The sequence below is a fragment of the Paenibacillus koleovorans NBRC 103111 genome (genome assembly GCF_004000845.1).
In the GTDB taxonomy this organism is placed as follows: domain Bacteria; phylum Bacillota; class Bacilli; order Paenibacillales; family NBRC-103111; genus Paenibacillus_AA; species Paenibacillus_AA koleovorans.
In genome coordinates, this window is sequence record NZ_BIMA01000035.1 from 1 (window position 1) to 56,478 (window position 56,478).

General features: G+C 56.5%; 55 protein-coding genes and 2 pseudogenes. 35 read left to right on the top strand and 22 right to left on the bottom strand.

Translation table 11 applies throughout. The features are described 5' to 3' along the window. Nucleotides 1-1,074, top strand: a 1,074-nt coding sequence (locus PKO02S_RS13580) for an ROK family protein (RefSeq protein WP_307720022.1), incomplete at its 5' end; no start/stop codon positions are given. Nucleotides 1,075-1,355: 281 nt separating this feature from the next. On the opposite strand, the gene PKO02S_RS13585 is transcribed toward PKO02S_RS13580, so the two are convergent. Next, nucleotides 1,356-2,042, bottom strand: a complete 687-nt coding sequence (locus PKO02S_RS13585; protein ID WP_127583634.1) for an N-acetylmannosamine-6-phosphate 2-epimerase — start codon at nt 2,040-2,042, stop codon at nt 1,356-1,358. 463 nt (nt 2,043-2,505) lie between these two features. Between PKO02S_RS13585 and PKO02S_RS13590 the strand changes: the two genes are divergently transcribed. Then, nucleotides 2,506-3,228 carry a TerC family protein gene (locus PKO02S_RS13590; protein WP_127583636.1) on the top strand — a complete coding sequence of 241 codons (723 nt, stop codon included), beginning with the start codon at nt 2,506-2,508 and terminating at the stop codon, nt 3,226-3,228. A gap of 56 nt (nt 3,229-3,284) precedes the next feature. Here the strand turns inward: PKO02S_RS13590 and PKO02S_RS13595 are convergent, their stop codons facing one another. Next, nucleotides 3,285-6,032, bottom strand: coding sequence for a beta-propeller domain-containing protein (locus tag PKO02S_RS13595; RefSeq protein ID WP_246066992.1), 2,748 nt, complete (start codon nt 6,030-6,032; stop codon nt 3,285-3,287). A gap of 231 nt (nt 6,033-6,263) precedes the next feature. Here PKO02S_RS13595 and PKO02S_RS13600 point away from each other — a divergent pair, with 231 nt between their 5' ends. Together PKO02S_RS13600 and PKO02S_RS13605 are read left to right on the top strand one after the other, a co-directional pair. Beyond that, the gene (locus tag PKO02S_RS13600; protein ID WP_127583638.1) at nt 6,264-6,851 is read left to right on the top strand and encodes a hypothetical protein; all 588 of its coding nucleotides are present in this window, start codon (nt 6,264-6,266) and stop codon (nt 6,849-6,851) included. A 65-nt stretch (nt 6,852-6,916) separates the two neighbouring features. Beyond that, nucleotides 6,917-7,525, top strand: a complete 609-nt coding sequence (locus PKO02S_RS13605; RefSeq protein ID WP_127583640.1) for a Uma2 family endonuclease — start codon at nt 6,917-6,919, stop codon at nt 7,523-7,525. 65 nt (nt 7,526-7,590) lie between these two features. On the opposite strand, the gene PKO02S_RS32375 is transcribed toward PKO02S_RS13605, so the two are convergent. After that, nucleotides 7,591-10,785 (bottom strand): DEAD/DEAH box helicase, encoded by a 3,195-nt coding sequence (locus tag PKO02S_RS32375; RefSeq protein WP_164821446.1) that lies wholly within the window; start codon nt 10,783-10,785, stop codon nt 7,591-7,593. Next, nucleotides 10,782-12,446: an SWIM zinc finger family protein gene (locus tag PKO02S_RS13615; RefSeq protein WP_127583642.1), complete on the bottom strand. Its 1,665-nt coding sequence runs from the start codon at nt 12,444-12,446 to the stop codon at nt 10,782-10,784. Before PKO02S_RS13615 ends, PKO02S_RS32375 begins: the two co-directional genes overlap by 4 nt. 94 nt (nt 12,447-12,540) lie before the next feature. On the opposite strand from PKO02S_RS13615, the gene PKO02S_RS13620 reads away from it, so the two are divergent. Together PKO02S_RS13620 and PKO02S_RS13625 are read left to right on the top strand one after the other, a co-directional pair. Further along, nucleotides 12,541-12,834, top strand: coding sequence for a hypothetical protein (locus PKO02S_RS13620; RefSeq protein WP_127583644.1), 294 nt, complete (start codon nt 12,541-12,543; stop codon nt 12,832-12,834). A 109-nt stretch (nt 12,835-12,943) separates the two neighbouring features. Then, complete coding sequence (locus PKO02S_RS13625) at nt 12,944-13,771, top strand: YitT family protein (RefSeq protein ID WP_373865211.1); 828 nt, start codon at nt 12,944-12,946, stop codon at nt 13,769-13,771. Between the two features lie 16 nt (nt 13,772-13,787). Here PKO02S_RS13625 and PKO02S_RS13630 read toward each other — a convergent pair whose 3' ends face one another. Next, nucleotides 13,788-14,297: a GNAT family N-acetyltransferase gene (locus tag PKO02S_RS13630; protein ID WP_127583646.1), complete on the bottom strand. Its 510-nt coding sequence runs from the start codon at nt 14,295-14,297 to the stop codon at nt 13,788-13,790. A gap of 184 nt (nt 14,298-14,481) precedes the next feature. Here PKO02S_RS13630 and PKO02S_RS13635 point away from each other — a divergent pair, with 184 nt between their 5' ends. The 5 genes from PKO02S_RS13635 to PKO02S_RS13655 all read left to right on the top strand — a co-directional run bounded on the left by PKO02S_RS13635 (nt 14,482) and on the right by PKO02S_RS13655 (nt 18,382). Continuing rightward, the gene (locus PKO02S_RS13635; protein ID WP_127583648.1) at nt 14,482-14,931 is read left to right on the top strand and encodes a hypothetical protein; all 450 of its coding nucleotides are present in this window, start codon (nt 14,482-14,484) and stop codon (nt 14,929-14,931) included. A gap of 27 nt (nt 14,932-14,958) precedes the next feature. Beyond that, a complete protein-coding gene (locus tag PKO02S_RS13640; RefSeq protein ID WP_127583650.1) occupies nt 14,959-15,327 on the top strand; it encodes a hypothetical protein in 369 nt (122 codons plus the stop codon). A 6-nt stretch (nt 15,328-15,333) separates the two neighbouring features. Next, complete coding sequence (locus PKO02S_RS13645; protein ID WP_246066994.1) at nt 15,334-16,710, top strand: glutathionylspermidine synthase family protein; 1,377 nt, start codon at nt 15,334-15,336, stop codon at nt 16,708-16,710. Nucleotides 16,711-16,739: 29 nt separating this feature from the next. Then, entirely contained in the window at nt 16,740-17,189 is a 450-nt protein-coding gene (locus tag PKO02S_RS13650; RefSeq protein ID WP_127583652.1) for a DUF350 domain-containing protein, read from the top strand. A gap of 347 nt (nt 17,190-17,536) precedes the next feature. Further along, nucleotides 17,537-18,382: a sulfurtransferase gene (locus PKO02S_RS13655; RefSeq protein WP_127583654.1), complete on the top strand. Its 846-nt coding sequence runs from the start codon at nt 17,537-17,539 to the stop codon at nt 18,380-18,382. A 169-nt stretch (nt 18,383-18,551) separates the two neighbouring features. Here PKO02S_RS13655 and PKO02S_RS13660 read toward each other — a convergent pair whose 3' ends face one another. Together PKO02S_RS13660 and PKO02S_RS13665 are read right to left on the bottom strand one after the other, a co-directional pair. Then, nucleotides 18,552-18,953 (bottom strand): hypothetical protein, encoded by a 402-nt coding sequence (locus PKO02S_RS13660; RefSeq protein WP_127583656.1) that lies wholly within the window; start codon nt 18,951-18,953, stop codon nt 18,552-18,554. Between the two features lie 65 nt (nt 18,954-19,018). Continuing rightward, entirely contained in the window at nt 19,019-19,210 is a 192-nt protein-coding gene (locus tag PKO02S_RS13665; RefSeq protein WP_127583658.1) for a helix-turn-helix transcriptional regulator, read from the bottom strand. Between the two features lie 789 nt (nt 19,211-19,999). Between PKO02S_RS13665 and PKO02S_RS13670 the strand changes: the two genes are divergently transcribed. From PKO02S_RS13670 to PKO02S_RS13680, 3 genes are all read left to right on the top strand, one after another. Next, nucleotides 20,000-20,425, top strand: coding sequence for a MarR family winged helix-turn-helix transcriptional regulator (locus PKO02S_RS13670; protein WP_164821447.1), 426 nt, complete (start codon nt 20,000-20,002; stop codon nt 20,423-20,425). Nucleotides 20,426-20,561: 136 nt separating this feature from the next. Beyond that, nucleotides 20,562-21,326, top strand: coding sequence for an SDR family NAD(P)-dependent oxidoreductase (locus PKO02S_RS13675; protein ID WP_127583662.1), 765 nt, complete (start codon nt 20,562-20,564; stop codon nt 21,324-21,326). A gap of 16 nt (nt 21,327-21,342) precedes the next feature. Next, nucleotides 21,343-21,822 (top strand): hypothetical protein, encoded by a 480-nt coding sequence (locus PKO02S_RS13680; RefSeq protein ID WP_127583664.1) that lies wholly within the window; start codon nt 21,343-21,345, stop codon nt 21,820-21,822. Between the two features lie 141 nt (nt 21,823-21,963). Here PKO02S_RS13680 and PKO02S_RS13685 read toward each other — a convergent pair whose 3' ends face one another. The 4 genes from PKO02S_RS13685 to PKO02S_RS13700 all read right to left on the bottom strand — a co-directional run bounded on the left by PKO02S_RS13685 (nt 21,964) and on the right by PKO02S_RS13700 (nt 25,986). Beyond that, complete coding sequence (locus PKO02S_RS13685) at nt 21,964-22,245, bottom strand: toxin-antitoxin system YwqK family antitoxin (protein ID WP_127583666.1); 282 nt, start codon at nt 22,243-22,245, stop codon at nt 21,964-21,966. Between the two features lie 88 nt (nt 22,246-22,333). Then, entirely contained in the window at nt 22,334-24,019 is a 1,686-nt protein-coding gene (locus PKO02S_RS13690; protein ID WP_127583668.1) for a hypothetical protein, read from the bottom strand. A 163-nt stretch (nt 24,020-24,182) separates the two neighbouring features. Beyond that, nucleotides 24,183-25,484, bottom strand: a complete 1,302-nt coding sequence (locus tag PKO02S_RS13695) for an ABC transporter substrate-binding protein (RefSeq protein WP_127583670.1) — start codon at nt 25,482-25,484, stop codon at nt 24,183-24,185. Nucleotides 25,485-25,578: 94 nt separating this feature from the next. Then, nucleotides 25,579-25,986 (bottom strand): hypothetical protein, encoded by a 408-nt coding sequence (locus PKO02S_RS13700; RefSeq protein WP_127583672.1) that lies wholly within the window; start codon nt 25,984-25,986, stop codon nt 25,579-25,581. Between the two features lie 270 nt (nt 25,987-26,256). Between PKO02S_RS13700 and PKO02S_RS13705 the strand changes: the two genes are divergently transcribed. From PKO02S_RS13705 to PKO02S_RS13750, 9 genes are all read left to right on the top strand, one after another. Beyond that, a complete protein-coding gene (locus tag PKO02S_RS13705) occupies nt 26,257-27,228 on the top strand; it encodes a hypothetical protein (protein WP_246066995.1) in 972 nt (323 codons plus the stop codon). A 74-nt stretch (nt 27,229-27,302) separates the two neighbouring features. Next, nucleotides 27,303-27,869: a beta-class carbonic anhydrase gene (locus tag PKO02S_RS13710; RefSeq protein ID WP_174819909.1), complete on the top strand. Its 567-nt coding sequence runs from the start codon at nt 27,303-27,305 to the stop codon at nt 27,867-27,869. Between the two features lie 20 nt (nt 27,870-27,889). After that, a complete protein-coding gene (locus PKO02S_RS13715; protein ID WP_127583678.1) occupies nt 27,890-29,650 on the top strand; it encodes a DUF2207 domain-containing protein in 1,761 nt (586 codons plus the stop codon). A gap of 43 nt (nt 29,651-29,693) precedes the next feature. Next, the gene (locus PKO02S_RS13720) at nt 29,694-30,086 is read left to right on the top strand and encodes a VOC family protein (RefSeq protein WP_246066999.1); all 393 of its coding nucleotides are present in this window, start codon (nt 29,694-29,696) and stop codon (nt 30,084-30,086) included. Between the two features lie 500 nt (nt 30,087-30,586). After that, on the top strand, nt 30,587-31,624 hold the full coding sequence (locus PKO02S_RS13725) for an ABC transporter substrate-binding protein (protein WP_246067001.1): 1,038 nt from the start codon (nt 30,587-30,589) through the stop codon (nt 31,622-31,624). Further along, nucleotides 31,621-33,696 carry an iron ABC transporter permease gene (locus PKO02S_RS13730; RefSeq protein ID WP_246067002.1) on the top strand — a complete coding sequence of 692 codons (2,076 nt, stop codon included), beginning with the start codon at nt 31,621-31,623 and terminating at the stop codon, nt 33,694-33,696. Before PKO02S_RS13725 ends, PKO02S_RS13730 begins: the two co-directional genes overlap by 4 nt. Nucleotides 33,697-33,806: 110 nt before the next feature. Beyond that, the gene (locus PKO02S_RS13735; protein WP_127583680.1) at nt 33,807-34,676 is read left to right on the top strand and encodes an AraC family transcriptional regulator; all 870 of its coding nucleotides are present in this window, start codon (nt 33,807-33,809) and stop codon (nt 34,674-34,676) included. Between the two features lie 96 nt (nt 34,677-34,772). Next, complete coding sequence (locus PKO02S_RS13740) at nt 34,773-36,152, top strand: ADP-ribosylglycohydrolase family protein (protein ID WP_127583682.1); 1,380 nt, start codon at nt 34,773-34,775, stop codon at nt 36,150-36,152. Between the two features lie 630 nt (nt 36,153-36,782). Then, nucleotides 36,783-37,436, top strand: a complete 654-nt coding sequence (locus PKO02S_RS13750; RefSeq protein ID WP_127583684.1) for a type II TA system antitoxin MqsA family protein — start codon at nt 36,783-36,785, stop codon at nt 37,434-37,436. A gap of 39 nt (nt 37,437-37,475) precedes the next feature. Here the strand turns inward: PKO02S_RS13750 and PKO02S_RS13755 are convergent, their stop codons facing one another. Genes PKO02S_RS13755 through PKO02S_RS13765 form a run of 3 tightly spaced genes read right to left on the bottom strand, consistent with a single transcriptional unit; the run spans nt 37,476 to nt 38,648 of the window. Next, on the bottom strand, nt 37,476-37,949 hold the full coding sequence (locus PKO02S_RS13755) for a small multi-drug export protein (RefSeq protein ID WP_127583686.1): 474 nt from the start codon (nt 37,947-37,949) through the stop codon (nt 37,476-37,478). Between the two features lie 37 nt (nt 37,950-37,986). Further along, nucleotides 37,987-38,427 (bottom strand): hypothetical protein, encoded by a 441-nt coding sequence (locus PKO02S_RS13760; RefSeq protein ID WP_127583688.1) that lies wholly within the window; start codon nt 38,425-38,427, stop codon nt 37,987-37,989. Continuing rightward, nucleotides 38,424-38,648 (bottom strand): helix-turn-helix transcriptional regulator, encoded by a 225-nt coding sequence (locus PKO02S_RS13765; RefSeq protein ID WP_246067005.1) that lies wholly within the window; start codon nt 38,646-38,648, stop codon nt 38,424-38,426. The genes PKO02S_RS13760 and PKO02S_RS13765 overlap by 4 nt, the downstream gene beginning before the upstream one ends. 325 nt (nt 38,649-38,973) lie before the next feature. Here PKO02S_RS13765 and PKO02S_RS13770 point away from each other — a divergent pair, with 325 nt between their 5' ends. Beyond that, nucleotides 38,974-41,553 (top strand): LamG domain-containing protein, encoded by a 2,580-nt coding sequence (locus PKO02S_RS13770; protein ID WP_164821449.1) that lies wholly within the window; start codon nt 38,974-38,976, stop codon nt 41,551-41,553. A gap of 121 nt (nt 41,554-41,674) precedes the next feature. On the opposite strand, the gene PKO02S_RS13775 is transcribed toward PKO02S_RS13770, so the two are convergent. From PKO02S_RS13775 to PKO02S_RS33640, 5 genes and pseudogenes are all read right to left on the bottom strand, one after another. Next, entirely contained in the window at nt 41,675-42,106 is a 432-nt protein-coding gene (locus PKO02S_RS13775; protein ID WP_127583694.1) for a polysaccharide deacetylase family protein, read from the bottom strand. Between the two features lie 3 nt (nt 42,107-42,109). Further along, complete coding sequence (locus tag PKO02S_RS13780) at nt 42,110-42,373, bottom strand: polysaccharide deacetylase family protein (protein WP_127583696.1); 264 nt, start codon at nt 42,371-42,373, stop codon at nt 42,110-42,112. A 51-nt stretch (nt 42,374-42,424) separates the two neighbouring features. Next, nucleotides 42,425-42,727 (bottom strand): putative quinol monooxygenase, encoded by a 303-nt coding sequence (locus PKO02S_RS13785; RefSeq protein ID WP_127583698.1) that lies wholly within the window; start codon nt 42,725-42,727, stop codon nt 42,425-42,427. Nucleotides 42,728-42,863: 136 nt separating this feature from the next. Then, nucleotides 42,864-43,001, bottom strand: a complete 138-nt coding sequence (locus PKO02S_RS32380; RefSeq protein ID WP_164821450.1) for a hypothetical protein — start codon at nt 42,999-43,001, stop codon at nt 42,864-42,866. Between the two features lie 165 nt (nt 43,002-43,166). Then, nucleotides 43,167-43,487: pseudogene (locus tag PKO02S_RS33640) on the bottom strand (DrrA family ABC transporter ATP-binding protein); the annotation flags it as partial. Between the two features lie 89 nt (nt 43,488-43,576). On the opposite strand from PKO02S_RS33640, the gene PKO02S_RS13795 reads away from it, so the two are divergent. From PKO02S_RS13795 to PKO02S_RS13800, 3 genes are all read left to right on the top strand, one after another. After that, entirely contained in the window at nt 43,577-45,148 is a 1,572-nt protein-coding gene (locus tag PKO02S_RS13795; RefSeq protein WP_127583700.1) for an ABC-F family ATP-binding cassette domain-containing protein, read from the top strand. Nucleotides 45,149-45,260: 112 nt separating this feature from the next. Next, on the top strand, nt 45,261-45,389 hold the full coding sequence (locus tag PKO02S_RS33645) for a hypothetical protein (protein ID WP_281280428.1): 129 nt from the start codon (nt 45,261-45,263) through the stop codon (nt 45,387-45,389). Nucleotides 45,390-45,497: 108 nt separating this feature from the next. Further along, a complete protein-coding gene (locus PKO02S_RS13800) occupies nt 45,498-46,703 on the top strand; it encodes an MFS transporter (RefSeq protein WP_127583702.1) in 1,206 nt (401 codons plus the stop codon). A 49-nt stretch (nt 46,704-46,752) separates the two neighbouring features. Here PKO02S_RS13800 and PKO02S_RS13805 read toward each other — a convergent pair whose 3' ends face one another. Then, nucleotides 46,753-49,803, bottom strand: a complete 3,051-nt coding sequence (locus PKO02S_RS13805; protein WP_127583704.1) for an S-layer homology domain-containing protein — start codon at nt 49,801-49,803, stop codon at nt 46,753-46,755. A 313-nt stretch (nt 49,804-50,116) separates the two neighbouring features. Here PKO02S_RS13805 and PKO02S_RS13810 point away from each other — a divergent pair, with 313 nt between their 5' ends. The 4 genes and pseudogenes from PKO02S_RS13810 to PKO02S_RS13825 form a co-directional block, all read left to right on the top strand. Further along, entirely contained in the window at nt 50,117-50,656 is a 540-nt protein-coding gene (locus PKO02S_RS13810) for a MarR family winged helix-turn-helix transcriptional regulator (RefSeq protein ID WP_127583706.1), read from the top strand. Nucleotides 50,657-50,675: 19 nt separating this feature from the next. After that, the gene (locus PKO02S_RS13815; protein WP_127583708.1) at nt 50,676-51,047 is read left to right on the top strand and encodes a VOC family protein; all 372 of its coding nucleotides are present in this window, start codon (nt 50,676-50,678) and stop codon (nt 51,045-51,047) included. 77 nt (nt 51,048-51,124) lie between these two features. Then, complete coding sequence (locus PKO02S_RS13820; RefSeq protein WP_127583710.1) at nt 51,125-51,466, top strand: ArsR/SmtB family transcription factor; 342 nt, start codon at nt 51,125-51,127, stop codon at nt 51,464-51,466. 55 nt (nt 51,467-51,521) lie between these two features. Continuing rightward, nucleotides 51,522-51,959: pseudogene (locus PKO02S_RS13825) on the top strand (SRPBCC family protein); the annotation flags it as partial. A 227-nt stretch (nt 51,960-52,186) separates the two neighbouring features. On the opposite strand, the gene PKO02S_RS13830 reads toward PKO02S_RS13825, so the two are convergent. Both PKO02S_RS13830 and PKO02S_RS13835 read right to left on the bottom strand, forming a co-directional pair. Beyond that, nucleotides 52,187-52,852 (bottom strand): hypothetical protein, encoded by a 666-nt coding sequence (locus tag PKO02S_RS13830; RefSeq protein WP_127583714.1) that lies wholly within the window; start codon nt 52,850-52,852, stop codon nt 52,187-52,189. Then, a complete protein-coding gene (locus PKO02S_RS13835; RefSeq protein ID WP_127583716.1) occupies nt 52,849-53,442 on the bottom strand; it encodes a hypothetical protein in 594 nt (197 codons plus the stop codon). The genes PKO02S_RS13830 and PKO02S_RS13835 overlap by 4 nt, the downstream gene beginning before the upstream one ends. 189 nt (nt 53,443-53,631) lie before the next feature. Here PKO02S_RS13835 and PKO02S_RS13840 point away from each other — a divergent pair, with 189 nt between their 5' ends. The 4 genes from PKO02S_RS13840 (at nt 53,632) to PKO02S_RS13855 (ending at nt 55,162) form a co-directional block, all read left to right on the top strand. Continuing rightward, nucleotides 53,632-54,018 (top strand): iron chaperone, encoded by a 387-nt coding sequence (locus tag PKO02S_RS13840; RefSeq protein WP_127583718.1) that lies wholly within the window; start codon nt 53,632-53,634, stop codon nt 54,016-54,018. A gap of 161 nt (nt 54,019-54,179) precedes the next feature. Further along, a complete protein-coding gene (locus PKO02S_RS13845; RefSeq protein ID WP_127583721.1) occupies nt 54,180-54,623 on the top strand; it encodes a sulfurtransferase in 444 nt (147 codons plus the stop codon). A gap of 87 nt (nt 54,624-54,710) precedes the next feature. Then, entirely contained in the window at nt 54,711-54,959 is a 249-nt protein-coding gene (locus PKO02S_RS34135; protein WP_127583723.1) for a hypothetical protein, read from the top strand. Further along, a complete protein-coding gene (locus PKO02S_RS13855; protein WP_127583725.1) occupies nt 54,956-55,162 on the top strand; it encodes a hypothetical protein in 207 nt (68 codons plus the stop codon). The genes PKO02S_RS34135 and PKO02S_RS13855 overlap by 4 nt, the downstream gene beginning before the upstream one ends. Nucleotides 55,163-56,478 lie beyond the last annotated feature (1,316 nt).

A 56,478-nucleotide genomic window follows, 5' to 3' on the forward strand; every position in this document is an offset into this window, starting at 1 on the left:
GAGCAAGAGCAAGAGCAAGAGCAAGAGCAAGAGCAAGGGCAAGAGCAAGAGCAAGAGCAAGAGCAAGAGCAAGAGCAAGAGCAAAGGCAAGAGCAAGGGCAAGAGCAAGGTAGGCGCGTGGTCATCGGCATCGATATTGGCGGTACGAACATTAAATCGGGGATTATCGACGAGTCGGGCTCGATTCTGCATACAGCGAGCACGCCGACGGAAGCGCGGGGAGGTAGCCGTGAGTCGCTGCTCGCCAAACTGTTCGCGATCGCGGACGAGCAGCGCGCCGTGGCCGCGGAGCGCGGCTGGACGCCGGTCGCGATCGGCGTCGGCACGGCGGGCTACGTGAACGCCCGCGAGGGCCGCATCGGCTACGCCACATCCAACCTGCCGGGTTGGACGGGCGTCGCGCTGCGAAGCGAGATCGAGCGCTACACCGGCATGGCCGTGGCGCTGGCTAACGATGCCCATGCGTTCGCTATGGGCGAAGCTTGGATCGGGGCCGGCCGCGAATGGGACGAGTTCGTCTGCATCACGCTCGGCACCGGCGTGGGCGGCTGCCTGGCCGTCGGCGGACGCCCTTACTACGGGCGCGACGGCTACGGCGGCGGCTTCGGCCATATGGTGCTCCAGCATGGCGGAGCACCTTGCAATTGCGGCTTGAGCGGCTGCTGGGAGCAGTACGCCTCGGTGACGGCCCTCATGCGGCTGGCGGCGGAGGGCGGCATCGAGGCGGCGGCGATCGGCCATTCGGCCAAGACGCTGTTCGATTGGGCCCGGGAGGGCCACGCCGAGGCGTTGGCCGTCATTGATCGGTACGCCGAGTATGTCGCGCTCGGGCTGACGAACCTGGTGCATGCGCTGAATCCGCCCGCCATCGTCATTGGCGGTGCGGTGACGGCGCAAGGCGACTTCTTGTTCGACCGCATCCGGTCGAACGTGCAGCGCCAGGTCATGCCCGCTTACGAGGGCATGGCGATCGTGCCGGCCCGGCTCGGCGAGCAAGCCGGCTTTGTGGGCGCAGCCCGGCTGGCAATGCAGCGGGCCGCCGACATAGAGAAAGCCGTCCAGGGCCAAACCTAGCCTGGGACGGCTTTCTTCACAAGCCAATAAGGTGATGGCGTATCGTTATTTGGCGGGAAAACGGATGTCGGATGAAAATAAGGTGATGGCAAAACGTTATTTGTCCCGAAATGACCAAACTAACCGTCTGAATGCAAAATAAGGTGATGCGGGATCGTTATTTTGGAGCGGCAAACAACTTTCGGGGAAATAAGGGGATGGCGTAACGCTATTATTTCTGAGCAGAAAAAAGAGTCCTGGCCGGAGCTCCTCGCTCCTCCGGTCAGGACTTCCTATCTCCTTTACAGCCCCCGACTCAGCCAACCGTCCACCTGCGCGGTGTACTTCGCCGTAATTTGCTGCGGCCGGGTGATGGCGCCGCCGACAACCACATACGCGGCTCCGGCCTCCAGCGCGAGCACGGCCTCAGCCGGCGACCAGATGCGCCCCTCGGCGACGACGGGTTTGGCGCAGCGGGCGCTCAAACGGCGGACGAGCTCGAGGTCCGGCCCTTCCTGCTGCGGGCTGTAAGGCGTATAGCCGGACATCGTCGTCGAGATGAGGTCGGCTCCCAGCGCCTCGGCCTGCAGCCCTTCCTCGAACGTCGAGATGTCGGCCATCACTTGCACCCCGGCATCGTGGCAGTACCGGATCAGCGGCTTCACGCGCTCCAGCCGATCTTCCCGATCCGTCATATCGAGGGCGACCGCATCCGCGCCGGCCTCGATGATGACGCGCACGTCCGCCAGCTCCGGCGTGATGTAGATGTCGGAGCCGGGAATGTTCCGCTTCAGCAGCCCGATGACCGGCAGCTTCACGGTCCGTTTGATATCGCGGATATCGTCGGGGCCGCCCGCCCGGATGCCCACGGCGCCGCCTTGCTCGGCGGCCAGCGCCATAAGCGCCATCGTGCCTGGCGCATAGAGCGGTTCGCCGGGCAGCGCTTGGCAAGATACGATAAGTCCCCTTTTAACAAAAAGCCGTTCCATTGCTGCACTCTCCCTAGGATGATCTTCTCTGAAGTATAGCATACGAATTGGAGTTTTGCTCCGAAATTATTATAAAAAATGGAGTCTCTTTCTTGCCGCGAATTCGTCTGCAAAATATGCCTGTCCGGCCCAAGTCTATCGCCGATCGGACTTGTCCTAATGCTGGAACCGGGTGCTCGGTCCTTGACAACCTGTTTTGCCATCCTATACAATTACGGTAATTGAATCAAAGGGGAGTAGCTGCTACAGCAAAGTCGTCATTACGGGATATACGTCCCCGGCTTTGTTGGCAACGAATTTCGTTGTTAGCAAGACCTTTGCCATCACGGTGGGGGTCTTTTTCTGTTCACTTTTCCTTTTGTTGTCGGAGAAGAGGCGGCCCGCCGTGAGGGGTCGCCTTTTGTGCGTTCTAGTCCGCATGGTGAGGACGGCTCCAAAATCGAACAAAGGGAGAGTGGTAACAATGGAATGGTTCAGCATGGACATGTGGTACGCGCTCGCCGCCATCGTCGTCATTGACTTGGTGCTGGCGGGCGACAACGCGGTCGTGATCGGCATGGCGGCGCGGAACTTGCCGAAGGAGCAGCAGCGCAAGGCGATTATTTGGGGGACCGCAGGGGCGGTCATTATTCGCGCGGCGGCTACCTTGGCGGTCGTGTGGCTGCTTAAAATTCCAGGTTTGCTTGCGATCGGAGGGGTGTTCCTCATCTGGATCGCCTACAAGCTGCTCGTGTCCGAGAAGGATCATAATGTCCAGGCTGGCGCCTCGCTAGCCGCGGCGATCCGCACGATCGTCATCGCCGACGCCGTCATGGGCATCGACAACGTGCTGGCGGTTGCCGGCGCCGCTCACGGCAGCTTCTGGCTCGTCGTCATCGGACTCCTCATCAGCGTCCCGATCATGGTCTGGGGGAGCACTCTCGTCGTGCGCGTGATGGAGAAGTATCCTTCGGCGATTTACGTCGGGGCCGGGGTTCTTGCTTTAACCGCCGGGAAGATGATGGTCGACGAGCCGTTTATCAAAGATTGGCTGGGGGACAGCGGTCTCTTGAAATGGGCGATTGTCGCCGTCATAGTCGTGCTGGTGCTGGCCGCCGGCCGCTGGACGAGCAAACGAAAAGCTGCAGCCGCCGCCAAGTCGGCCGAAGTGAAGGCTTACGACAACAAGCAGCGCATGTCCGTCTAACAGGGCAAAAAAACCGAGCGGCTCAGGATCCCGATGGATCCGAACCGCTCGGTTTTTTATTGCTGTGGCAGTTGCAGGCTGTCCTTTTCCTTCATCGTCAGCAGGTCATTCGTCTTGATCAGCCCCGGCGAGAGGGTGTAGAGCGTATCCTTGATGAACAGAATGCGTTGCAGGGTATGCGGGCCGTAGTAGCCGCTGTAGCCGGCTTTCAACCGCTCTTCCTCGGTCAAGTGCGTGATGCGGGCTTTCAACTGGAAGCCTTTCTCGAGATCGAGGTTATACACATAGGCACCCTGGAAGCTGAACTGGCCGTAAGCCGGCATACCGTTCGGGTCGGTCGTTTTGTTCGGCACCTCCATGACGTTCACCGGGAAAGCGAGCAAGTTGTGCTCCTTGGAGAATAGCAGCGCCTTGTGGTTGTACAGCAGATCTGAGTACGTGCCGCGGTCGCCGATCACTTCCTTGAACTGTTCGATCGGGTTCGTGACGTCGGTGACGTCGAACAGCGAGATTTTCATACCTAGCGCGTAGGCTGTGGTGCGATCCGGTACAGCTTTGCCGCCTCCGTCCACGGGGCCGCCCTTGACCGTCATCTCGACCGTTTCTTTGCCGAAGCCGATCAGGTGGTTCTCATCGTACGGATGCAAGTAGTCGCTGAAGCCCGGGATCTTGAGAGCGCCCAGCACCTTAGGTGCGGCCGGATTGCTGAGATCGATCGCGAACAGCGGGTCGACGTTCTTGAACGTTACCATGTAAGCGCGGTTGCCCATGAAACGAGCCGAGTAAATCCGTTCGCCCGGGGCGAGGTTCTCCAGCTTGCCGGTCATTGCCATTGCTTCGTTCAGGACGTACACGTTGTTCTTCGAGGTATTCTCGCCGGCTTCCCACATGTTGCCCTTCGTCGTGGCGATGCGGAAATGCTGGTTGAACTCATCCATCGAAAATTGGTTCAGCACCGTTCCCGGCACGTCGCCCTGCGCTACGAACTTCGATTGGCCCTGGTCCAAACGGAATTTGTAGACGGTCGTGTTCGGCTCGTAACGAGGAGCGATCAGTCTTTTCTCCAGCGGGTTCGGAGGGTTGGTCGAGTTGGCTGCCGGATCCGTGGAGGCCGCAGGCGCCGTGTATTTGGTCACCGCCACGAACAAGTTTTGATCGGAGGCGTACACATTTTGCCCGGATCCGAGATAGGCGTTCACGTTCATGTTCTGCTCCGGCTTGCTCAGGTCGAGTCCGGCGATCAGCATGTAGTTGCTCTCGACGGAATCCGGGAAGTAGCGAACGTCCGGGAGATCGATCGTAGTAAAATCGTTGGATGCAGCCGAATCTTTGTAAGCTGGTGTAATCTGTTGCGGCTGTTGGTCGGGAGGAATGGCTCCTCCTTCAGCTGCTCCGGCAGCGCCGCCCTTCATCAGTGCGTACGGATAGCCGGCGTATTGATTCGCCACCATATAGAGCGCCGAGCCGATCTTGCGCGACGAGACGTAGGAGCCTTCCAGCTCGAGGTCGCGGACTTGCTTCGGGTTCGCCTTGTCGGTGATGTCGTAGATGAAGGCGCGCATCGTGTTGCGGTACGGGATGTAGCCCGGGTAAATCATTCTGGAATCCGGCGCGATCTTGGCTGCAGGTGCAACCGAAACCGCAGAGGAAGCATTGGTAGCCGGCGATGACGATGCAACCGGAGCAGTCGCCGGGCTTGCTGACGGAGTTGCTGCTCCGGACGAACCGGTGGAGCTGGCAGAGCCGACGGAGCCGGTTGAACCGCCGCCTGCACCTGAAGTGCTTGCGCCGCCGCCGAGATCTACAGGCATCGGCATTGGAATCGGCTTGCCCGGAGGCGGATCTACGATCGGCCCGTAAGGCTGATAGGAGTTGCCGATCACCACCAGATATTTCTCATCGACATACAGCTCTTGCGGATTGAACGACTGGTTGCTGTAGTTCAGCGTGCTGACCAGCTTCATCTCGGTGGAAGGGTAGGCCTGCGTAATGAGCACCGAGTTCGTTTCGTTATGGATCTGGTACAAATAGGTGCCGTCGGTTTTGACGACATCGGCTTCATCGACGCCTTCAACCTGGGTGTTCGTCTTGGAGTAGTCGCCGGCTTGATCGGTAGTGGCTGTCGGCGCCATTGGAGCGGATGCCCCGTTGCCTGCTCCGCCGGCCGTTGGCGCCGGTGCTGCGCTTTTGGCGATGCTGTCAAACGTTGCGCGTGACGATTCGGCGGATGCGGCCATGTCCACGGCGATCCCGCCATAGGCGGCGGTTTGCGCTTTCTCCAGCAGCTGGCGCAGGTTGTCGAGCGTGCCGACCGTAGGCAGCGCCTGCAGGTCGTTGATCTTCACGGTGCGCGTAGCATCGTCCCACGTGACGAGCATGTCGAACGTCTCGCTGATGAAGCGGACCGGCACCATCGTGACGTCGCCCGACAGGCGAGGGGCGGTCTGCAGCGTAATGAGCTGGCCGTTCTTCACGGCGGACAGGGAGCCCAGCGTCAGGTGGATGTGTGAGCCGCCCTTGCGGATGTCGATTGAGTGGTCGCTCTCGTTGTAAGCCAGCTCGGCGCCCAGCGCCTCCCCGATGCTGCGCAGCGGCACGAGCGTCACATTGTTCTCGAGGAACGGCGCGCGTTCTACTGCAAGCGGCTCGCCGCGGAGCGTAATCTGGACTTCCGTCTCCGCCTGCGCGCTGCCGCCGCTGAGCGAATCGCCGGACGGACCGGCCGATACGGGGATGAGGGCCGCGACAAGCACGATTACGAGCATAACGGGCATCAGCCATCTGTACGTTTTGGATTTGATCATTGTATTTTCCTCCTGCTTCTCCGGTCTTGGAATGAGGGGAACTCTTCCAGTTCTCTACCGAATTAGACGCGAGGCGGAAAATGAATGTTGCAGGACAACCCAGGGCGCAGCAATGAAATTTTGTTTCTTTTTTCTACAGCAGCCTGACTGAATTCTACCTCGCGAGGTTCCTCCTTATGGTAAAATGGGGCGGTACTGTAAAGTTGCCTGGCAGGGAGTGTGAGGAGTAAGATGGACCCGATTCGACTGAGAGCTTTGCGGAGAAAACAGATTCTATTTCTTAATGGGATCGTGAGCCTTATTCTGCCTGGTGTAGGCGGGTTCTTTTTATTGCTGCAACCTTCGCCGCACGATGTATATGGTCTAGGCATTCTGGTGTATGCTGCGCTGGTGGTGGCTGAAATTTGGGGTATTTTCTTTCCGAAACATTTATGGCTCCTCTACGGACCACGATTTATGCGGGAAATAGCGGAATACGAACGGGAGCGGATCGGCAAGAAACAGGATCTGAAAGCAAAAATAATTAGAATCGTCGCTTTTACAGTTTTGTTGGGAAATCAATATGTCGCCTTTTCACGAATACGGAATGACGAGCCGATGAGGATTGAGAATTTGGTTGAGTTTTGGTCGATCCTTGCGATTGTGGTTCTTATTTTTCTTCTTGCAGTCAATGTGGCCGTTTTCGTCAGAATCCATAAGATCGATCAGCCGGAAGGGGATTTCCGTTGGTTTACGACGAAGATGCTAGCTTGGGGGATCGGGATGGGGGTTGTAGCCGTTTTTCTTATGAGTGTGGGATTCGGCCTTGTATTGAACTAGAATAATCCGCGATATGTTATAGTGGGAAGTAGCGGGAAGTTCAAGTGGATGGAGGAGGTGCTAAGATGTCGGAAGAGGAGGAAAAGAAGAAGCCCGATCTTGTGCGCGAGCAGCCGGTGAGCTATGAGACGTATGCGGCTATGCCGGATGACGGGAATCGGTACGAGGTTGTGGATGGGAAGCTGGAGTTGATGTCGCCGGGGCCGGTTTTTGCCCATCAGTCTGTAAGTGGGGAGCTCGAGTTTCTGCTTAAAAACAGCTGCCGGTCGGACTATGTCATCTGTGACGCCCCTTTGGATCTCATCCTAAGCGATACGGACATCCGGCAGCCGGATCTTATGATGATCCATCGGAGCCGATTGTCGATTTTGACCCGGAGGGGTGTAGAGGGAGCGCCTGATCTGGTCGTGGAAATTTTGTCGCCGGGCTCGCGGAAGCGGGACAAGGTGGGCAAAGCCAGGACGTATGCCAAGTACGGAGTGCCGGAGTACTGGATCGTGGACCCGGATGCGGTTACGCTCGAGCGATACTTGTTGCAGGAAGGAAAGGCTATGTTCGAGCTGGAGGATCTGTTTGAGGAAAACGATACGGTCGCTTCGGACAAGCTGCCCTGTGTATCGTTTTGTGTGAAAGAGCTTTTCGCCGATATCCCGCCACACCTGCAGGAGAAATAGAAAAGCCCGCCGAACGTCGTCAGCGTTCAGAGGGCTTAGTTGTAACTATGCCGTTAACGTTATTCTCAATCCATCCATTGCCGGCGCAGTGTGAACAGGTCCCGCAGCTCGTCCGTGGACAGCTCGGTGATCCATTGCTCGCCGGCGCCGACGATTTGCTGGCTCAGCCCTTGCTTGCGCTCGATCATCTCGTCGATGCGCTCCTCCAGCGTGCCGAGGGTGATGAACTTGTGCACCTGCACATGCTTCGTCTGCCCGATGCGGAACGCCCGGTCCGTCGCCTGGTTCTCCACCGCCGGGTTCCACCAGCGATCGAAGTGGAACACATGGTTCGCCGCCGTCAGGTTGAGGCCGATGCCGCCCGCGCGGAGCGAGAGGATGAAGACGCCGGCTTCGGCGTCCGAATCGAGCGCCCGCTCGAGCGGGCTGCCTGCGGGCTTGCCTGTCTCGACGGCGGCTTCAACTTCGGCGACCTCGTCGCCCGATTCGTCCGCCGGCTCCATCCCGCCCGCCGCCGGCCCCAAGGCGGCGGCCCCGCGCTGGAACCGCTCGATCATGCGGTCGCGATGCGCCTTGGGCGTGCCGCCGTGCAGGAACAGCACGGGCTCGCCGAGCGCCTCCGCCAGCGCGCGCTCGATCAGCTTGCCCATCTCCACGAATTGCGTGAAGATGAGGCAAGAATCGCCCTCCTGCCGCAGCTCCCGCACCATCTCGATCAGCCGCTCCAGCTTGTTCGAGCGGCCCGCCAGCCGCTTCGCTCCAGCCGCCCCCGAGCCGCCTTCTTTCAAGAAAGCAGCCGGATGATTGCACACCTGCTTCAGCTTGGTCAAGGAAGCGAGAATGAGCCCGCGCCGCTCCATCGGCGACAGCCGGTCGAGCTTCTCGAACAGATCGTGGATGTAGCCCTCGTACAGCGCCGCCTGCTCCGCAGTCAGCGAGAGGTACGTCTTGGACTCCAGCTTGTCCGGCAAGTCCAGCTCGATCGCCGGGTCCTTCTTGACCCGGCGCAGCAGGAACGGCTTGACGAGCCGCTGCAGCTGGCCGATCCGGTCGGTGTCGCGATCGCGCTCCACCGAGCCGGAGAATCGGCTGTTGAACTCGCGAAGCGGCCCGAGATAGCCGGGATTGATGAAGTCGAAGATCGACCACAGCTCGGTCAACCGATTCTCGATCGGCGTCCCCGTCATCGCGATGCGATGGCCGCCGGTCAGCTTGCGGATCGAGGTCGCCTGCTTCGTGTAGGCGTTCTTGATGTTCTGCGCTTCGTCGAGGCAGATGGAGCTCCAGTTCATTGAGGTAAGCTCTTCCTCGTCCAAGTAAGCGAGAGCGTATGAAGTAATGATCAAGTCGCAGCCGACGGCCGTCTCCAGGAAAGCATCGCCCTTCGAGCGGTTCGGTCCGTAGTGCAGCTTGACGCGCAGTGTCGGGGCGAACCGCTCCAGCTCCTTCTGCCAGTTGCCTAGCACCGAGGTGGGGCAGATGAGCAGAGAGGGAGCGTCCGGCCGCTCGTACGCTTGAATGTGCAGCAAGTAGGTGATCATCTGGATCGTCTTGCCGAGACCCATGTCGTCGGCGAGGCAAGCGCCCAAGCCGAACTGGCGCAGAAACAGCAGCCAAGAGGAGCCTTGCACCTGATAGTTGCGCAGCGTCCCCTGGAACGACTCCGGCGCCTCGATCCGCGGAATCGCCGACGCTTGGCTGAGCTGGTCGATGAACTGCCGCAGATGCTCGTTCAGCTCCAGCTCGAGCCGAAAGCGCTCCGCACCGTCGCGTTCTTCGTCGATCCAGTCATCGCCGAGCGCCACTCCGTCCGCATCGCTCAGCAAATGCATCGCCAGCACGTCGCGGAACGTCATCCCGTCCTTGCGTCGCACCTGCTTCATGAGCTGCTGCACTTGCGTGAGCAGAGCGGGATCGAGCAGCACCCACTGGCCGCGAATTTGCGTCAGCTGCCGGTTCTGCTTCATGAGCTGCTCGAACTCTTCCTCGCTCAGCTCCATACCCCCGAGCGCCAGCTTCCAGTCGAACTGCATCAGCTGGTTCATCCCGAACAGCGACTCGCCTCCTGGACCGGCCCCGCCGCCGCCGGCAGAGCGGACCCGCGCCTTGAGCCGGGGTTTCATCGACCGCAGCTGCTCCCACCAGGACGGCAGCAGCACGGGGAGGCCGAGCTCGACGAGGCGCAAGCTTTTGTCCATCAAGAAATCCCACGCCTCATTGTAATCGATGAAACGCCGGACCTCGTCCTTCCCGTCGCGCAGCCAAGGGATCAGATGCCACCACTTGGCCATCGTCCGGCGAATACGCCCGGCAGGATCTCCCCAATGCTCGGGGACAACAGCCCCATGCCTACCATGCCAACCATTCCAGCCGCTCACTGCTTCCTCTAGATCCCGATCGGCCTCGCCCATCATGCCGACGCTCTCGGGATGCCAAGCAAGAGCACCTTCCACCTCAACCTCCACGGCATCGGCTTCATCCGCAACCCAATCAGTCCCTTCGCCGCCGATCCTGCCGAGCGGAGTGCCATCCGGCGCGCATTCAACCAGGACCGAAGGATTCACCCGGTCCTGAAGCACGATAGCCATCGACCACACCGAACCGACCTCCGGCTCCTGCAGCTGCAGGCATACCCGGAACGGGGCTTCGTCCGGCAGCCAGCCGATGGAGACGAGCCAGTCGCGCTCATCCTCGAATAGCTCCAGCGGCGAGCCTTCCGCCGGTCCTGCAGGACCCTCCTCGGCGTCTGAAGAAGCCGTCCCGCCATCCCACAGCGCCAACCGCGAATGCGCAAGCGGCAGCCGCTCCGCCATCAGGAAGTCCAGCCAGGCGCCGACCACTCCGCCGACCTCGAGTCCCCCGCCGCCGTCCGACGCAGGCAGCACCTTCCAGACCAACCGCCCCTTGCGCCATTGGCCGTAGTCGGGCACGATGCGGTCCTGCTCGCGAGCCTCCAGCAGCTCGGGAGCGGCGTCCAGCAGCCGCATGCCGTCCTCGCTCCATTGGAGGCGAACATGCTCGTTCCAGCACGGCTTGGCGAAGAAGTCGAGCGCTTCCTCGGCACCCAGCCGCACACCGTCCGCTCCTTCGAAGCCGGCCGTCTCGATGAAGGTGCCGAAGAAGGAAGACTCATGCCAGGCGAACAGCAGCGAGCGCAGATGCTCGGGCTCAAGCGCCGTCCCTTGCGTATCCCCCGACAAGAAGTACGCGCCGTCCGGCAGCCATTTCACGTTGATTTGGATCGGAGCAGGCCCTATCATCGAATCAGCTTTCCTCTCTTCAATTCCTCTTGGAACGCCCGCAGCCGGCCGTAATGCCGGATGAGCCGCTCCATATACAAGTCGAAGCGGTCCTGACGGCCCAGCGCTTTGTAAATGTTAGCGAGCTTCTTCAATAGACGGATAGCTTCCTTGTAGGCGGTCCGGTTTTTCTGGCGAATATAATCGTCGATCGACTGATGATATACGGGCAGCAGCAGCGAAGCGTCATGCGCCTCGATCGCCCGCAGGTCGACCGGATACAGCGAAGACAGCCCGATCCGCTCGGCCAAATGAAAATTGACCCAGCGCCGGTAGCGGCCCTGCTTGATCAACGCCTCCGTATAGGCGTAATAGCTGCGCGGCAGCAGGGCGGCGAGCGTATTCAACCACTCGTCCGCATGCCCGAGCTGGCGCGCCGCCTCGTGGCCGAAGCTGCAGAACAGCTGGAACGACTTCTCGTTCATCGTCCGCAGCGCCGGGCGCAGCCGTTCGAGCCAGCTCCACAGCCGGCTCCAATCCTCCGTTTGCTTCCACTCCTCGAGGAAAGGAAGCAGCTGCTCCGGCCGGAACAGGCGCGAAGCCGTGAGCGTCTTCCAAGCCTCGCCGTCCCGCGACTGCAGCAGCAGGAAGTGAACGCAGGCGAGTGTAGCCGAAAGCGACACAAAGTCCGACGGCGCCGCCCCGCTGCTGACACTAACACCTCCGCCGCTGCCGGCCCCACCGCCGCCGCGCCGAATCGCATCCAACCGCTCCCGCTCCTGCTCCAGCCAAGCCGCGTTTCCATGCCGAAGCAGCTGCGACCAGAGCATCCGGTGCATCGCCAGAGCCGAATAAGGCGAATCCTCCTGCGCCTTCAGCAGCAGCGAACGGGCTTCTCCACCTAAAGCCTCCAACTGCTCCGCCGTCTGCCCGTGAGCTTCCGCCGGGTCGAGCTCCCGCAGGAAGCCGCGCGACTTCTCCAGCAGCGACTCCGCCGCTTCCTTGTGACGATCGCCCGGCGCGGAATAGCCGAAAGCGCTTCGCTGGCGATAATCCTCCTCGAGCTGGCCGAGCAGCAGCAGAACCGCCCGCAGCGCATAGACGAAACGAGGCGTCCGGCTCCACCACTGCGTCGGCAGCGTAATCGTCTGCAGCGCCGCTCGGTAGTAGTCGTCCAGGAACAGCTTGTGCATCGCGTTTTTCTTCGCAAAAGCGTCCCACTGGGCCAACATGAAGGCGTACCACTCTTCCGGCGAAGCCGATTCCTTCGGCGTCTCGGACGGCAGCTCCGACTGGCTCGCGAGCAGCACCGTCTTGCGGTGCAGCGCCGAGGCGGCTCTGGTCGGCTGCTGCTGCTCCGCCTGCTTCAGCGAGCGCACGAAAGCGTCCGGCCGCCCGTAAACAGCGTACACATAGAAGAAAGCAGCCGCCATATGCCTGCAGGACGATTCTCCGCAGGTGCAGCCGCTCTGCTCCAGTGCCTCCAGCTCAAGCAGGACATCGAACACCTGCGTATCCTGAACCTTGGCCGCCAGCTTCCGCCCCGTCTGAAATTCCGTGTTGTACACATACCCTTTTTGCTGCAATTCGAGTCCTTTTTCCAGCGCAGGCACGAGAAACAACCGTTTGATTTCCAGACCTAGCCGTTCCAGTTCTTCTTTCGTGATCTGCGTTTTCAACATTATTGGATCATCCCCGCACAATACGATACAATATATTATAGCATAGTTTATTAGGCGCTGCTTTCCAGGGGGGCGTCAGGAAGGAGGACTGTGAATGGGCGTCAAGTTTAACCGCGAATATGAAGACATCGTCCGGGATTTATCGGGCGCGCTCGGTCGGTTCGATGGTGTGTACGACAGCTTCGAGATGAGTGCCGAGGAGTGGGGCGGGCTGGAAGAGGGCGAACGCTCGGAGTGCCTGCGCACTTTGGCCGACGACTTGTTCTACGCGCTTGGCGCGGATCCGGTTATGTACATCGGGGCCGGCAAGGCGGTTTACGATCGCGAGCATCATATCATCAAGCTGATCGTCACCGATAAAGAAGTACAGCTGATCTACTTAGTTTAACACCATTACCTAAGGGGGATTCACGTTGACCAACTCATCCAATGCTAACGCAAAAGTGAAAGATGCAGCATCGAAACGACAGCACCTGAAAATTTCCCGAGCCCGGTTCCTGCAAAGAGCAATCTTAATCACTTTAGGTGCCGCGCTAGTCTCGGTAGCGCTTGAAATCTTCCTCGTTCCGAACAAGATCATCGACGGGGGCATTGTGGGCGTTTCCATTATCGTCTCGCACTTGAGCGGGCTCCCCCTCGGTATCTTCCTATTCCTCTTAAACCTGCCGTTCCTGTTCCTCGGTTACAAGCAGATCGGCAAGACGTTCGCCATCTCTACGCTGTTCGCGGTTGCGCTTATGTCCATTGGCTCCACCCTGCTGCATCCGGTTCCTCCATTGACCATCGAGCCGCTGCTTGCTACCGTATTCGGAGGCATTACGCTTGGTATCGGGGTCGGTCTCGTCATACGATCCGGGGGATCGCTCGACGGGACGGAGATCGTTGCCATTCTGGTGAACAAGAAGAGCGCCTTCTCGGTTGGTGAAGTCGTTATGGTCATCAACATCTTTATTTTGGGAAGCGCGGGGTTCGTATTCGGCTGGGACCAAGCGATGTATTCCCTCATTGCCTACTATATTGCCTTTAAACTGATCGATATTACGCTCGAAGGGTTCGACGAGTCCAAGGCGGTGTGGATCATCAGCGAGAAAAACCGGGAGATCGGAGATGCCATCATTCATCGGCTCGGCCGGGGTGTGACGTTCCTGAATGGGGAAGGCGGCTTCAGCGGCGACAGCAAGCGCGTTATTTTCTGCGTGATCACCCGTCTCGAGGAAGCGAAGATGAAGGCGATCGTCGAGGATCTCGATCCGGCGGCGTTCCTGGCGGTAGGCAACATCCATGACGTGAAGGGTGGCCGTTTCAAGAAGCGGGACATTCACTAGCGGGACAAGCTTCCGGTCAGGGGCGGTTCAGCTCCATGCAATGCACCTCCTGCGGGAGACCGGTAATCGCATTTTTGCGCTCGTACGTATCTTGAATCTCGAAGCCCGTCGAGCTGTAGGCCCGGATTGCACGGACATTCCAAACGAACACCTCCAAGTCTATTCGATTGGCAGGTGTTTTTTGCTGCGTATGCTGGAGAACCGCTTTTATGATGGAAAGACCGACGCCTTGGCGAAGGCCGCAACGAACGGGATGAAGGCCGATGCCCAAGCGAGTCCAGCCCTCCAGAGGGAATAGCTGCGCATAGGCGGCTAATGAGTGGTCGTCCGCGGTGTCCAGAATGGCGATGTATTGGGTTTCCCGGATGTGCGCGTTGGCAAATTCATAATCATCGGCGAGCATCCGCTCCCAGGCCGGCCATTGGTAGACGTCGTAGGGCGGCTCGTATTTCCAGGTCGTAATCTGCTCGGCATGCTGCTCGGTCAATGGGGCGATGATCCAATGAAAGTTAGGTGGCTGAGACATTTTGCGAGGGCGCTCCTTGCCTATTTTTTATGAGGCCGATCTGTTGTGTACAATTGCCTTCATTTTACTTGGGGGGCTGCGACGGATCAAATGGGGGGAAAAGGATATTGTGTATTACATTGGAACCGCGATCGATTCGCTTGCGTATATACGGGTATCTGGTTGATGGGGAGGATGCGGTCCGATGGCACGTTTGGAATACCGGCTGGACGACGCCGAACATGGCTTTCCGCTATTGTACTTTTACGATTTTATCGACAAGGATGAGGTGTCGCTTCGGTTCGCCTGCGATTATTTCGTGAAGGACCGGGTGGTGTACGAGAAAAAGGTTTGCTCGGTCGAATCGAACAAGTATATCCTTTACGTAGCCCTCGCCTCCGATGAGCACGCTTGGGAGGGAGCGGGGGAAGTCGACCCGTACTGGGGAGGCATACGCATCGAGCTGAGGGAATTTAGAGAAGGGACGGACCGCTACCCGGTCGTTCATCGCTATGAGTTCCAGGACAACGACGATGCGCTGCTCATTCTGCAGAGCGATCGGTTGACGCTGCAAGGGCGAGTGTGGGAGAACACATCTACGGAAGTGGATGAGGACCGCAAGGTATACGTTTATTACGCCGTGCCTGGCGCGTGATAGAGACAGAGAGAGGAGGAGGCAGGCATGACGGATTGGAAAGGAACGAAGACGCGAACATTGGTCGGGCTGTTCGTGGCGACGACGATGGCGTTCAGCGCAGGCTGCACCCAGTCGTCGAGAACGTCGGCGGGAACCGGGGCGGAGTGCTGGGACGACAATAGCGACGGCTACTGCGACGACGACGGCAGCTATGTGGGCGGCAATTCGTACTACTATTCGAACGGGAAGAAAAGGTATTACAAAAGCAGCGGCAGCAACGGCTCGAGCAGCAGCTACACGAGCAGCGGGGCGCAGAAGCCATCCTCCGGTATTTCGAGCGGGTCTTCGGGGAGCACAGCCTCGAAGGGTGGGATTGGCAGCAGCAGCTCCAGTTCTTCCTCGTCGGGCGGGTAAGCCGCGATGGGGATGAAGCGCAGGCGTATGGGCGGCGAGTACAAGGCTTTGAGTGTTGCCGCGCTTCGGAGAGGCGTTGGCGTTGGCGGTCCTGGCGGCTTGGGCGGTTCAGGTGCTGGCTCTGGCTCTGGCTCTGCTGGCGGGTATGCGGATTGGCGTGAGCGGCTATACGGTCCGCTGCGGGAGGAAGGGCTGTTCCCGTGGGACCGGATGTACGGGGAAGAGTATGCGGTTGCCTCGGTGGTGTCGGTCTCGGCGGCGCTGAGGACGGAGATTGCGGAAGCGACCGAGCGGCTTGGCCGGGTGTTCAACCGGACGCTGCATATGGCGCGTCTCGGGGAGCCGGCGCTGTTCGAGGCGCTTGGCTTGCCGGAGGCGACGTGGCGCGCCGTGCGGGTATATGTCTCGGAGTCGCTGCCGACCGTTATCGGGCGGTTCGACTTTGCCGAGACGCCGCGGGGGCTCAAGATGCTGGAGCTGAACAGCGACACGCCGACGAGCGTCGTGGAAGCGTATGCGGTGAATGGCCGGGTGTGCGAGCTGGTCGGCATGGGGAACCCGAATGCCGGCATGACTTCGCATCTGCGAGAGGCGTTCACAGGAGCGGCGGTCGCTTATGCGGCGGCGGGCTTCGCGGTGGACCGCGTGGCGTTCAGTGCGCTGGACTGGCACGAGGAGGACGCGGGCACGACGCGGTACTTGCTCGCGCAGAGCGGGCTGGAGGGCCGGTTCGTGCCGCTGTCTGACTTGCGGGTGTACGAGGACCGGCTGTGCGAGTGGAAGGACGGGCGGCATGAGCCGATCGACTTGCTGTATCGGCTACATGCGATGGAGAAGCTCGCCGAGGACGAGGACGAGGAAGACGGCTACCCGACAGGGGCGCATGTGCTCGACTTGCTGGCGCGGGGCCGGCTTTGCTCGATCAACCCGCCGTCGGCTTTGCTGGCGCAGACGAAGGCGTTCCAGGCACTTATCTGGAACTTGCATGCGGCGGGTGACGGTGGTTTTTTCACCCAGGAGGAGCATGAGGCGATCGAGGCGTATATGCTGCCTACCTATCTCGAGGAGTCTAGCTTGGCAGGGGTTAGGCCGTATGTGACCAAGCCGGTGCTGGGTCGCGAAGGCGGCGCCGTTACGCTGTACGGGGCGGACGGCGCGGTGCAGGAGCGGGACGGCGAGGTGAACTATTGGGAGCAGCCGATGGTCGTGCAGGAGCAGGTCGACTTGCCGGTCGTCGAGCTGGAGACGGAGCGCGGTGTGGAACGCGGCCGAATGCTTTGGGGTTCTTTTCTCACCGGCGGGAAGGCTTCGGCTATTGTCGCCAGAGCGGGCGGACGCATTACGGGGAACTTGTCGTACTACGTGCCGATCGGCTTGGAATAACGTTTAATGGGGTGGAGGAGAAGAAGCGAATGGGAACGGTTGAGACGACGCAATGGGATCATATTTTGAACTTTCTGCAATATTTGGGGGTTAGTTTGCCCCTGCTGGCCTTCGGGTTGTTGGCTTTTCTGGTGACGACACCTTATAACGAGTTCGCGTTGATTCGGGAAGGGGCGGCGACCGACGATCTGCGGAAGATCAATGCGGCGAAGGCGGCGGCTCACGACCTGGGCGGCAAAATCATCGGTTTGGCGATCATGCTCGCATCGGCAATTTACCACTCGGTATCGCTGTTGGATTTGGCGCTGTGGGGCATCGTCGGCATTTTCGCACAAGTGATCGTGTTTTATTTGTTCGAGTGGTTGACCCCGTTCAAGGTCGTGCGTGAAATTCCGAACGGCAACGTGAGCGTGGGGATTTTTGCTTCTCGCCTTAGCTTGGCTACCGGCTTGATCATGGCGGCTTTGATTAGTTACTAGGTTGGGTGTTGAGGCTGAGGTCGGGACAGAGGTTCAGGCTGATGTTGAGGCTGGAGCTGGAGCTGGTGTAGAGGCTGGGGGTGAGGCTTAAGCTGAGTGAGTGAGGCTAAGGCTATAAGGCTAAAAGGCTGAAGCATAGGCGGCTGCTCGCTGCTGGTGGGCGGTTGGTTTTCTGTATATTTGGTGGGGTAGGAGTATAGTCGGTTTAGGGACGGCCGTTGGCTGGGCGCTTGCTCTGCCGGCGGCTGTTTGGTTTGCACGGTTGGGAGACTTTTCGCTGCTACTTGCTCCTGCAGGAGTGGTCGGGTAAGCTGGAAGTATCTATCTGAAGCAGGAGCGTGACTCGAATGAAGCATATAGTGGAAGTGAGTTGGCTAACGGAGCATTGGAACGACGCGGACTTGGTCATCGCGGATTGCCGGTTCGTGCTGACCGATCCGGCCGCGGGGCGCGCGGCGTATGAAGAGTCGCACATCCCCGGCGCGGTCTACATCGACCTAGATCGGCAGCTGTCTGCGCCGAAGGGCGAGCATGGCGGCCGTCATCCGCTCGTGGACATGACAAGCTTCGCAGCAGCTATGGGGCAAGCCGGTATCGGCAACTCCACCACCGTCGTCGCTTACGACGACCAGGGTGGAGCCTATGCCTCGCGTCTGTGGTGGATGCTGCGGTATGCCGGCCACGAGCGCGTCTATGTGCTGAACGGCGGCTTCGCCGGCTGGCAGGCGGCGGGGGGCTCCATCACCGCCGAGGTGCCTACGCCGGCGCCCGCCGCGTTCGAGCCGCATCCGCGCGAAGAGCTGCTGCTCTCGATGGCCGACGTTCGCGCCAGACTGGGCGATCCGAACGTCGTCCTGATCGACTCTCGCGAGGAGCCTCGCTATCTCGGGCTCAGCGAGCCGATCGATCCGGTGGCCGGGCATATCCCGGGAGCGATCAACCGCTTCTGGAAAGGCGCGCTGGACGAGCAAGGCCGTTGGCGCGACGCCGCTGGCCAAACGGAGCGCTTCCGCGACCTCGACCCGGCCAAGGAGCTCGTCGTCTATTGCGGCTCCGGCGTCACCGCCTGCCCTAACGTGCTCGCGCTCGAGGAGGCTGGTTTTCCGAATGTGAAGCTGTACGCAGGGAGCTGGAGCGATTGGATTTCGTATGAGGGGAATCCGGTGGCGACGGGGGATGAGGGTAAGGCGTAAGGCCGCGTCGGACGCGGGTTTGGGGGTTGTGACAGGTTGTGAGCTAGTGACCTGTTGCGGCCCTCTTTGCGCTTTTCTGTCAACAGCTTGCAAACAAGAACCCGACGAGAGTGGTTGCAAACTCCCGGAGTTAGCCATTGCAGAGCGGCTGGGGCAGGCTACTCTTTCTTTATTTATATCTTCTGGATATCAGAAACTCTGCAACGGGATGTACAGCTAGACCAAAACATAATATTAGATTTAGTGGAATATTGTCTTGGCCATTAACGTATTTCTCAATGACAAGAACGATGAAGATTACAATCAAAAGAGCATAATAACTGAATCGTGCGCTCTTCAACAAAATCAACTTTCCAAGCTCATCGTCCTGACTGAACCCTTTATGCGGAGTTCCCCATGTCAAAGCAGACATGACGATTCCAAGCGGAATAGCCAGACGAATAAAATCATCAACAACACCTAGCGTATCATGTTGAATCCATCTGTAGAACATTTGGCAGAACAATAAAAAGAATATTCCCCCGACAACATAAGCAAGAATTTGATTCCAATGCATCTTTGCGTTTTTCAACTTCATTTTCCCTCCTATACGGATGTTAAAATGGCGTAGCTCCCGCTCCGTAGAGAGCCAGGATGCTAAATGCTGATGAACAAACTGTCAACCGATGTACCTAAGACCTTCGCTAGCTTGAACGCAAGATTGAGTGTCGGGTCATACTTATTATTCTCGATCGCATTAATTGTTTGCCTCGAAACGGAACAAGCTGCAGCAAGTTGTTCTTGTGAAATCCCCTTGTCTTTGCGTATTTCTTTAATGCGATTCTCCATATTCACCAACCTCAAATGTCAAAAACTTTTTACAAAATTCATTTTATTTAAGGAGAGCACTAAATGTCAAATGTTTTTTACATATCATTTATTGCAAACAACCGCCAACACCTTGCAAACAATAGCGTTGTAGCTTGTTTCCAGCTCATCGCTTCCGGGTGCTACCTTGCTTCACTTGGCCTTTTGTTGGCGATCCGTTCGGCTTGACCCAGCCACAGGTGGATGACTTGCCCCGGCTCAAACTGTACTGTTCCGCCAGCCCCGTCCTCCACGGATTTCTTGCTCCACAAGTCCTCCCAAACGTAGCCAAGGGAGGTCGTTGCACATGGACGTTGGCATGTCCTCCGAGACATTCCCGCCGCGCTGATCGGAACCCCTACTTTTTGGCGTTGGAACCCTCCGAACATGGGGGTTCGTGGGGGGATAAGAAGCTGGAGCGATTGGATTTCGTACGCGGACAATCCAGTAGCGACGGGGGAAGAGTAAGAGCCGAAAAACATATAGCAATATGTGCCGTTGAATACATCGCCATGTCGCTTACATGCTCGGGCGATGTATTTTTCTATGTTCTGAGTCAACAAGGAGTCAACGCATCACTCCTGAAAGTACTAACAGAGCGGGCGTAGCCGACCAAGCGAACATGCTCGTTATACTTAAGCCTGTCTAAGCTGAACGACAAGCGCAACTTGAGATACTTATGAAGCGAGGTCGGTTGACATTCTGGAAATATCCAATTTATAATTAGGATGCTAGTAATATCGACACAATCTCAGAATGGAGCCATACCGCATGTCTCAATCCATCCTTTACTTGAAAAGAACCTATATTATTATGCGCAAAGAGCTTGACGTGCGGTTAAGCGCATTCAATCTGACGACTTCGCAATTCGAGATCCTGGGCTATTTGGCTCAATCCGGGGGATTGGAGCAGCAGAAGCTCCAGCATCATAGTGGAATTACATCCGCGACTTTGACCGGAATATTAGATAAGCTGGAGGCTCGGGGATACATCTCCCGCAAGCCTAGCCATACGGACGGAAGGGCTAACGTTGTGACGCTCACGCAGCAGGGCAACGAGGTGTTCGGAAAGCTGGTCGGTCTTATTCTGGAATTCGAGAACGAGATGCTTAAAGGGTTCACGCAAGCCGAGAGAGATTTGCTGGGACAATGGCTGCAACGAGTGGCCAAGAATCTAGGGGATAAGGAATATTATTAATAGGGGCTTTTCGCCTACGCCTATAGCTAGGGTCCTAGCGATTAAAGAGGGGGTGAGTGCGATTGTGCGTTTATAAGTATGAAGATGAATAACGTTTGTTTTATAGCTAGTATCCTAATTAATACTGGGAGGCATTATGCGAATCGTAGTTACTGGAGGAACAAGCGGAATCGGTTACGGGACGGCGCGCTTTGCCGCGCAACGCGGTTGGGAGGTAACGATCGTCGGTCGTAATCGAACCCAAGGCGAGAAGATTGCCGCCGAGCTGGGGGCGGACTACCTCTATGCAGATCTGTCCAAGATGTCGGATGTACGTCGATTAGCGGAACAGCTAGAAGGAATGATTAATGCGTTGGCGCTGTGTGCGGGAGGAATATATACCGACAAAGAGGCACGGCTGACCAATGAAGGGTTGGAGACGACTTTCGCAACAAACTATTTGAGTAAATTCGCGTTATCGGAGATCCTTCTTCAGCAGAACAAGATCGTACCTGACGGATGCATCGTTATGGTAGGAGGTAATGGCGTCCACAAGAATGCTTCGACCTCTTGGGCTGAACCACAAGCCGGTCTATCATCCGCGATGAAGGCAGCGCTTGCGGTCGATCTCTATGCTTCCGAGCTCGCCAAGCGATATCCGCAGTTGCGCGTGCATACCTGCTATCCGGGAATCGTTCGAACGAATTTGTTCCAAGAGGCATCGTTGCTGTTTCGATTGTTGTCTCGAATGTTCGGCCAGCCGATAGCCAAAGGCAGCGCTTATCTGGGTCGGCTGATCTTGGAGAAGCATTCGGGGGTGCATTGGAAGCAGGATCGCCCAATGCGTTTCAGCGTTCCTTTGCCCGTAGGCCATGAAGCTGAGGCGCTATGGGCATATAGTCGACAATATTTGACCACATAACAAAGGGGAGTTAAGCATGCGTTATAAAGCAGGGTGGCTGGTGCAAAATCATATTTTGGCTTTGACGCATTTTGAACCAGTGGTAACGATGGAGGATTTCCGGGATATCGCTGCGGATGCGCACATGGCTTTGCAAGAGGCGACGCAGCCCCTTCACCTTCTGATCGATAATCGGATTATCGCCGAAAGGACGGTCGCCACTCTGGACTCGATGTTGAACGCTCTGCCGATCCTCCAACATGCGCACCTGCGATGGATTGTTGTCGTGCTGCCCGAAGCCGTCAAAGAGACTGCAGCAGCTAGACAAGTCGAGCGGCATGGATCGATTCAATTAAAATTTACGGACAGTCTGGCTTCCGCATTCCAGCATCTTGCCCGTGAGGATGACCGTATAGACGGGGCGGCCGGCATGGAATCTAGCTGGAGCGATTGGATTAGCTACAAAGACAATCCGGTGGCGACGGGGGAGGAGAGAGGGGCAAGAGGCCGCGTCTGACGCGGGCTGGAGGGCTGTGGCGGATTGCCGGGAGGCAGGCTGTTGCGGCCTTCTCTGGGCTTTTCGTTCAACAGCTTGCAAACAAGAAGTTGGAGATAACAGATCAAAAAGAAGTGTAATCTTTCGAATGGCCCATGTCACTTATTCTTTATTACGAATGGTAGATTTGTGTTTATTGCCTTTGCTGTCATAGGTGACCCATTCACCAACAGGCTCGCCCATGTCAAAATACCCTGAACGCTTTATAGTTCCATCGGGACGATACCATTCCCAGTAGCCGTCCGGCTTATCCTCAATCATTTTTCCCTTTGACCACATTGTTTTTCCGTTTGCGTGGTACTTGATCGTGTAGCCATCAATCACTTCCATTTTCTTTTCCTTGACACCGTTCGGGTGTATCAAGTCACATTTTTCATTTTCCATGACTTTCCTCCAATAATCAGCTTTTTGTTCATAATATCACCATTCAATGAGAATTTTCTAAGTCGACAATATTAGGCAACAAATTTATTCATTTGACCGGCGAAGGATAATAAAATGATGTGTACGCCAGCAAATGCCCGCTGTCGTCCTCCAGGAAGCTGAAAATGACGCCGGGACTCTCGGCTGACTCGCGAGTGAGGAAGGAAAGTTCATCGAAATTCCAAGGCATGTAGTGCAGTCCTGTGGATACAACCTGACCATCGCGATACAGCAAATAGGACAGTCGGGACATTAGCGGTGTTTCGGCAAATTCGTCGGGCGAGTGCGGGCGGGAGGTTGACCACCAGATGCCGATGCCGGACTTGTGCGTGAACGGACGAACCGACTCCGGCAGCGCCGAACGTGGAAGGACAGCATTTGCAATATGTTCGGTGTGGACACTGCCGTCCGGCATAATCGTGCGCGACTCGGATTTCTTATAGTCCAGCTTCACCGGAATACTGCGTGCAGCCTCGTCGGGATTGGCGTACTCATGAGTGAGATACACGGCCCCTTTCATCAGTTGGCGGGCCTCGTCGATGATGTCGGCAGTCTTCTCTTCCAGTGTGCGCTCGTCTGAATAATAATGAATGGTCCATGTCTGCTTGTTAATATCGAGATCTGCCAACGTTGTATAGGCGAACAGACGATTATGGGCATCCGAAAAACCATATGCGCGGAAAACATCCATTTTTCCATAATCCTGTCCCCCGGCCAGAGCAGTAGGACGCTCCAGATTGACGGGCGGCCCGACGAGATAATCGTTGACCGGATTATCGGGCATCATCCCGCTCATCAGCAATCCCAGCAACGCCAGCCGTTCCCTTTCCTCGGCCGTTCGTTCTACGGAGCGAACGGTGAATGACGTTTGCGTTATGCTTGCAAATTGCGGGAATTCGCGCAGCAGCGTGTCTCTATCTACCGAAACCATTCCGTGCTCGATCCCATTCACAATAGCCGCTCCCCGCTCTACCGTGACCGGTACGGTGCGTGTACGGTGCTCCGGTTCGCCGGCAGGCTCCGAGGTCCGCGGCGGCGAATATTCGCCCTGCCCGGCAGCGACCGGCAGCCCGGCGCGCTGCGCCGCTTCTTGACTGACTTGTCCTTCATCGATCAGCTTGCGCAGCAAGGTCTGCTCCCTTCCTTTCAACGGAGCGGACAGCGACCCGTAGGAGATATCGACCAGATGCGCTCGCAGGAAATGGCCCTCCGGTCTCCTGTAATCCCGAGCCGTCGCCATCCCAATCTCAACGGCCTTCTCCGAGGCTCGACTCCACTCGAAATCCCCCTTGGAATCATCATAGCCGAGCGCACGCAGGACGAAGGTTAAATACTGCGCGGATGATACCGGCTGGTTCGCACCAAAACTCGTTGGCGACACGCCCAACGTCAGTTGATGCTTCCAGGCATAATCCACATATGCCTGCGCCCATGACGGCACGTCCGTAAAAGGATGTGCAGGAGCTTCGGCGGAGCGTCCCGCTTCCAACGCTACCTCCTCTTTGCCCAGCAGACGGATCAGCATGACAAGCGCCTCTGTCCTCGTCGGCTCGCGTTCCAATTCGAAGCCGTGGTCGCTCCCCTGGAACAGACCTAGCTGCCTCAGCTCCGCCGCATGTTGCTCGAATGTTGCGGCAGCCTGTTCCTCTGACGAGGATATTTCCGCCGCAACCAACGAGGAGAGGGGGGCTGCAAACCATAATATTGAAATCGTAATCATAATCCATTTTCTCACAATCTTTCTTCGCTCCTCTCTACGAAGCTTGTGCCGAGCAGCCTATATTCCTCTATTGTAGCCTACTCAAGCTTAAAATCCAGTAGGAGCATAGCTTTTTTCGCCGGGGGTGCAGCATGGTGCAGCGCTTTCAACTGCTCGGTTGGGAGTTCGGTTGGGTATGCTATGGAAAGCGGGTTGCCTTGACTCGGGCTGCATCGACGGCTGCTTGTCCCTCAATCGAGATGCGGAGCAGCGCTTCCTCCTCCGTTATTTTATTCTCCAGTACCTCTTCCACCAGCTTTTGGCCTACGTCAGAAAAGGCATTAATGATTGGATACGGTACCTCTTGGTAAGGATCGAACGATTTTTTAGGCGGGATTAGCTTGAACAGCGGGGACAAGTCCCTCCCGTCTGGTTGGGCCACTAACCCAATTTGTGCGGGCAGTCCCAAAGTGTTGATGTGATTCAGCGGAATAGCAGCTAATTGCTTGTCTGAAGAAAGGAAGGAAATAAACTTCCATGCTTCTTTCGCATGCTGCGAATTCACGGAGATCCCGAAGATTTCCTGGAGACTGTAAAAATCGGACAAATCGGGCTGATTGAGATCTACAGGCACCGTTACGAGTCCCCAATTAATAGGATTGCCGCCCGTCATCTTCACGTCTTGTGCAAAATTGTAAGACAAAACCTGCGATCCCCACTGCATCGCCACTTGTCCGCTCAGAATCGAGGGAGGCTCTTGGTCCGCATTCGACGTTTGCTCTGAGTCCTCCTGATCATATAGCACCCCTTTGCGAACAGCTTTGGTTATCTGCTCCCAAATCGGCTTCCAGATCTCAGGTTCCATGTGGACCTTCAACGTACTCGGATCGATAAAGCTCCTCCCCTCTGTCTGTCCGATTCGCAGGATCAGTCCAATCGCAATATTACGGTAGAAGTCGGATTTGAAGCCGTAGAGGGGGCCGCCGTTTTTATTCACAACCGGAAAACGCTCAGCCAGAGCCAACAGCTCTTGCCAGCTCATTTGATCTCGCGGCTCCGGTATCCCGAATTGCCGGAAGAGATCTTTGTTGTAATAAATCGCATAGCTGGTAAACCCCGGCGCAAGCCCGAAAAGCTTGTTTGGCGATTTATTGTGCAATAAGCTCACAACCACCGGTGAAAGACGGCTCAGCATACCTGGATTCCTTTGGAGAAAGCTATCGAGTTCATGCAGCTTCCCTTCTCTCGATTGCCGCTCGTACTCGGCCAGACTATTCATAAACACAAGATCGGTAGGACCTTGCGGAGCGTTTCGTCCCTCGATAACTTGAATGGTAACATGCGGATACTTCTCCCTGTAGGCTGCGCCATACCGCTGCTCGAAACCTTTGGCTGAAGGATACTGGATCGTAAGGTTCACCGGCTTGGGCGATTGCAGACTCTCGCAACCGATTGTGAATAATAGAAGAACCAGAACAACAACAGTCACCCATTTCCGCATGACAGCATTCCCCCATAGTAAAGAGGACGGAAATCCCGTCCTCTTTTTTTCATATGCTCAAGCTTAAGCAGGCCCTGATTCTATTCGCTTTGGACTACAGGGTGCCGTAGAAATACAAGCGGTCGCTTTTGGTGTTATTGGTATAAGAGGTAGTTGTATACGCCACGGATGTCCAGGAGCCTGAGGCCGGTGGGCTCGACACAGCCTTAGTGGTCGTACATTCCGCGTACAACTCTGTATACGGGTAAGTCGGGTACCCGTAACCACCGCATCCCGCCTTGGAAGCAGCTCCATTATAGAGAATTCCATTTACAAAAATAGAGCCTGCATTGGCATGGGTTGTCCAAGCATACTGGTAACCGTTCACTTGATTGCCGTCATAGTCTACTGACCCGTCGATATAAGCATAGGGATCCGTAGCTGCAGATGCGGATAAAACCATGCTGAAGCATAATACGGCGGCAAGGAGAATTCCTGACCATTTCTTTTTGCTGCTTTTCATTAATAACACGCTCCTAATCATATTTTTTAAAGGAATAATATTCCTTCTCCATAATTGTGTTCGATAATCCGGTTATTGGAAATTGGCTGATTTCTAGATTATCTACGGATTTTTTGATAATTGGATAAATGGACAAGCATGCAAAATTATGACTATAACGGGAAGGATAGATTTTCCTGAGCCTGGCTATGGTACAATAAGGAAAGTCAAAATAGAAAGGGTGGTCTTATGCGGACATTGAACCGGCTTGGATGGATAGGGTCATTTCTGATGCTCGGACTCGTAATCCCGCAGCTTGCTTCCGCACATGTGAAGTGGTTTACGGACGTGGATCCCGTCAAGGAGCCGATTGAGCGGATCCTTTCCCCGTTTTTTATGATCATGGCGTTGTCCGTTGCCGTGCTGCTGGCGATCCTGACCCAGCTGCTGCCGGCCATTATGCAGATCCCGCTCTTGCGGCGCTTCGACAGGCAAGTCGAGAGGCTGCGTCCCTGGTCGTTCCGCCTGTTGAAGTACGGAACGGCGGCGGCTTTGTTATGGCAGGCTGTGGAAGGAACGTTATTCGCGCCCGAGATAGAGCTGCAGGGGACCTGGGCTGTCGTTTTCCTGTGGCTGGCGATCGCCCTCTTGCTTATTCCGCACCACTACGCTTCGAAAGCGGCCGCGGTCGTGCTGTTGGGCCTGTTCGTCTACAGCATTCGTCTCGCGGAGCACGGCTGGTTTCATATGCTGGATTACGGTTTCTATGTCGCGATTATGGCCGGACTGGCTTTGCAGCGCACCAAATGGGAGTCTTGGTCGTTTCCACTGCTGTACCTGGGCACGGGGCTATCCCTTTGTTGGGTCGCCACGGAGAAATGGATCTATCCGAAGATGGCACTGGATGTCATAGAGCATCATGGCGTACCTACATTCGGCTTCGCGCCGGAGCTCTTTATCGTTATGTGCGCCTTCATCGAATTCGTAGTCGGGTATTTGCTGGTCGTAGGCATTCTGAACCGGCTGCTGGCCATCGTGCTTACCGGTATTTTCATCACAACCACTATGCTGTTCGGCTATGTGGAAGTGGTAGGACACTTCATGATCCATATCATCCTCCTTATCTTTATTATCGAGGGTGTCAGCTTCTATAAACCGCCTATTGAAATTCACAAGACTACCGTGGACCGAATGGTGTTCGTCATGTTGAATTTTTTGTTCGTGGTGGCCGCCTTTCTATTAATCTATTTCCGGTTCGGCTGATGGATTAGTGAGAAATCGAACTTGTCATGAGACATACGGCAAGAAAATAATAGCTTCAAAGGAGGATGTGGCCTGTGTCAATCTTATCCAGCCTGCTGGCCCATAACAAACAGTTTGTCGAGGAGAGGCAATACGAGGAGTACCTGACCGACAAGTTTCCCGACAAAAAGGTGGTCGTCTTGACTTGCATGGATACGCGGTTGGTGGAGCTGTTGCCCAAGGCGCTCGGGTTCAAAAACGGGGACGCCAAGTTCATTAAAAACGCGGGCGGCATCCTGACGCAGCCGTTCGGTAGCGCGATGCGCAGCATTCTCGTCGCCGTATACAAGCTTGGCGCGCGGGAGGTGCTGGTCGTCGGCCATCACGGCTGCGGGATGACGAATCTGGATGCCCGGGGAATCGTCGACAAGTTTGCCGAGCACGGGATTAATCCGCTGGCTGTCGAGGTTCTGGAGAATGCGGGCATCCGGATGGAGAAATTTCTGCGCGGCTTCGGAAGCGAACAGGAGGGTGTGATGCACAGTGTCCGGATGATCCGCCGGCATCCGCTGTTCCCGCCCGCCATCCCCGTACATGGATTGATTATCGATCCCGAGACGGGGGCGCTCGATGTTATTGCCGAGGACTTCCGGGAGGAATAAAATTTGGAGGAATCGTTCTTATGACTTTGACTGCTACATCCAAGAGAGTCAGCCTGCTCTTAGCCTTCCTGCTCTTGCTTCAACTCCTCCTGCTTCTATTCATTCAGCCCGCCAATGCCGAAGACCGCTCGTTCCGGATCAGCGAAGTAGACATCCAGGCTAGCATAGACAACAAGGGCGACATGCGCATTTCCGAAAAAGACACGTACCAGTTCAACGGAGCGTATAACGGAATTGTCGTGGAGCTGAACAAGTTCCGATCGGATGGGATTGAAGATTTTCAAGCGTTCAAGGTGGCGGGGCAGCAAGAGGTTCCGCTTCGTACCGAGCTGACCGGCGAGGGGGACAAGCTCCAGTACCGGGTCTATGATCCGTCGCAGAACGAGACCAAAGTATTCCGATTTACATACACGGTCAAAAATGTCGTACAAGTGTGGGCGGATACGGCGGAGCTGTATTGGAAGTTTTTCGACGAGTCGAATCCGAGTGCGCTGGAGACGGTGAATGTTGTTGTGGATTTGCCGGATGGGGCCACAAGGGAAGAGGTCACCGCATACGGTCACGGTCCGACCCAAGGGACGATTCAGATCGAGGATGACGGTGATGTGCGCTTTCGGGTGAGCCCGCTGTCGGCTAAACAGCTTCTGGAGGTACGTGTCTTGTTTCCAGGCGCTTATGTTCCCGGAAGCACTCGAATCAGCACGGAGCCGAAGCTCGAACAAATCCAGCAAGAGGAGCTCAGCGTAGCGGGGCAGTCTTCGGATACGGGGAGCGGCAACGAAACCGTTCCTTTCGCGGCGGTCCTGCTGCTGGCCAACCTGGTGGGTGGGATCTACCTCAAGTACGGCCAACGGTTCGGGCGGCGGCAAGCCATAGACGACTCCTACGGCGTGCTCCCCGGTGATGTAACCCCGGCTGTGGTCGGCTATCTGATGGAGCTCCGCGTGAAGTCGAGGGACCTGATGGCTACGATGGTCGATCTGGTGAGAAAGCAGTATGTAGAGATGCAGGCGGTCAAAGGGAGAGAGGACAAGCCCAAGCAGACCAATTATATCTTCCGACTTCTGAACAAGGAAAATGATGGCCTACAGCCGCATGAAACGATGCTGATCGACTGGTTGTTCGGCGAAATCGGACGGGACGACAAGGTATCGCTGTTCGGCATTCGCAAGCATGCCCGCACACCAGCGCACAAGGACGCTTTCAGGAAGCGCTGGTCGGAATGGCAGGACGAAGTCGCTCAGGCCGCAAGTCGGTTGGATTATGTCCAAGACCGGAGCTGGATCCAGCTGATGGTGGTGCTTGCCTTTGTCGCGCAGTTTTTCGGGTTCTTGTTCTTCGCGCCGGAAGCTTGGAAATGGCTGATGTTCAGCTCGATTCCCTTGCTCTTCCTGGTCCCTAGAAGCAGGCGGAGAACAAGGGTCGGCGAGCTCGAGTTTCGGAAATGGAAGGCGTTCAAGCGGTATTTGCGCGAAAACAACTCGGCTGCATTGCATGATCCGCTGGCGGGTTCCCAGTGGGAGCACCATTTCGTGTACGCCCTCCCGCTCGGAGAGGCCAAGGAGATGGCCGCCGCAACCAAGGTGAATGTGTCGCCGCGAAGGGGGCTCGTTCGTTCGACTCTAGACGATTCCTACTATTACCACTATATGTATTGGAACGATTCGTTCGAAACGACGCTCAACACGGTCCACCAATCCGATTCGTCTTCAGGAGATAGCGGCAGTTCCTCTTCTTCCTCCTCCGACAGCGGCGGGGGCGGCGGTCGGGACGCTTTTTAGACATCGTAACAGCTCGGACTATAAACGAACGGAGGCGAAGCAGTTGGAAGAAGGAAGCTTGGCGTTGAGTCCGATCAAGAACAAAGTCGGCGGCATTTTTGTACCGGTCAAGGATATCGTGAAGTCCCGCAGCTGGTATTGTCGAGTTCTGGGGTTGAATGAGGCTGACTGTGAAATTCATTTCGATCACTTGTGCACCCTGCCGATGGAAGGAACAGCCGTTATTCTGGATACGATGCCGATGTGGGGAGGCCAAGAATCTGGAGGAGCGCCGTCCATCGAGACACCAGCCTTTATGCTGCTGACCGACGACTTGCAGCGTTCGCTGGATTACATGAAGGAGCTCGGAGTCGAGCTCGTTACACAGATTGAGCACAACCATTGGTTCGTCGTGAAGGATCCGGACGGCAACAAGCTGATGATCAGCCGTGGGTGAGCCGCCGCGAAATAACACTCCGGGCTCACTCGATTGGCCCCCGCAACCCCCGAAAAGGCGATTCCGACCCCCATTAACGCTATGGCGTAACGCGTTGGGCCGCAACAGCGCCTGAACGATGAAATAGCGTTATGCGGGTTTATGCGGGAGCAGTTCTGACTCTAGTCCGACTTTTTCGGACTAGGGAGCAAGGGTACAGGCGCCACGCCGCTCGAGAATGCTTTTCGCCTCAAGCGGGTATAGCGGGTTGTGGGAATGTGGCGGAAGGGGACGGTTTTCAACATAATAGAAAGTTTTTGGGGCGGAACCGAAGGTTCCCCCCCCCTTTTTTTTTAGAAAAGTTACAAATATGTGAATTTGTCGGTTCCTGTCGGAGAAAACTGGAGAACATATTGACTTTCTCCACACGAACGATTATCATTTTCAACTAGATGATGATAATGATTATCAATATTAGTGATGCTAAACATGTGTCATTTTATTAAGGGGGATTCATATTTATGAAACGTATCGCCAAGCCCGTCATGCTGATCATGTCGCTGCTGCTTGTCATGTTGACCGCTGCGTGCGGGACTAGCGGAACAGGAGGGGCATCAACCAGCCCATCCGCTTCACCTGCCAAGACGACCGAAGCTTCCAAAACACCGGAAGCAACACCTACCGCGAAGACCATCAAACACGCTCTGGGCACCACGGAGATTAAAGGAACGGTTAAGCGTGTCGTTGCGCTCGAATGGTCCTTTACGGAAGCTTTTCTTGCGGTTGGCGTTCAGCCTGTTGGTGTCGCGGATATTAAAGGCTTCAATACATGGGTAGGCAGCATTCCGAAGAAGATCGACGCGAGCGTCGTTGACGTCGGAACCCGTACGGAGCCGAACTTGGAAGCGATCGCCGCCCTCAAGCCGGACCTGATCGTCTCGACGGATTCCCGAATCAAGTCCAGCTATGAAGCGCTGAGTAAAATTGCTCCGACGCTCGCCTATAATCCGTATCCGGCAGAAGGCGAAACCGTCAACCAATACGACGTAATGGTAAGTACGTTCAAGGCTATGGCAGACCTGGTCGGCAAGCAAGCGGAGGCGGATAAGGTGCTCGCCGATATGCAGAAGTCGTTCGACGACTCCAAGGCGAAGCTGAAGGCCAAAGGCAAGGAAGGTGCCGAGTTCGCTATCACTCAAGCGTTCTCGCAGCAAAACGCCGCTGTCCTGCGCATGTTCACGGACAACTCGATGCTGGTGCAAATTTTGAACCGGATGGGTCTTAAGAATACATTCAAATCGTCCAAGTTCGAGCTTAACGGCTTCTCCACGACTAGCGTCGAGGCACTGCCGGCCGTACAGAACGCAAACTTCATCTATGTCGTGCAGGACAATGACGATATCTTCGCCAATCAGCTGAAGGACAACGCGGTGTGGAAGGGTCTCACGTTCGTGAAGGAGAACCGCACCTACAAGCTGCCGGGCAGTACTTGGACGTTCGGAGGACCGTTGTCCGCGCAAGTCATTGCTAATCTTATCACGGATGCTATGACCAAATGATAACGACGGCTAGAAGCTCACAGACAGGCTCGGCCGTCCGATTCATCGGCTGGAAAATACTTTTTATATTCGGGGGCGGCTTGGTACTTTTGGCCGCTCTTCTTTTCGTAAGCTTGACCTACGGTGTAGCCAATATCAGCCTCCGGCAGGTGATCGATGCCATCGTGAATCCCGGGGACGATCCGGCCCATCAGATGGTGCGCGGCGTTCGGATGCCGCGGGCGATGATGGGGCTCCTGGCGGGTGCGTCGCTGGCCGTCTGCGGTGCGCTGATGCAGACCATTACGCGCAATCCCCTCGCTTCGGCGACTACGTTCGGGCTGAATGCAGGCGCTTATTTCGCGATTATGTTCACGGCCGTCTTCTTCCCGGCGCTGAGGACCAGCGCTCCGCTGCCGCTCGCTCTTGCGGGTGCGCTCGCCGCTGCCGCCTTGACGTACGGCATCGCGGGAGGCAAGCGAAGCACGCCGGTGGCGATGGCGGTAGGCGGCATGATCGTCGCTCTCGTACTGTCGTCCTTCACGAGCGCGCTCCAGCTGCTGTTCGAGACCCAGGCGTCGCAGCTGCTCGCGTGGGGGGCCGGCTCGCTCGTACAGAACGACTGGAGCGGCGTGCAGTATGCTTGGCCGTGGGTGGTGGCCGGCATCGTGTTCTCGCTCTTCTTTGCCCGCGGCTTCGATCTGCTGGAGCTCGGTGAGGAGACGGCCAGGTCGCTCGGTCAGAAGGTCGAATCCGCCCGGTTCGTCGGGATGGCGGTAGCGGTGCTGCTAGCCGGTGTCACTGTGAGCGTCGTCGGCCCGATCGGCTTCGTCGGCTTGATCGCGCCTCATCTGGTTCGGTTGATCGGCCTTCGCCGCCACCTGCTGCTGCTGCCGGCCAGCGCGCTGTGGGGGGCGATTATTCTGGTCGGCGCCGATACGATCGCCCGCATGTTCCGCAGCTCGCTCGGCGAGCTGCCGGCCGGCGCCGTGACGGCGGTTATCGGTGCGCCGTGGCTCATCTGGCTGGCCGTCCGCGCCGTGAAGGGGCGCAGCTCGCAGGAGGGGAGCGGTTCATCGATGAGCGTAGGCTCACTCCGTGCGCCAATCCCTTATCCGGTGCTCGTGGTCGTGATGGTGAGTCTGCTGGCCACTCTCATGATCGGCGGCTTGATGGCAGGCACTTTGAAGCTGTCCGTTCCCGATGTGTGGGCGGTGCTAGTAGGCGGGGGCGAAGCGTTCACCCGCAACATCGTGCTTGAGCTGAGACTGCCTCGTATTCTGGTCGCGGCTTGTGCGGGGGCGGCGCTTGCCTTGGCCGGCTCGATGCTTCAGGGAGCGGTGCGCAATCCGCTCGCCGACCCGTCCGTCATCGGAGTTACGTCCGGCGCGGGCTGTGGCGCGCTTGGCGCCATGGTGCTGCTGCCTCAGGCTGCGGCGGTGATGATTCCGGTCGGAGCCTTCGTCGGGGCACTTATTGCGGCGGGCTGCGTTTATTTGTTCTCTTGGCGCAAAGGGTTGAACCCCGTTACGCTTCTGCTCGTCGGGATCGGGGTGTCGGCGATCGGAACGGCGGGCATTCAGTTCTTCGTCATTAAGTTAAGCATCGGTGCCTCACCGGCACTCGCTTGGCTGGCCGGCAGCACTTACGCCAAGGGCTATACGGAGCTGCAGCGGCTGGTTGTGGTGCTTGCTCTGCTCGCGCCGGCCGCCTGGTGGCTCGGGCGCAAGGTAGAGCTTCTATCGTTCAGCGATAACGTGGCGCTCGGACTAGGACTCAAGCTGCAGCACGCGCGGCTGCTGTCGGCCGGCATCGGGGTTCTCCTCGCGGCAACGGCAGTCGCCTGTGTCGGCTCGATCGGCTTCATCGGGTTGCTGGCGCCTCACATGGTGCGCTTCCTTGTCGGTCACCAACACCGCAAAGCGCTCGTGCTGTCGGCCCTTACCGGCTCGGCGCTGCTCGTGGCCGCCGATCTGATCGGCAAGACGGTCATTGCGCCCAAAGAAATTCCGGCCGGTATTGTGGTAGCGTTAATAGGAACGCCGTACTTGCTAATGCTGATGTACCGAAGTGTAGCGCGACGACAAAGGTAGACAAATTACCGTTGCCAGGGAAATGGAGCTATACAGGGCCGTGGGAGATGGATTACGATGATCCTAACACCTTTTCAGACCCTTTATAGCCCAACCTTGGAGCGTGTCTCATGAAGCTGCCCATTACGTACGCCAATGACATCCCGATTCATGCTTTCCGCTGGACGCCGCATCGCGAGCTGGAGCCATTGCATTGCCACACGAGCTTGGAGATCGGCTGCTGTGTGTCAGGCCGAGGCTTCTTTTATTTCGGCGACAAACGGTATCCGGTACGGCCCGGGGACGTCTTCCTCGTGAATAATGAAGAGCTGCATATCGCGCAGTCGGACCGCCTTGATCCGAGCGCTTATATTTTCCTGAACTTCAATCCGCATTGGCTGCTCGGAGAAGAGGAGGCGCTGTTACTTCCATTCGCCTATCGCTCCGATCGGTTCGAGAACCGGATTCCGGCGGAATCGCCTCTAGCCGCGCAGCTGGCGGTCTTCATTCGGCGTCTATACGAGGAGCTGCAGGACAAGCGGGAAGGCTACCGGAGCATGGCCAAGAGCTTACTGTTAGAGCTCTGCGTGACGTTGCTGCGGCACTATACCTCCGGAGTAACCGATACGGAATGGCGGAGACGGACGGCCTCGATCCGCAAGCTCCGTCCGGCGCTGTCGCTGCTGGAGGAGAAGTTTCGCGAGCCGATTGAGCTGAAGGAGGTCGCCGAGACGTTAGGCGTCACCCCTTCGCGCGCCAGTCATCTGCTGCAGGAGGAGCTCGGCCGTGGATTCCGGGATATTCTTCTGCAACTGCGGCTGAACGAGGCGAAGCGGCTGCTGATCAGCACCGAACGCAGCGTCGCCGATGTCTGCTTTGAGAGCGGGTTTCAAAGTGTAGCGTCCTTCTATCGGCTGTTCAAAACCGACACAGGTCAGTCCCCGCTCGAGTACCGTTCCGCCAAATTTTCTCTGCACGCAATTGTTGAGAATGCTACATAATCGCTTGAGAAGATGCCTGTCGTCCTTGACTGTATAATGCAGGTGAAGTCGGCTGTCGCCCAGGGAGGCGAAGCCGAATAAAGGAGGGGACGAACGATGGCTGGATGGGCACCCCTGCACGAGTTGGTGCGGGAGGAAATACAGCAACGCAGCGAAGAAGGCTGCGACGTGCAAGGCTTCGCCGCCGAGCTGGACGAGGCGGGCCGCGATGGGGCACGGCTGATGCAGGTGTACGAGCGGTTGATGGCGCTGCCGATACGCAGCGACTACGCTTACGAGGAGCCGTCCGAGCTGGCGGACATTCGCCGGCTGCGGCCGGACGGTCCGAGACGTCTCGCTGCGTCTCATAGCGAGGAGGTTTGGCGCAACAAGTTCTACGGCGCCTGGCTCGGCCGCTGTGTAGGCTGCGCACTCGGCAAGCCGATCGAGAACTGGCACTTCATGAAGGGCTCGTTCGGCAACCCCGGCTGGCGCAACGTGCAGCTCTGGTTTGAGGGTGCCGATGCCTGGCCGATACGCGGCTATACGCCGGAGGTGTCCCGCGCTGAGCAGGAGGTCGGCATCAGCGTCAACCAAACGCATAGCTTGCGTGAACGAATCCGGTCTATGGAGACGGACGACGACATCCGCTATACCGTGCTAGGACTGATTATGCTGGAGAAGCACGGACTCGATTTCGATTCGTGGGATATCGGCAAGCTGTGGCATAGCCTGTTGAGCTACAGGCAAGTATGCACGGCGGAGACGCAGGCTTACTTGAACTTCGCGCAGCTGACGCCGCACACGAGTGGACAGAGGCTGGACGATTGGCCTTCGCGGCAAGAGTGGGTCCGCACATACTTGAACCCGTACCGCGAATGGATCGGCGCGCAAATCCGCGCGGACGGCTTCGCCTATGGCGCCGCCGGCCAGCCCGAGCTGGCCGCCGATCTCGCTTGGCGCGACGCTTCGTTCTCGCATGTGAAGAACGGCATCTACGGCGAGATGTTCGTCGCCGCTATGATCGCCGCCGCTTTCGTCGAGACGGATCCGGAGCGGATCGTCGCGATCGGCCTGTCGGAGATTCCGAGCTCGTGCAGGCTTGCGGAGGATGTCGCCCGAGCGGTCGCGATTGCGAAGGAAACCCGCGATCAGGTGGAGCTGGTCGACCGGATCTGGGAGGCGTTCAAGCACTACCATCCGGTGCATACGAACAACAACGCCGCGTTGGTGGCGGCGGCGCTCGTGTTCGGCCGCGGCGACTTCGAGCTGGCGGTCACGACGGCTGTGCTCGGAGGGTGGGACACCGACTGCAACGGCGCTACGGTCGGCTCGATCATAGGCGCGATGCTAGGCGCCACGGCCTTGCCGGCGAGCTGGACCGAGCCGCTGCACGACACGCTGCATGCGGAGGTGACCGGGTTCCACCCGATCGCGATTTCCGCCTGCGCCGAGCGCAGCTACCAAGTGTTCCGCAAGCTGGCGGAAACGAGATAAGTGACAATACCGCCCGCCTGATTGCCGGAGCTCCTCAAATGATGAGGGCTCCGGCTTTTTTTGTTGGATTCAAGTTGCCTTTTCTGGCGAGGAGGGCGTGGCTTGCGAGATCGAGGAGGAGCTGTCGTTAAAAGAGGAGGCGCCGGACAGATCTTATGGCTCAATTGATACCTTTTTAAAAATATGATACAATGGAAGTACCAATTGAGCCTTTTGAGGAGGTGAGTTTTTGAATGGCCAGTCACTTCTGTTAGATTTTCTTATCCGGATGAAGGTATTAGTTCAGACAGGAAAGAGGCACTTTGTCAGAAGAAATCGCAACGGTGTAAGCTACGTTCAGCAATTGGCTAGACTGAGGTTATCTAGTCCGGATGAGGCATGGGATTGTGTCATGGAGTTGGGAGAAAACCACTATCTGAGTGGTCCCGAGATTGATCGAGGGGAACCAGCTTCGACTGATAAGGTTGTATGGACATTTATAATGGAGATCAACGGAATCATAACTTACATAAAGCTGAAGGACGAGACAGAACGCCGCGGATGCGTGTGTCTCTCCTTCCATGAGGCAGAATACTAATTATATTATAGGACGGGGAGCTTGCCGCTCTCCCGTCGACTACTACATATCATATGGAGGGCCCTACAGTGACAAATCGAATTAGATACTGCGACGAATGTCAATGTGATCGCGAGGTCCGGGTGGTTGAAAGAGAAAATACGCTTATGTACGGCAATGAGAATTTTAACATTATGGAGATTTTTGCCCAGTGCACGCACTGCAATGCTGAGGTAACAGATGAGGAGCTTGACACTTTTACACTGACCAGACTTCGTCAAGCCTATGAACTCAAGCATTCTTTTGATGCGCAGGGAATAAAGAATTTAAGGTTGCATTTCGGCCTTACGATGAATGTATTTGCTAAGATACTTAACATTGGTTATTCAACGCTTAAACGTTATGAAAGCTCTGGATCTTCACCGGATGTAACTCAAATCGGAATTTTTAAATTATTGAAAGCTGAGCCGACAAGCATCTTAAAATTTTATGAAGTTAACAAATTTAATTTGACGATAGATGAACAACGTGTGGCGGAGTCGAAGTTTCAACAGCTCTTCGCTTCTCCGGATAATTCCCCTCAAAATAGGGAGGCCAATAGTGCACAACTTGTTTTAGATGATCTCGAGTTCATTAGCTCGACTAGACCTCTTGATGAAGAAACCTATACATCATTTAAAAAAGTCATTGATTATTACCGTACTAATCCTGTTCGAGAACCTTCCTGACGCAATAGGCAACAGGTGCATAAGCCAGGTGGGAGTAAGCTACGTCATAAACGTAATCCCATAATGCGCGGCAACCGCGAACAACGCCGTCCAGAAAGCCAGACTCACAGTCATCCAGATTAGAACGTTGCGGCGCGGGGCTTTGAACAGCATGCCGAACGCGGCGGCGATCTCCGTCCCAATGAGCAGAGGACCGATAATGGAGAGGCCGGGCAAACCGTATTTGACGAAAATGCGGTGTGCGCGTTTCCCCTTCTTGCTATCCTGCGACGTAACATCTTCTCCGCCGGCGGCGCGTTTCCGAGCCCTCCGGCGCTGCCACCGATCGAACAAGAACACGACAAGCAGCACCGTCATCCAGTTCCCGGCAAATGCCAGGATCGCGGACAGCACCGAATTCAACCCGAACGCGATGGCCACCACCACGACCCCCGCCGATTCCACCCAAGGCAAGGCGGACAGTAGGAATACAGCCAAGTAAGACCAATCCTGCAAATAATCTTCAATTCTCATTTTCACTACTCCTCTCAACTAGTTAAGCACCAAGCAGTCAACTTCGCTCCCAATCTCGCAGCCCTTTCCAATACAACAGCTGCTGCAGGCCGCCCAGAAATGTCAATCCCCCAATCGCCACAGCCTTGCCGTCGGGAAGCACCACGATCAACCCGATCAGGAGCGGGATGGCTGTGTAATACAGCATGTACACCCGCCGAGTAACCCGGTAATTGATCCATTGCTGGCCTTCGTCTTCCTCGCGAAATTCCGGCGGGATGAAGGTCGCCAGCCGTATACGCCGCTCCGGATGGCGTCGATTATGAACGAGCGCCAGCACCGCCCAGACGAAGACCAACCCGACGGCCCCGAAAGCCACTATAAATCGCAGCCAGTCCGGTACCAGATGCTGATAGTAGAGGAGCAACATGGCGGCGCCCATGAGAAAAAAGAGTCCCGCGCCTAATAGCGGAGAGCGGAGCAATCGTTCCAGCTTCATTCCAGTATCCCCCTCTCAGGCTCCTCATGCGCTTCCAGATAAAACACTTCTTCTACCGCTACCCCGAACACTCGAGCTAATTTCAAAGCCAGCAGGATGGAGGGCGAGTAATCGCTCTTCTCGATCATCCCGACCGTCTGCCGGGTGATGCCGGCTCGTCTGGCCAAATCCTCCTGCGTCCAATCGAAGCGGGCACGCAATTCTTTGACGCGGTTCTTCACGAGATGGCCGCCTCTCTGTATGTCATGGAAATAGGTTCATTTCTGCAAGCTATGTATTACAAAATGTAAAGGATCATTGTCATTATGTCAAGAGTATCTAACATGAAAGGGACTGAACTCTCAAATAATAAAGCGCTTTCACACTCATTTCCGCCATGAAGTTATAAAAAAACACATATACACAGAACGCCCCGATCCACTAAAAATGGATGTGTAGGGCGATTTTTTCATGAATGGAGGCATCCGTAAAGAGATCAAGCTCGCAGGTTTGCAGCACGGCTCTACTCGATGGGTTCACGAATCCAATAAGGAGTGTGAAACGGTAATGAAACTAAGCTTGTTCCTGACGTTCAGGAAGTCCGTAGTATCTGCAGTGGCGCTTCTGACGGTCGGTTCCGCCATTTTGACGCTCCCTCCTCAGCCGGCGATGGCCGCCTCCGAATTCACGGTGAATACGGGCACGATTCTGCAATCCGATTTTGTCGGCAGCGGGACGCAGTACAACCAGAACTTATACTCGACCATCAGCGCGGTAGACGGCATTACGTCGGGCAATGTGGGGCTTCTGGAGAACAAGGTGAGAGCGCTCGATTCCCAAATCGTGCGGATTTTCTACGACTCCCGCGGCGAAGACACCGTCAACTATCCAGACTACATGGCCTCCTTCGAGCAAACGGTAGCGCTCGCCCAGAGCTCCGGCGCCGAGATCAACGTCACATACTGGCATGGGCCCTATCCGAATGTGACGGCGCAGATGCAAGCTTTTGCCGATGAGCTGTACCGGTTGAAAGTAACGCTGGGCTACACCAATGTTAAGTATGTGACGATCCAGAATGAAGTCAACTCGACCGCGATCACCCAAACGGCGTATGAATCCTTCTACCGCACCTTGAATACGCAGCTTACGACCTATGGGATCAAGAGCGGCATCAAGTTCATCGGCGGCGACCTGCTGCTCAACGGGCAGCAATCTTGGTTCGACTACATGGACGACAACATGTCCGACATCCTCGACGGCTATTCCGTCCATATTTATTGGGACTATGACAACGTGCAGTATGGCATCAACCGATTGGACGGGATCCGTACGATTATCAACGGCTTGTCTCCTGCGGGGCAAAAGCCGGTGTACATTATGGAGTATGGGATCCGGGGGGATAAAGTTTCGTGTACCCACGACCCCGGCTGCTTGAACGGCACGATGATTCCGATCGGAGACACGATTATCAATGCCTATCAGCATGCCGAATTTACGTTGAATGCGATGAAGCGGAAGTTCGTGGCTTTGACCAAATGGGATGCCTACAAAGCGAAGTATGACAACGGTACGCAGTATCATGCCGAAATCGGCAGCGCCGCCGCCGGGTATCCGCTCAAGCCGGTGTATAACGTCACCCGGCTGTTCACTCATACGGCGAATAGCCATTGGGATTTGCTCAGCGTAACCGGGTCGGTCAGCGGCAAGCTGCTGACCGCGCTCAAGGATCCGAATTCCAGCAACATGGCGGTCTACGCGCTGAACGATACCGGTGCGACGACTACGATCTCCTTCAACGGAGTGGGCGCGAACAAGGCGTTCCGCCTCTTCGTCTGGAACGAGAACGGGGACGGCGGCATCACCGATAAGGGTACCGTGTCGGCCAACTACATCGGCAACATCGAGGTGCGGCTCAACAAGGAAAGCTTCGCCGCTTTCACGACGCTCGGCGTCACGGACTTGGAGCGCCAGGCGCATTGGAAGTTCAACGAGACGAGCGGCTCGGTCGCGGCTGACAGCACTGAATATGGCCGGAACGGCACGGTTGTTAGCGGTGGCGGCTGGATCGGCGGCAGGCTGGGCAATGCGCTGGATTTCAACGGGTCGTCCACTTATGTGACGGCGCCGCACGTATTGAATCCGGTCGGTCCGACGAATTATGGCGGCTTCACGGCATCGGCTTGGGTAAGGCCGGACACCGATACAGGGGCCTCGCAGTACATTCTTCAGCAAGCCGGCACGAACGGCAAAGTGTGGCTTGTGAGGTACTTGGATGGACGGCTGGAGACGTTTCTCGGCGGCGTCGGCACATTCTCGACGGGCACGATCCCGCTCAATGCCTGGACGCATGTAGCGGTGACCTATGACGGTTCGATGCTGCGATTGTACCTGAATGGGGTGCTGGACGGCACGCGTACGATTGCTCTGGATTCCGAGGGGACCGGCGGTATGATTATCGGAGCGAACAAAACGTTCGGCAACCTGTTCAACGGCGGCATCGACGAGGTGTCGATCTATAACCGCCAGCTGACGACGAACGAAATCCGCGACCAGTTCAACAGCACCTGGTGGAAGTTTGACGAGACATCCGGCACGGTGGCAAGCGATTCGGCGAGCTACAGCCAGGCGGCGACTTTGGTGAATGGCGCTACATTCGCGACAGGCCGGGTGGGCAACGCGCTGTACCTGGACGGCGTGAACGACTACGCAACGGCGCCGAACGTTGCCAACCCAGGCACGACGAGCTTCACGGCGACGGCATGGGTGAAGCACGACGGCGCGGCCAGCACCGCCAAGTATGTGCTGCAGCAGGACGGCACGAACGGCCGCATCTGGCTGTATCGGGACAGCACGGGCGTCGTGGGCACATATATCGGCGGAGTGCCGCTATTAGGGACCACCAATATCCCGGTGAACCAGTGGGTGTTCATCGCGGTCACGTATGACGGGACGACGGCCAAGGTGTACATGAACGGCACGCAGGAGAACTCCGCGGCCCGCGCGGTCGCTTCGGAGACGAGCGGCGTGATCATCGGGGCGAGCAAAACGTTCGGCAACCTGTGGAAAGGTTGGATCGACGATACGCGCATCTACACGCGCGCGTTGAGCGCCACTGAGATCAAGGACCAGTACGAGCTGGGACGTTAAACGGAAAAAACCAGCCCTTCGCGACTTGCGGGGGGCTGGTTTTTTGGTGTGGGTTTCCCGATTCCAGACCAATCTCCTCTGAAATCTCCCCGTCATCGGCACATCTTCTGCAACTGCTCCTTCAAGCCTCCCGCGTAGACAAAAAATAGCTGTACGGCAGCTCGAAGCGCGCACCTTGTGCGATCAGTTCGTCGATGCAACGGGCGAACTCGGCAAAGTCGGCCGCATCCCAGGAATCGGGATGCATCTGCAGCGTCAGGTAGTCCACATCGGTCCGGCAGTTCTGCAGAAACTTCTCATAGTTCGGGCGATGTACTGGATACTCGATATTGCCAGTCCGTTCAAGGACGAATATGTGCTCTTGTGGCAGTCCGTACAGCCAGACGCACAGCTCGTCCGTCTGCTGCAGTGCGGACACCGTAGTGGCATCGCTGGCATTGAAGGGAGCGCCGAACGTGCGGAACTGCAGACCCAGCTTGTCGAGACCCAACTGTTGCGTCCGTTGCAAAGCTTGCACCTGCTGCTCCAACGGCGTGTGGCGGAACTCCGTCACGTCTCATTCCTTGCCATGCGTATAGCCGTGGTTCCAGAATTCGAATCGGCCTCCCTCGGCAAGCGACCGAACGAAGCTTAACGCCGCCTCGTCCGCTTCCTCCAGCCGGTTCCCGATTACTCCGATGCTTGCCCGGACTCCCCGTTCCTCCACGAACCGGACAAATCTGAGCCAACGCTCGGACAGCAGCGTATCGGGAGCAAACGAGAGATCGTCCGCCTTCAGTACAACAACGGGCGGCTGCGAGCCGCTAAACGACAATCCCATGGAAGATCTCCTTTCTGCCCGCAAGAGGGCGTTGCATGGATCTCATTAGTCTCAAAGTCCTTTCCCGCCCACAGGCCGGTAACGGATTGCTTCGACGCCGGCAATGAGCGGCATAGCCTGCTGAATCGCGGCTTTGGTCGCCTCATCCGCGAGCGATGCCTGGTGGGCGGCCTCGTCGTTCCATACTTCGGTCACCCAGATCGTGTCCGGCTCGGTGTCCGTGACATTGACGAAATACAGCCGGCACTCCGGGACCGACTCCATCGCCGACGCCGCTTCCAGCAGCAGCTCGAGTAACGTGTCGCGCTTGCCGGATTGGGCGGTAAATTTGACATGCATGCCGAATGGGGGCATGGGGGATCGTCTCCTCTGTCCTGTAGTCCAGTATACAGCTAGTTTAGACCATTGCCCACCGTTTGTATTGGAAAAACACGACAAAAAAAGACCCTGACCCGCACCGCTCGAAGCCGATCTTGGAAATCGCCGTCCTTTACTTCAAACTAACGTACCGCGCGTAGGCAGACTGCGCCACCTTCATGTAAGCGTCCAGCCCCATCTTCTGAATCGTCGCCACGTAGTTGTTCAAGGCTGTGCTGCCGGTGTTGCCGCGCGGGGGTGTGTGCTGCAATGCGGGATCGTTATCTGGAGGGCGGGGCAACTTTCGAGGAAATTAGTGGTTTTCGAACAGGACGACATAGGACATGCTGTTGATCGATTCTGTCTTCTTGGCGATGACCCCGATGCAGGCGAAAATCCAGCTTACGCTGAACGCGTGCCGCCTCGGGGCGGCGCCGAGCGTGACGCCCAGCAGCTGCTCCGCCTCCTCGCACCGCTCCGGCTTGCTCAAGCGAACGTGCACGGAGCCTGTGCCGACGGACTTCTTGAGCTCCGCCGCCGTGCCTTCGGCGATGACCGTCCCGCCGTCGATGACGGCCAGCCGGTCCGCCAACTGATCGGCTTCCTCCAAGTACTGCGTCGTCAGCAGCACGGTTGTGCCTTGCGCCACCAGCGTCCGCACGATCGCCCATACTTCGTTGCGGCTGCGCGGATCGAGCCCGGTGGTCGGCTCGTCGAGGAACAGCAGCTCGGGCATAATGAGCATCGCCGCGGCGATTTACCCTACACCTGCTTTCACTACTGCAATCTTTCATCCGCATCTAATGATATAATCGCGAGAGAAGGACGAAGAGCTGGAGGATCGCGATGAGTGTTATTCGATTGGAGAACGTCACCAAGAAATATGAAGAGTCCCTGCTCTTCCGAGATATTTATTTTCGGGTAAGCCCCCGGGAGCGGATCGCCCTAATCGGCCGGAACGGAGCCGGGAAATCGACGGTGTTCAAGCTGATTCTAGGGAAAGAAGAGCCTACATCCGGCAAAGTGGAAATCGATCCTCAGGTGAAAATCGGCTACTTCTCCCAATTCTCGGAGCTGAGCGGGAGTCTGTCCGTTCAACAGGAGCTGGAGCTCATCTTCGAGCAAGTGGCGCTTATCGAGCGGGAGCTTCAGGAAGTAGGAGTCAAGCTGGGCGAAATAACCGACGACGGTGAAATGGATCGGCTGCTGACCAGGCAAGCGGAGCTGTTCGAGCAGATGGAGCATTTGGATGGGTGGAACGTAGCCGTCGAGATCAATACGGTGCTCACGAAGCTGGGCTTCAACGAAAGGTCGCGGAATCAGCCGATCGACGAGTTGTCCGGAGGGTGGAGGAACCGAGCCGCGCTCGCCAAGATGCTGATTGAGCAGCCGGATGTCGTTTTGCTGGATGAGCCTACGAATTATTTGGATATCGAAGGGATTACGTGGTTGGAGCAATGGTTGTATCGGTTCAACGGCGCTATGATTCTGGTCTCGCATGACCGGCAATTCATCGACAAAGTCGTCACGAAGACGATTGAGATTGAGAACTATCATTTCCAGGAATACGAGGGGAATTACACCGACTACATCCGCAAGAAAAAAATGCGCAAGAAGGAGCTGGACCGCCAGTTCGAGTGGGAGGAGGAGCTGCTCCTCATGGAGGCCGAAGCGATCGACAGCCGTGCCAGCCGGAAGTCCGCCAAGGACCGGCTATCCCGCCAGCTCGCCGATAACAAGAAGCGGATCGAACCGCATCCCGTCAACGTGCTCATTACGGACATTTACGAGCGGCTGCGCTTTCCCGACAAGCTATGCGAGGTCAAGAGCATCGCGCAGAGCTATGACGAGCGGCCGATCTTCCGGAGCATCAGCTTCGACATTCAGAAGGAGGATCGCTTAGTCATCGTGGGACCGAACGGGAGCGGGAAATCGACGCTGATTAGAGTGCTGACGGGTCAGGAAAAGCCGGAATCCGGCGAAGTCATCTGGGAGAAAGGCGTCAGCTACGCGTTTTTCAACCGGATGTGGGAGCAGCTCGATCCTAAGGATACGGTCAGCCATGCCGTGAATACGTATGGGTTGGGACTGGACGCACCGCGGAAAAAGGTGAACAAGTTCCTCTCCATGCTGCAGTTTTCGGAAATGGATCTCAGCAAAACTATCGGTAACCTCTCTGGCGGACAGATGGCCAGGGTCGCGTTAGCCAAGTGCCTGCTCTCAGGTGCGGCGGTCATCATCTTGGACGAGCCGACCAACCATCTCGATCTCACGAGTATCCAGGTCATGGAGCAAGCGTTGATCCATTTTCCCGGCGCTGTCGTTACGGTGAGCCATGATCGGTTCTTTATCGATAAAATCGGGACCAAGATGCTAACCTTCGATCCCGTCCAAGGGATCAGTGTGCAGCATTTGTAGGCTTGCGCGCGATACAGGAAAGTTGCGATAGCAATCATTCTTTCCGTAGACGTACCAACTTTTGGCCCGTTATGATGTAGAAGAAGACTACTCTGGGAAAGCAGGTGAGACCATGTGCAACCAGTTCGAATATCTCGTGGAAGTGTTAAGAACGATCAAATTCACGAAGGTGCTGAACGGGACCCGTCTGTCTTGCAAGAGGGATACGGATCAGCACATACACCTGTTGGACGGAGAGTGAAGCGGTAAGGTCATTTGGCGGCCTGAACCTGAATAATCTCATCCATAAGCTGTGGAGTGCCGGCCGCTCCATGGCTTTTTATTATGCTCGGAAAAGGATGAGGAATCGATGAATAGGACCAAGCTTTCGGCCAATGTGCCGCTGTTCTACGTATACACGATATTGAACCATTTTATTTTGGACCGGGCCATCTGGATGCTGTTCCTCGTGTCGAAAGGTTTCTCGCTGACTCAAATTGCCTTGCTGGAATCGGCGTACCACTTGATGAATTTCTTGTTCGAGGTGCCCACGGGGTATGTGGCGGATCGATACGGGAAGCGGGCCAGCTTGATGGTGGCTCAAGGGGTTGCGATGCTGTCCTCGGGGTTGCTGCTATGGGGCGGACATGGGTCCATTGTGTTGGCGGGCTTCATGCTGGGCGCTTTGGTGGGGACGTTCCAATCCGGCGCTACGAGCGCCCTGATCTACGAGACGCTCAAGCAACTGGGCCGGGAGCAGCAATTCAAGCGCTATAATTCGCATATGGCGGCTATCGCCTTGGTTGCGCTTGGAGTTAGTGGAGTGGCGGGCGGCGCGCTGTCGGATGTGAATTGGGCTTGGGTGTATTTCGGCAAAGTGGTGCTCAGCTTGTTATCCTTGATGGTAGTGATGTTGTTGTCCGAACCCCGTTCTGTCGAGACGGCTGCCGAAGGACTGACCGGGGAAACGCGTTACTCGTTCATGAAACAGTTGCATACAGCGTACACGTTTGCCCGGTCGAACCGGAAGTTTCTGGCCTTAAGCGTCTACGGGGCGCTCCTGTATGCCATGTCGTGGTCTATTGCTTTCTACAGTCAGGTTGTCTTTCAGAGCCTGGGGTTGACCAATGGAACGATCGGGCTGCTGAACGGGCTGGAAACTTGGGTGTCGGCGGCGGTTGCGGCAGTTGCTTTCTTGGGGGAACGTTGGCTGGGAAAAAGGGGGTCGCTTCTCCTCGCCGGAGTTGGCTACATCGGGTTTCTGGCTTTGTTCTCCACCGCATCGACTGTATCGCTGGTCATCCCCGCCTTCTTCCTTATGGCCGCCGTCATCAGCTACTTAGAGCCTTTGCTCGAGGCTTATTTGCATGAGCTGCTGCCGTCCTCGATTCGGGCTACGATGCTGTCGGTATTCAGTATGCTGATCTCGGCGGGAATGATGGTTACGTTCACGGGAATTGGGGTGCTGGCGGATTGGACGATGCTTTCTACCTCTTTAAAAATCGTGTTGCTCATGTGGGCTCCCGTATGTTTGGCGGTGATGGGCTGGGCTTTGAAGGCTGTGCGCGGCAAATAAAAAAGAGATCCTTGTCCAAGGACAAAGATCTCTGCAAGCATGCTGAATGTTAGATCAATTCCGCCTTCTGGAGCAGCCTTCTCAGCATAGCGGCCGTCTGGGCGCGCGTTACATCGTCCAGAGGACGGATATAGCCGCTGTCGCCTTGCAGGATGCCGACTTTGGCTGCAGCTGCCATCTCGGACTTCGCCCAGGCAGGTATTTCGACCCCGTCCACGAACGGAGCCAGCGCCGCGATTGTTTGTGCATCCGTCCAGCCATTCGTCAGCTTCGGAAGCTTCATAGCGCGCGATACAATCACAGCCGCTTCCGCTCTTGTGATGGTTTGGTTCGGACGGAACGTGCCGTCTTCGTACCCGCTGATCAAGCTGTACTCGAGACCTGTCTGCACCGAGCCGGCGTACCAGTCTGCGGCGACAATGTCCTTCGGCAGAGCGGACCCCATGCCGGCTCTCAGGCCGAGTGCCCGTACTACAATCGCGATGAATTCCGCACGGGTGATCGCCCTGTCCGGCTGGAACGATTGGTCCGTTACCCCTTGTACGACTTGTCTCGAAGCCATATCGTTCACATCTTGTTTACTCCAGTGTGTTTCGACATCAGCAAAAGATTCAGGCGAATATACAACGGCATAGCTGCTATTCGTCAAGCTGTTGATAACGGCGTAGTACTTGCCGTCCTGTTTAATTACTTTCGTTGGTACATGGGTCAACGAGCCATCTGCATTCCGAACGACGGCCGTAGTGACCTTGGAAGGATCCACCCCGTCCGGGATCGCGATCGTGCGCTCAATATAGCTGCTGAAGCGCTCCAACTCGACCGTTTTACCGCCATACGAGGCGGTAACCTTGAAGTCCATCGGTGGAACTACAAGCTGGAGGCCTTCTTGGTCCGCCGATTTTTGGATCGAGATGGAAGTTTCCGATTGCGATAGGCCGATTTGAATGCTCAGCTTAATCTTGTCCAGCTCCGTAGTGGCGAACTGTCCGGAGAGGCTGCCGATCTTGATCTCGGAGGCCGGCAAGGAATAGCTGCCCTTATCCGTACGAATCTCGATGACGGTGTCTTTATTCTCCAATGCTTTTACGAGCTTGCCGTTCAAGTCGCTGACCGTCGTTTCCGAGTTGCCCGGAACCGGAATCGTCAACACCTTGGTGTTTTCTTTCTCCACCTTGGCGATGACCTTGTCATTGTCGACGGTTACGATCGTGGCCGACTGTTTGCCGATGGTGTCCTTTTTCGCGGTAGCGGTCGGTTCTTGGATAACCCCGTCTACAACGAGACGAACGGCATTGTCAGGCGGAATCACTACAGGAGGATCTTCGCGAGTTATCTCGATCGTATACGTCTTCGTAGTCGTGCCGTCCTGCGCCGTCACCTCGACCGGAATCGTATTCTTGCCAAGGATCAAGGGCAGGCTGGCCGATGCGGTTGCGCTGGCCGTTGTAACGTCCTTCACCTTAATGGTGGCATAAGGGTTGTAGACGGTTGCCGTTACGGTCACGCTGCTGTCATATACAGTCGACTTATAAGCCGTCGTACTGGTTGCAAAAGCCGGGGTCAAACTTCCCGAGCTAAGCGATAGAGCCGTCAGATCGGCGTTATCCGATGGGAGAACGTTAATCGTCACGGTTCCGGGTTCGGAGTCCCACGTGCCGTCATTGGCTACGAATGTGAAGCTGTCGCTGCCCACATAACCTGCGTTAGAGGTGTAGACAAAAGCGGCCTCTCCGTAAACCGTCTGAGTTACGCTGCCGTTGCTCGGCTGAGAAGCGATATAGTAGCTGATCGTATCTCCGTTAGGATCCGTTGCACTTAAATTTCCGGACAACGCTTCGAAGCTCTTGACGGAATGTGTAGCATTCTGCGCCCACGGGGACCAGCTCAGATTAATCGTGAGCGAGCTATCCGCTTTTTCGTTGTTCGTATTCTGGGCCAAGACGGTTACTGTTCGGGTTGTCGGTGCCAGTCCGGTGAAGGAGGTGGCTTCGTAATGAAGCTGTTGCGCGAGTTGCGTCACCATTTCATCCGTTACGACCGGGGCGGCTTTCCCGATTCGGATATCGTCTATGTACAGCGAGGCTCCCAATGCCAGACCGCCGCTGGCGTCAAAGGAACCGCTGACGAACCGGAAGGCATAGGTGCCGTCTGCGGGGATCTCCCCTTTAGCGGTTGTCCACCCTTGATTCTTGCCGCGGCTGTATAAGATTTCGGTAGTTGTATCGGGGGCCGGAGTATTGATCTTAATCAAGAACCCGTAAATCTCATAATCGTCGCCGCCGTTCGCTGCCTTCCAGTTGAAAGCGAGCGAGTCCCCGGCTTTAGCTTCGAAAGGCTCGCTGATCGCTTCCGGACCGAACATAGATCCGTATGGCTGTGAACCCCCTGAGCTTACGACAGTGCCGGAGGATTGAAGCCGAAGCACATTGTTGCCATTTTCTTGAATAATGCCTGAGGTGAATGTAGGTGTACCGCTAGGAGCTCTCTCCATACCCTCATAGGTATACGGATTATCTGATGTGTAGGAATATCCGCCAGGGCCGCTTTTGGTAATGGTGTAAGGGCCTGTTCCGGTACTGGAGACCGGATTGCCTTTGGTCTTGCTGGCGAGGTTGCCCAGCGTAACCAGCACATTTTCGGCTGTCCAGCCCGCCATTGTGGAATCATCCTCGAAATCCCCATTGTGAATCGGTGTGGAGAAATCGATCTGAAGCGGCTTCCCGTTTTTACCGTTGTACCCGGCATTGACGACACCGATCTGAGCGGCGACAGAGCCGTTCCCCAAGTAAACAGCCGAAGTAACAACCGACACCTTGCCGGCATCCACAAGCGGATACACGGATTGCGTCACGGACAATGTCTCGCCCGCTGTACCGTTGGCAATGGAGAACCGGACAAATCCGTTCGAATAGGCGCCGCCGTGATCGATGACCACGTTAGGAGCTATAAGAACAGCCCCATCCCCCTTCTTATAGTCGACATCTTGGAGTCCCGTCACCTCGAACAGCGGTCCTCCCGCCAAACCGGTTGCAGGAATTAAGGTCATGCAAAGCATGGACAAAATTAATAGAAGGGCTAATTTGAATCTCAACTCTTTCATTCTCACCTCTCCGTTTCTAGTGTTCTGTACATGAATGATAAGATGGTTGTGCTAATCCAGCGATGGATTAGGAGGAACCTCCTTTTCTAGTTCTTTTACTCTTTTATTGCATAGGCATTAATACCTAATACTACTAAAATACTATAGCGTCACGTTTACTACAACAGCAATTAATCTTATTAATGATTTTTGAAGAAGCGGAGGACATCCGGTCAGCGAGATATAATCGCAAAAATTAGTTGCAATAACACCCTGTTTCGCCTATACTTCAATTAGTTGCAATAACATTCTATTTATATTGGGGGGTGGGCAAATGGAAAACGACTGGCTGCAGTCTAAGGGGGAACCGGACGAACCTGGCGGCTCGGAAGACGCTGGGGACACGGGCTCAACGGAATCATACGGGAAGTATATCTCGGCTATTTATCGCCATATGCAAATCTTGATCGCCGCCGAACTGGCGCCGTATCGGATCGGAAGCGGGCAGTACATCTTTCTGATGACGCTGGCTCGCCGCTCGGGCACAACGCAGAAAGCATTGAGCGAGGAGTTGCTCATCGACAAAACGACAACGGCCAAGGCGATCGCCAAGCTCGAGGCGGAAGGGTACGTGCAGAGGGAGCCCGATCCGGCGGACAACCGGTTCCATTTGCTATCGCTTACGGAGGCTGGCCAAGAGGTCGTGCCCCAAGTTCAGGCGGCGCTGGACCGAGTGCGAATGATTATGCGGGAAGGGATCGACGAGGAGGAGTACATCCTCATGCTGGGAGTGCTGAGGAAGGTGCTTCATAATGTAAGCGAACAGGTGCGGAACGAGAAAAGCACAAACAAGGAACATCCGGCAACGGAATGATACGAAGGAGGCGGGAGCTATGCCGATTGCAGCCCCATTTGTGGCGGTGGAGAATTGCAGGGAGGAGATTGAGTACTATCGGGGGATATTGGGCGGTGAGGTGAAAATACTGCGCATGCAGGGTGAAGTCGTCATGAACGCCGAGTTGCACTTCGAGGGCAGTAAAATTACGTTCGCCGACACACTGGCCGCCAAGCCGACTCAACTAGGGGACTATGTCAAAGTAATCCTGCGGCTCGAGACGGAGGAGGACTTCCACCGCATCTACGAGCAGCTTCCGACAGGCGGGCACATTAATGTGGAAAAATACGAGGCACCGTTCAATGGGTTGCTGGCCATCGTGACGGATCGCAACGGGATCGGATGGGTCATCGGATATTACAGGCCATAAGGAAGCATCACGACGGCAGCTCCTTATATTTAACTAACTAGTTGATCATATAACGGAAGAAGGTTATAATTAACCACATGGTTAATCATGATGAAGAGAAGCTGGATCACATCTTTCATGCGCTGGCCGACCCTACTCGGAGAGCGATGGTTCGCATGATCGCGACGCAGGAGCACACGGTGTCCGAATTGGCGGAGCCATTCGACATGTCGCTGGCGGCCGTCTCGAAGCATATCAAGGTGCTGGAGCAAGCCGGTCTGCTGCAGAAGACGATCAAGGGGCGTACGCATTCGTGTCGGCTGGATGCGCAGACGCTGTTGCTGGCCACGCAATGGCTGAACGTCTATGAGCGGTACTGGAGCGCCCGCTTCGACTTATTGGAGCGCGAGCTGAAGCTGGACGAGGAGAAGAAGCACTAATTTTCGTAGCAAAGGATGAGGCAAATTGGCACAAAACTCGGTGACGACACTGACGATGACCCGGCGGTTCGACGTGACGGCGGAGCGGGTATTCGACGCTTGGCTGAACCCGGTGATGATGAGGCGCTGGCTGTTTACGCTTGAGCGTACGAACAAAGTCGCGAAGAACGAGCCTTTCGTCGGGGGCGCTTGGGAAATTTCGGACGAGCGGGACGGGAAGCTGTACACGGCGATTGGACGCTATCTGGAGATCGATCGTCCGCGCCGCCTCGTGTTCACTTTCGAGATGCCTCAGTTCGGCAATACCGTCGATACGGTTACGGTCGAGATCGAGCCGCTCGAGGACGGCTGCGAGATGACGTTCACGCAGGAGATCACGGTGCCGCACGAGGAGAACTGGACCGCGGCCGATTTGGAGCAGGCGCTCGGCGAATACCGGAGCAGCACGGAGCACGGTTGGAACCTTATGTTCAGCGGCTTGAAGGAAATTCTCCATTTCCACCTCGCTATCCAGAGCACCGGAGCCCCTTCTATGCTTGCTATGGGCGACGAGGAGCTCCAGGCCGTTTTCGCGGATGTTCTGAAGCAGGCTGAGGGGTCTTCCTTGATGGGGCTTCGCTATATCGGGTACGTGCAGCCGGATTCGATGGCTTTGACGGAGTTGGGCTTGGAATTGGTGAAAAGCTTGCTGCAAGAGTACGTGTAGAAGGAGAAGCCCCATCACTGGCGAGTGTCGCCGGTGGCGGGGTTTTGTTTGGTTTGCCGGTAGCTGCAGGCGAGGATCGCGGTCAGGACAAGAAGGATGGCGAACCCTCGCGGGACGGCGGGGCCTTTGCCCCAGAAGGGGCCGTTGGCGGTAGGGGTGGCGATCCGGTATTCCTTGGACACGGCGTAGGCAGATAAATGGAGCTGTAGGGAATCCTTTGCTCCGTTGTTCGTCAGGTATACAAGCCCGTTCTCTACACGGGAGGCGGTGATCCAGCTGGGGGCGAATAAGGCTAAGCGCGGCGATACATCCGCCAGGAAGAACACATACTCCTCGCCGGGCTGGAATTTCATCGAGAAATCCGGGCAAGCATAGCCGGCCGGATAGTTGGGGCGTGCGTCCACCGTAGCCGGAAGGCGAATTTTCTTAGGCGTCGGACCCGCTTCCGGACCTACATAGGCGAGGACGTCGATCGTCGCTTGGCGGCCCTCTTTAGAAGTGGACACGACCTTGCCGTGCACCATGGCTTCGGCTTTATAGGCGTCCTCCAGGCTCCAAGGCGCCGGTGAACAGGCGTGGGCCGATTGGGGCGGCAGGAAGAAGGCGACGAGGATGAAAAAGGATATGGCAGCGGCGAGAACCATAGGGATATGTTTCGTTCGTGGGCTCCGGCTAGTCATTTTCTTCGAGACCGCCGCATCTGAATGCTGATCCAGCCCGCTGCCGTTATGAGGATCGCCGCCATGACGAGGGCCCCGCTGATGTAGCTGGGCTTGAACTTAGGGCCGAGGTCTCCGCCCGGTATCGGAGGCAAACCGGACCCAAGCAGCTTCAGCTCCTCGGTAGCAAGGGAGAGCGGTCGCGTCATTTCGCAGATGCCGGTCTTTAATTGCCCTTCGTGCGTATAGGCCGACACCAGATACTCCTCGCCGACTATGAAGTTGTCATAGCCGCAGCTGGCCGAGCTCATCGCCGTATAGACGGCCGTCCCCCGCTTCACGTCGCCCTTCCAGACCGAAGAGACCGTGAAGTTGACTTTGACCGGGTCGGCGGAGGACCGCATCAGCGGGCGGGTTGGGGTAGCGACAGCTGTCACTTTGCCGACGAAAATGGCGGTTTTGCGTCCAAGCTCATCCTTCACTTGTTGAGCGACGGATGCAGGTGCGACACATGAGCAAGCGGAGACCGACGCCGGATTCGCGAGGAAGCCGGCCAGAGGCAGCAAGGTTAGGCTGGTCAGCAAGAACAACAGTTTTTGGATTCGTTTCATCGAGTGTATCCCCCCTGCTAAATAGACGTTGGAAAGGTGGAATTAGTTACCCGTTCTGAAGAAATGGTTGCTAAAATTTCCCTCGAACAAGTTTGAGGCGAAACGGACTTCCGTGCTATTCTTAGTAGGACAACCAGACAGAGCTTGACGGCTTTGCCCCTTTACCCCTACCAGAGAGGAACGTGGAGCATGTCGAGAGAAAAGTTCGAAACCGTAGAACAATACATTGCGACCTTCCCGCCGGACGTGAGAGCCGTGCTGGAGAAGCTTCGCCAAACGATCAAGGAAGCGGAGCCGCTGGCGCAGGAGAAGATTAGCTACAATATCCCGGCGTTCGAGTACCATGGGATGCTCATCTATTTTTCCGCCTACAAGAAGCACTGCTCGATCTCCATCCCGCCCCCCTTCTCGGCTTTCGAGGCGTACCGCGAGGAGCTGTCCTCCTATGAGGTGTCGAAGAGTGCGGTGCAGTTCCCGTTCGACCGTCCGATTCCGTACGAGCTGATTGGCGAGATGACGAGGTTTCTGGCCAAGGAGAACAAGGAGCGGGCGGAGAAGGGGAAAAAGAAGAAGTAGCGAGTCCGAGTAGCGAGTCCGATTTAGCCAGGGCTGCCTGCGGGGCGGCTCGTTTTGCAGGCTACGGCCTGAATAGCGTTACGAAAACTATACCGGAGCGTTATTTTGGAGTGGAAGCTGCAGCTACTCAGAATCATATATCAAGGAGGGCGCAATCGCTCATGAACGAGGTGTCGAAAAAGTGGCTGCTCGCGCGAATGTACGAGCCGGATCTCGTCATCGCGGATTGCCGCTGCGAGCCCGACGAGCCCGGGGCGGGCCGCCGGGCCTACGAAATGTCGCATATCCCGGGCGCCGTCTATCTCGATCTGAGCGCCTACGACGACACGATGCTGCGACGCGACCAACCCGATGCCGCGCAGGTAGCGGAGCTGGAGCGGCTGTTCAGCCGGGCGGGCATCGGCGAGGAGTCGCGGGTGGTCGCCTACGACGACCAGCAAGGTGCATGGGCGAGCTGGCTGCAGGCGCTGCTCCGAGCGCTCGGTCATGAGACGGCTTACAGGATGGACGAGGATTACTCCGTATGGGCCGGTGCCGGGTACCCGGTCACCGCCGCCCAAAACGTAGTCGTCCCCGCCGCCTTCATCGCCCGTCTCCAGTCTTAAAACGCAACTCGCGAGTTGTACATTTGCATCCCGCTGTGATGTGCTTAGCAATAAGGAGGGGCCGGATGCAGAGCTGCATCGCCGGTATTGGACTTCTGGTTCGACCACGGTGAACAACCTCAAGATGCGACCTACGCTTACGTACTGCTTCCGGGTGCGAGCCGGGAGGCTTTGCCACAGCAACCGAGACGGGGGCATAGAGATCGAAGAGCTGACTCGAGAAGCTCACGTCGTTCGGGACCCGAAGCTCGGGTTAGTCGGAGCGTTGTTCTGAGAGGATCGCCCGACAACCGCCGGGCCTTTCCACATGCGACCGCCGCGCCGCCATCCTGTTGAAGGATTCCGCGGACCGGCTCGGGCTGGCGATCGCCGACCCGACCCAGGAACAGCAGGGCAGCATCGCCTTGGAGGTAGCCGTGCAGGCGAGCGAAGTAGCAGCTGGGGACGACCGCATCACCGTGCTGCAGCCGACGCTTCGACTCTCGGTGAACATGCAGCAGCCAAAAGGAAGCACGGTCAACGTCACTTTCCGCAAATAAACACACTTAAACCTCTGGGGGATGCCTCCGGAGGTTTTGTTTACTCCTTGATGCAGGGGGAATATTTCTTGCGATATTGGGCCGACGACGCTACCCCTGAGAACGGATGCCCTGAGAGTCGTCGCGGACCTTACTCTTTCGCCAGAGGGCCGTCAGGGTGACCTACCCGGATGGTTTCAAGCCGCTCATAATTCGGCAAATTCGGCCTTCAGACACCGATGCTGCGAGGCGGCACCATGGATGCTAAAAATGGGGCGGCTGTGCAGAGTAGCAGACGAGTATTTTCGAAGAAGCCAAGTTACTGGCCGGGCATGAGAGAGTCGTTCTGAAACCTGGGGATAGTGCCGAGAGGGACTGTACAAGCAGAAAATAGCCGCCGACCTCCAAGTAACCTTGCTCCGTAAGCACCGTAAGCACCGTAAGCACCGTAAGCACCGTAAGCTCCGATGCTCCGTAAGCTCAGTAAGCACCGTAAGCTCCGATGCTCCGTAAGCACCGTAAGCTCCGTAAGCTCTGGTGCACCGTAAGCTCAGATGCTCCGTAAGCTCCGCAGTCCGAAAAAATCGGACTACAGATCGAGTCCCCGTCGGCAAAAGCTCTGCAGTCCGAATTTGCCGAATTGGAGCGGTATTTTCGGGAGGGGGTACGTGGAAATGGCTCTGCAAGTGGGTGAATTCGGACTACGACGCTTATCACGTTTCGCTCACGCCAGGCAATCCGAAAAAGTCGGACTACAGACAACGATGCCGCGAGGCGGCACCATGGATGCGGACTAATGAGACGAATTTTCAGAGTTGGCCCAACGGAATCCTTACGCCAGAGGAGCGCCAGAGTAATCTTCCCTGCCGGTTCCTTACCGTACTGAAGCGGTGGAGAACCTTCCTTAACCTCCTACAGAACGAAGGTTGTGTGAAAGAAGAATGAGGGTGCTCGCACAGGAAGTTTAGCGGACAATAGATGCGCTATTTGTGAACAAAGTGACCTTTTCGCCAAGTTGGCGGACCCAGGAGCCCTTCCTTTGCTCAAAAGGGAAGCCCGGGGGGCAGAAAGGAAAGAATAAGGTCCGCTGTGTCCGCAATCAAGGGGGTGGGGCCTTGTTGGGACGAAATAAGGTCCGCTGTGTCCGCTCAAGATCGGACCGAATTCCGAAAGTAACGCTGAGCACGGAAGCAAGACCGAAAGAGGGCGGCTGGCTGGAGTGGAGAAGCGAAGCAGTCGCCTGAAATCTTGTGCCACCCTTCTACCTCCACCCATCCAAGGCACAGAATTTCAAGAGCGATCAGAACCCGATGCTTGCCCTCCGCACGCCCCAAACT

Bases quoted from the DNA above. Each gene is read 5' to 3' on its own strand.
- PKO02S_RS13585 (WP_127583634.1), bottom strand. From the start codon at position 2,042: ATGGAACGGCTTTTTGTTAAAAGGGGACTTATCGTATCTTGCCAAGCG.
- PKO02S_RS13590 (WP_127583636.1), top strand. From the start codon at position 2,506: ATGGAATGGTTCAGCATGGACATGTGGTACGCGCTCGCCGCCATCGTC.
- PKO02S_RS13595 (WP_246066992.1), bottom strand. From the start codon at position 6,032: ATGATCAAATCCAAAACGTACAGATGGCTGATGCCCGTTATGCTCGTA.
- PKO02S_RS13600 (WP_127583638.1), top strand. From the start codon at position 6,264: ATGGACCCGATTCGACTGAGAGCTTTGCGGAGAAAACAGATTCTATTT.
- PKO02S_RS13605 (WP_127583640.1), top strand. From the start codon at position 6,917: ATGTCGGAAGAGGAGGAAAAGAAGAAGCCCGATCTTGTGCGCGAGCAG.
- PKO02S_RS32375 (WP_164821446.1), bottom strand. From the start codon at position 10,785: ATGATAGGGCCTGCTCCGATCCAAATCAACGTGAAATGGCTGCCGGAC.
- PKO02S_RS13615 (WP_127583642.1), bottom strand. From the start codon at position 12,446: ATGTTGAAAACGCAGATCACGAAAGAAGAACTGGAACGGCTAGGTCTG.
- PKO02S_RS13620 (WP_127583644.1), top strand. From the start codon at position 12,541: ATGGGCGTCAAGTTTAACCGCGAATATGAAGACATCGTCCGGGATTTA.
- PKO02S_RS13630 (WP_127583646.1), bottom strand. From the start codon at position 14,297: ATGTCTCAGCCACCTAACTTTCATTGGATCATCGCCCCATTGACCGAG.
- PKO02S_RS13635 (WP_127583648.1), top strand. From the start codon at position 14,482: ATGGCACGTTTGGAATACCGGCTGGACGACGCCGAACATGGCTTTCCG.
- PKO02S_RS13640 (WP_127583650.1), top strand. From the start codon at position 14,959: ATGACGGATTGGAAAGGAACGAAGACGCGAACATTGGTCGGGCTGTTC.
- PKO02S_RS13645 (WP_246066994.1), top strand. From the start codon at position 15,334: ATGGGGATGAAGCGCAGGCGTATGGGCGGCGAGTACAAGGCTTTGAGT.
- PKO02S_RS13650 (WP_127583652.1), top strand. From the start codon at position 16,740: ATGGGAACGGTTGAGACGACGCAATGGGATCATATTTTGAACTTTCTG.
- PKO02S_RS13655 (WP_127583654.1), top strand. From the start codon at position 17,537: ATGAAGCATATAGTGGAAGTGAGTTGGCTAACGGAGCATTGGAACGAC.
- PKO02S_RS13665 (WP_127583658.1), bottom strand. From the start codon at position 19,210: ATGGAGAATCGCATTAAAGAAATACGCAAAGACAAGGGGATTTCACAA.
- PKO02S_RS13670 (WP_164821447.1), top strand. From the start codon at position 20,000: ATGTCTCAATCCATCCTTTACTTGAAAAGAACCTATATTATTATGCGC.
- PKO02S_RS13675 (WP_127583662.1), top strand. From the start codon at position 20,562: ATGCGAATCGTAGTTACTGGAGGAACAAGCGGAATCGGTTACGGGACG.
- PKO02S_RS13680 (WP_127583664.1), top strand. From the start codon at position 21,343: ATGCGTTATAAAGCAGGGTGGCTGGTGCAAAATCATATTTTGGCTTTG.
- PKO02S_RS13685 (WP_127583666.1), bottom strand. From the start codon at position 22,245: ATGGAAAATGAAAAATGTGACTTGATACACCCGAACGGTGTCAAGGAA.
- PKO02S_RS13695 (WP_127583670.1), bottom strand. From the start codon at position 25,484: ATGCGGAAATGGGTGACTGTTGTTGTTCTGGTTCTTCTATTATTCACA.
- PKO02S_RS13700 (WP_127583672.1), bottom strand. From the start codon at position 25,986: ATGAAAAGCAGCAAAAAGAAATGGTCAGGAATTCTCCTTGCCGCCGTA.
- PKO02S_RS13705 (WP_246066995.1), top strand. From the start codon at position 26,257: ATGCTCGGACTCGTAATCCCGCAGCTTGCTTCCGCACATGTGAAGTGG.
- PKO02S_RS13715 (WP_127583678.1), top strand. From the start codon at position 27,890: ATGACTTTGACTGCTACATCCAAGAGAGTCAGCCTGCTCTTAGCCTTC.
- PKO02S_RS13725 (WP_246067001.1), top strand. From the start codon at position 30,587: ATGAAACGTATCGCCAAGCCCGTCATGCTGATCATGTCGCTGCTGCTT.
- PKO02S_RS13730 (WP_246067002.1), top strand. From the start codon at position 31,621: ATGATAACGACGGCTAGAAGCTCACAGACAGGCTCGGCCGTCCGATTC.
- PKO02S_RS13735 (WP_127583680.1), top strand. From the start codon at position 33,807: ATGAAGCTGCCCATTACGTACGCCAATGACATCCCGATTCATGCTTTC.
- PKO02S_RS13740 (WP_127583682.1), top strand. From the start codon at position 34,773: ATGGCTGGATGGGCACCCCTGCACGAGTTGGTGCGGGAGGAAATACAG.
- PKO02S_RS13750 (WP_127583684.1), top strand. From the start codon at position 36,783: ATGGAGGGCCCTACAGTGACAAATCGAATTAGATACTGCGACGAATGT.
- PKO02S_RS13755 (WP_127583686.1), bottom strand. From the start codon at position 37,949: ATGAGAATTGAAGATTATTTGCAGGATTGGTCTTACTTGGCTGTATTC.
- PKO02S_RS13760 (WP_127583688.1), bottom strand. From the start codon at position 38,427: ATGAAGCTGGAACGATTGCTCCGCTCTCCGCTATTAGGCGCGGGACTC.
- PKO02S_RS13770 (WP_164821449.1), top strand. From the start codon at position 38,974: ATGAAACTAAGCTTGTTCCTGACGTTCAGGAAGTCCGTAGTATCTGCA.
- PKO02S_RS13780 (WP_127583696.1), bottom strand. From the start codon at position 42,373: ATGGGATTGTCGTTTAGCGGCTCGCAGCCGCCCGTTGTTGTACTGAAG.
- PKO02S_RS13785 (WP_127583698.1), bottom strand. From the start codon at position 42,727: ATGCCCCCATTCGGCATGCATGTCAAATTTACCGCCCAATCCGGCAAG.
- PKO02S_RS13795 (WP_127583700.1), top strand. From the start codon at position 43,577: ATGAGTGTTATTCGATTGGAGAACGTCACCAAGAAATATGAAGAGTCC.
- PKO02S_RS33645 (WP_281280428.1), top strand. From the start codon at position 45,261: ATGTGCAACCAGTTCGAATATCTCGTGGAAGTGTTAAGAACGATCAAA.
- PKO02S_RS13800 (WP_127583702.1), top strand. From the start codon at position 45,498: ATGAATAGGACCAAGCTTTCGGCCAATGTGCCGCTGTTCTACGTATAC.
- PKO02S_RS13805 (WP_127583704.1), bottom strand. From the start codon at position 49,803: ATGAAAGAGTTGAGATTCAAATTAGCCCTTCTATTAATTTTGTCCATG.
- PKO02S_RS13810 (WP_127583706.1), top strand. From the start codon at position 50,117: ATGGAAAACGACTGGCTGCAGTCTAAGGGGGAACCGGACGAACCTGGC.
- PKO02S_RS13815 (WP_127583708.1), top strand. From the start codon at position 50,676: ATGCCGATTGCAGCCCCATTTGTGGCGGTGGAGAATTGCAGGGAGGAG.
- PKO02S_RS13820 (WP_127583710.1), top strand. From the start codon at position 51,125: ATGGTTAATCATGATGAAGAGAAGCTGGATCACATCTTTCATGCGCTG.
- PKO02S_RS13830 (WP_127583714.1), bottom strand. From the start codon at position 52,852: ATGACTAGCCGGAGCCCACGAACGAAACATATCCCTATGGTTCTCGCC.
- PKO02S_RS13835 (WP_127583716.1), bottom strand. From the start codon at position 53,442: ATGAAACGAATCCAAAAACTGTTGTTCTTGCTGACCAGCCTAACCTTG.
- PKO02S_RS13840 (WP_127583718.1), top strand. From the start codon at position 53,632: ATGTCGAGAGAAAAGTTCGAAACCGTAGAACAATACATTGCGACCTTC.
- PKO02S_RS13845 (WP_127583721.1), top strand. From the start codon at position 54,180: ATGAACGAGGTGTCGAAAAAGTGGCTGCTCGCGCGAATGTACGAGCCG.